This is a genomic window from Bordetella genomosp. 6, from assembly GCF_002119705.1.
Lineage (GTDB): Bacteria > Pseudomonadota > Gammaproteobacteria > Burkholderiales > Burkholderiaceae_B > Bordetella > Bordetella bronchiseptica_F.
This window is the reverse complement of record NZ_CP021107.1, coordinates 2,200,600-2,254,801: the sequence shown is the minus strand read 5'-3', so window position 1 is coordinate 2,254,801 and position 54,202 is coordinate 2,200,600. Positions and strand designations below refer to the sequence as shown.

Here is a 54,202-nt window from a genome sequence, read left to right as displayed (position 1 = left end):
CGGTGTCCGATACCGGCAAGCTGGTCGTCACGCTCGAAGCCCACAGCACGGGCGAAATGATGGAGCGCATCGCCGCCGTGCAGGGCCAGGACGGCGTGCTCGCCTCGGCGATGGTCTATCAACATATCGATACTTTGGACTCGATGAACGAGGAGATTGACGATGTCAATGGCTCGTAGGGATTTCATCAAGCAGACCGCCGCCGCGGCCGCCGCCACCGTGGCCGGCGTGCCGTTGACGGGGTATACCCAGAACATCGTGACCGAGTCGGAGGCCGCCAAGCTGAAGTGGTCCAAGGCGCCCTGTAGATTCTGCGGCACCGGCTGCGGCGTGAACGTGGCCGTCAAGGACAACCAGGTGGTGGCCACGCACGGCGACTTCAACGCCGAGGTCAACAAGGGCCTTAACTGCGTCAAGGGCTATTTCCTGTCCAAGATCATGTACGGCAGCGACCGCCTGACCCAGCCGCTGTTGCGCATGAAGGACGGCAAGTACGCCAAGGACGGCGAGTTCGCGCCCGTGTCCTGGGACCAGGCCTTCGACGTGATGGCCGAGCAGTTCAAGCGCGTGCTCAAGGACAAGGGGCCGGAAGCGGTCGGGATGTTCGGCTCGGGCCAGTGGACCGTGTGGGAAGGCTACGCCGCGCTCAAGCTGATGAAGGCGGGCTTTCGCACCAACAACCTCGACCCCAACGCGCGCCACTGCATGGCCTCGGCCGCGGTGGGCTTCATGCGCACCTTCGGCGCCGACGAGCCGATGGGCTGTTACGACGACATCGAAAACGCCGACGCGTTCGTGCTGTGGGGCTCGAACATGGCGGAGATGCACCCCATCCTGTGGACGCGCGTCACCGACCGGCGCCTGAGCGCGCCCGCCACCAAGGTGGCGGTGCTGTCGACCTTCGAGCACCGCTCGTACGAGCTGGCCGACCTGACGCTGACGTTCGAGCCGCAAAGCGACCTGGCGATCCTCAACTACATCGCCAACCACATCATCCGGACCAAGCGCGTCAACCGCGACTTCGTCGACAAGCACACGGTGTTCCGCGAAGGCAACGCCGATATCGGCTATGGCCTGCGCCCCGAGCATCCGCTGCAGCAGGCGGCCAGGAACGCCGGCGACGCGGGCGGCTCCAAGCCGATCACCTTCGACGACTTCGCGCGCTTTGTCGCCAAGTACGACCTGGAGTACACCGCCAAGCTGAGCGGCGTGCCCAAGAACCGCCTGGAGGAGCTGGCCGAGCTGTACGCCGACCCGAAAGTGCGTGTCACCTCGTTCTGGACCATGGGTTTCAACCAGCACACGCGCGGCGTGTGGTGCAACAACATGGTCTACAACATCCATTTGCTGACCGGCAAGATTTCCACCCCGGGCAACAGTCCGTTCTCGCTGACCGGTCAGCCGTCGGCCTGCGGCACCGCGCGCGAGGTGGGCACCTTCTCGCACCGCCTGCCGGCCGACCTGGTGGTCACCAACGCCGAGCACCGCCGCCACGCCGAGGAGATCTGGAAGCTGCCCGACGGCACGATCCCGTCCAAGGTGGGCGCGCACGCCGTGCTGCAGAACCGCATGCTCAAGGACGGCAAGATCAACGCCTATTGGGTGATGGTCAACAACAACATGCAGGCCGCCGCCAACCTGATGAACGAGGGCTTGCCCGGCTATCGCAACCCCGAGAACTTCATCGTGGTGTCCGACGCCTACCCGACCGTCACCACCCTGTCGGCCGACCTGATCCTGCCGGCGGCCATGTGGGTGGAGAAGGAAGGCGCCTACGGCAACGCCGAAAGGCGCACCCAGTTCTGGCACCAGCTGGTCGACGCCCCGGGCCAGGCGCGCTCGGACCTGTGGCAGCTGGTGGAGTTCTCCAAGCGTTTCAAGGTCGAGGAGGTGTGGCCGGCCGACCTGCTGGCCAAGAAGCCCGAGTACCGCGGCAAGACGCTCTACGACGTGCTGTTCGCCAACGGCAAGGTCAACCAGTTCCCCAACACCGAGCTGGACCCGGAGTACGCCAACCAGGAGGCGCAGGCCTTCGGCTTCTACCTGCAGAAGGGCCTGTTCGAGGAATACGCCGAATTCGGCCGCGGCCACGGCCACGACCTGGCGCCGTTCGACGTCTACCACAAGGCGCGCGGCCTGCGCTGGCCGGTGGTCGACGGCAAGGAAACCCTGTGGCGCTACCGCGAAGGCTCCGACCCCTACGTCAAGCCGGGCACGGGGTTCCAGTTCTACGGCAACCCGGACGGCAAGGCGGTGATCTTCGCCCTGCCCTACGAGCCGCCGCCCGAGGCGCCGGACAAGGAGTACCCGTTCTGGCTGTCGACCGGCCGCGTGCTGGAGCACTGGCACTCGGGCTCGATGACGCGGCGCGTGCCCGAGCTGTACAAGGCCTTTCCGGAGGCGGTCTGTTTCATGCACCCCGACGACGCCCAGGCGCTGGGCGTGCGGCGCGGCGTCGAGGTCGAGGTGGTGTCGCGGCGCGGCAAGATGCGCACGCGCGTGGAGACGCGCGGACGCGACAAGCCGCCGCGCGGACTGGTGTTCGTGCCGTGGTTCGACGCGGGACAGCTGATCAACAAGGTCACGCTGGACGCCACCGACCCGATCTCGTTCCAGACCGACTTCAAGAAATGCGCGGTCAAGATCGTGAAGGTCTGACCAGGACAGGGAGACAGCCATGAGCTTACGCACCGCCGCCATCGTCCTGTCCGCCGCGCTGGGCGCGGCCGCCTGGGCCGCGCCGCCCCTGCCGCTGCAGGACCCCATGCGCGGACCCACGCCGGTGGCCGAGGAAACCGATCCGCCGCTGATGAGCCCGGTCGAGAACAAGGATATCCGCCGCGTGCGGACCTACTCCATGCAGCCGCCGACCATTCCGCACAAGATCGACGGCTACCAGATCGACAAGAACTTCAACCGCTGCCTGGCCTGCCATGCTCGGGTGAACACCGAGGAAACGCAGGCGCCGCCGCTGAGCGTGACCCACTACATGGACCGCGACAGCAACGTGCTGGCCGAGGTGTCGCCGCGCCGCTATTTCTGTGTGCAGTGCCACGTGCCGCAGGCCGAAGCGCGCCCGTTGGTGTCCAATACCTTCCAGGATATCGACGTGATCCTCAAGCGCCTGACGGCGCCGAAACCGGACCAGAAATGACGGGCGGGTGCCAGCCATGAGAGAACTCATCAAGCGCTATTGGGACATCATCCGCCGCCCCAGCGTGCATTTCAGCCTGGGCTTTCTGACCGTGGGCGGCTTCGTCGGCGGCATCCTGTTCTGGGGCGCCTTCAACACCGCCATGGAGCTGACCAACACCGAGCAGTTCTGCACCGGCTGCCACGAAATGCGCGACAACGTGTACGCCGAGCTCAAGGGCACCATCCACTACACCAACCGCTCGGGTGTGCGGGCCATCTGCTCGGACTGCCACGTGCCGCACAACTGGACCGACAAGATCGCCCGCAAGATGCAGGCCTCCAAGGAGGTCTGGGGCAAGATCTTCGGCACCATCAACACGCGCGAGAAGTTCGTCGAGAAGCGGCTGGAGCTGGCCCAGCACGAATGGGCGCGCCTGAAGGCCAACGATTCGCTCGAGTGCCGCAACTGCCACAACTACGAGTCCATGGACTTCACGCGCCAGAGCGTGCGCGCGCAGAACATGCACTCGACCTATCTGGCCGACAAGAGCAAGACCTGCATCGATTGCCACAAGGGCATCGCCCATACGCTGCCGAAGATGCCGCCGGACCAGACCTCGCTGGCGCCGCCCGCGGCGGGCCCGGCGCGCGAACTGGCGCGCGCGGAAACCGGCCATGCGAAACGCTGAGTCCGCGCCCGCCCTGTTGGCGGCGCACGGCCTGGTGGGACGGCGCGGCGGCCGCCGGCCGCTGGACCTGAGCCTGCGGCCGGGGCAGTTGCTGCACGTGCGCGGCGCCAACGGCAGCGGCAAGACCAGCCTGTTGCGCACGCTGGCCGGTCTGCTGCGGCCGCGGCGCGGCGAGGTGCGCTGGCACGGCGCCGACATCCACGCCGACCTGGCCGGCTACTGCCTGCACATGGCCTACCTGGGCCACGACAATGGCTGCAGCGATGCGCTGACCGCGCGCGAGAACCTGCGCTACGCGCTGCACGTGGCCGGCGCGCCGCGCGCCGAGGCGGAACTGGAGCAGGCCTTGCGGGACTGGGGCCTGGCCGCGGGCGCCGACGCGCCGGCCGCGCGCCTGTCGCAGGGCCAGGGCCGCCGGCTGGCGCTGGCGCGCGTGATGCTCTCGCGCAAGCGGCTGTGGCTGCTCGACGAGCCCGACGCGGGCCTGGACGCCGCCAGCCTGCGGCGGCTGCACGGCATGCTGCAAGCGCACCTGGCCGGCGGCGGCGCGGCCGTGCTGGCGTCGCATCGCGGCGGCGACGCCTGGGCCGGCTGTACGCAAACCCTGGAACTGGACGAATACGCGCATGCTGAAGTCGTTGGCGCAGATTGCCTGGCGTGAGCTGCGGCTGGCCTGGCGCAGGCCGGCCGATACGCTGGGCGCCACGCTGTTCTTCGTGGTGGCGGGCACGCTGTTCCCCTTGGCGCTGGGCCCGGACCCGACGCTGCTGGCCGCCATCGGTCCGGGCGTGCTGTGGGTGTCGGCGCTGCTGGCGATCCTGCTTTCGCTGCAGCAACCCTTTGTCCACGACCACGGCAGCGGCGCCCTGGAGCAATTGCTGGTCTCGCCCCATCCCCTGCCCGTGCTGGTCGGCCTGAAGCTGGCCGCGCACTGGCTGGCCACCTGCGTGCCGCTGATCCTGGCCAGCCCCTTGCTGGCGCTGCAGTTCGGGCTCTCGGCCCAGGCCGTCGGCGTGCTGGCGCTGTCGCTGCTGCTGGGCACGCCGACGCTGGCGCTGATAGGCGGACTGGGCGCGGCGCTGACGCTGGGGCTGCGCGGCGGCGCCCTGCTGCCGCTGGTGGTGCTGCCGCTGTACGTGCCGGTGCTGATCTTCGGCAGCGGCGCGGTGGCCGCCACCGCGTCCGGCCTGGGCGCCTGGCCGCAATTGTCCCTGCTGGGCGCATGCCTGTGCCTGGCGATCCTGTTGTGCCCGTGGAGCGCCTCGGCGGCGCTGCGCGTGGCGTTGGAGTAAGTACGCCATGTCGAAATCATCGGCCGCCCTGCCCGTGCGCGACCGTCCCGCCGGCGGCCGCGGCTGGCTGCGCTATGCCTCGCCCGCCCTGTTCTACCCCCTGGCCGGCCGCTGGGCGCCGCGCCTGGGCGCGCTGGCCGCGCTGCTGGCGGCGGCCGGGCTCTACCTGGGGCTGGCGGTGGCGCCGGTCGACAGCCAGCAAGGCGAGGTCTACCGCATCCTGTTCGTGCACGTGGCGGCGGCCTGGATGTCGATGTTCCTGTACCTGGTCATGGCCGGCTACGCCGCGCTGGGGCTGGTCTACAACACGCGGCTGTCGTTCATGATGATGCGGGCGCTGGCGCCGACCGGCGCGCTCTTTACCGTCGTCACCCTGTGGACCGGGGCCTTGTGGGGCAAGCCGACCTGGGGCGCCTGGTGGGTCTGGGACGCGCGCCTGACTTCCGAGCTGATCCTGCTGTTCCTCTACCTGGGTTTCATGGCGCTGCAGGCGGCCGCGGGCGACACGCGGCGCGCCGACCGCGGCGGCGCCGTTCTGCTGCTGGTGGGCGTGATCAACATCCCCATCATCTATTTCTCGGTGACCTGGTGGAACACCCTGCACCAGGGCGCCTCGATTTCGCTGACCGCCGCGCCCAGCATGGCGCGCATCATGGTGGCGGCCACCCTGCTGATGGTGGCGGCGTTCTGGGCCTACAGCGCCGCGGTGGCGCTGGCGCGCGCGCGCGTCATCATCGCCGGCCGCGAGCCGGCCGCGGCGGCCGGCGGCCCGTCATCGCGGGAGGCCCCATGAGCTGGGACGCGCTGTTTTCCCTGCAGGGGCACAGCCCCTATATCCTGGCCGCCTATGGCGGCGCCGCGCTGTTGATCGCGATCGAGCTGGCCATGCTGTGGCGCGCCGCGCGGCGTCCGGCCGCCGGAGGCGACGATGGCGACGCGTAGAGGCCGCCGCGCGCTGCTGATCGCGGGCGGCGTGGGCCTGCTGGCGCTGGCCGCCGCGCTGGTGCTCAATGCGCTGCGCTCGAACCTGGTGTTCTTCTTCAGCCCCACGCAGGTGCACGCGCGCGAGGCGCCGTCCAGCGGCAGCTTTCGCGTGGGCGGGCTGGTGCGCGCCGGCTCGGTCGAGCGCGCCGCCGACGGCCTGACCCTGCGCTTCGTCGTCACCGATACGGCGCGCGAGGTGCCGGTGGCCTATACGGGACTGCTGCCGGCGCTGTTTCGCGAAGGCAAGGGCGTGGTGGTGGCCGGCAGCATGGGCGCCGACGGCGTGTTTCGCGCCACCGAGGTGCTGGCCAAGCACGACGAGAACTACATGCCGCCGCAGGCCGCCGACGCGCTCAAGCAAGCCGGCGCCCTGCCGAGCGCCACCTTGCGGACGGAGGCGCAATGATCCCGGAAGTCGGTCTGTTCAGCCTCATCCTGGCGCTGCTGGTGGCCATGGTGCAGGGCGTGCTGCCGCTGGTGGGCGCATCGACCGGCTGGCAGGCCGGCCTGCGGGTGGCGCGGCCGGCCGCCGTCACCCAGTTCTGCCTGGTCACCGTGGCCATGGCCTGCCTGGCGTGGTCGTTCCTGGCCAACGACTTCTCGGTGCTGTACGTGGCCGGCAACTCGCACGCCGACCTGCCCGCCGCCTACCGCTTCGCCGCGCTGTGGGGCGGCCACGAGGGTTCGCTGCTGCTGTGGCTGTACCTGCTGACCGCCTGGACCCTGGCGGTGGCGCTGCACAGCCGCGCGCTGCCGCCGGCCTTCGCCGCGCGCGTGCTGGCGGTCATGGCCTGGATCAGCATCGGCTTCCTGCTGTTCCTGCTGTTCCTGTCCAACCCGTTCGAGCGCCTGATGCCGCCGGCGCAGGCCGGCCGCGACCTGAACCCCCTGCTGCAGGATCCGGGCATGATCGTGCATCCGCCCATGCTCTACATGGGCTACGTGGGCTTTTCGGTGGCGTTCGCGTTCGCCATCGCCGCGCTGCTGTCGGGCGAGCTGGACGCCATCTGGGCGCGCTGGGTGCGGCCCTGGACCTTGCTGGCATGGATGTTCCTGACCGTCGGCATCCTGCTGGGCAGCGCCTGGGCCTACTACGTCCTGGGCTGGGGCGGCTGGTGGTTCTGGGACCCGGTCGAGAACGCCTCGTTCATGCCCTGGCTGGCCGGCACGGCGCTGATCCATTCCCTGATCGTCACCGAGCGGCGCGGCGCCTTCCGCAGCTGGACGGTGCTGCTGGCCATCGCCGCGTTCTCGCTGAGCATATTGGGCACGTTCCTGGTGCGCTCCGGCGTGCTGACCTCGGTGCACGCCTTCGCGGTGGACCCCGGCCGCGGGCTGTACATCCTGGGCTTCATGACGCTGATCGTGGGCGGCTCGCTGGCCCTGTACGCCTGGCGCGCGCCCACGGTCGGCCTGGGCGGCAGCTTTGCCCTGCTGTCGCGCGAGTCGCTGCTGCTCGGCAACAACGTGGTGCTGGCCGCGGCGACCGGCGCGGTGCTGCTGGGCACCCTGTACCCGGTGGCGCTCGATGTGCTGGACTGGGGCAAGATCTCGATCGGCCCGCCCTACTTCGAGGCTGTGTTCGTGCCGCTGATGACGCCGGCGATCTTCCTGATGGGCGTGGGCCCGATGGCGCGCTGGAAACACAGCGCCGTGCCGGACCTGGCGCAGCGCCTGCGCATCGCCTTCGGCGTGAGCCTGGCCACCGCGCTGGCCGTGCCGCTGGCCTGGCCCGGCGCGCGCGCCTGGCCAGGCTCGCCGCTGATCGTATTGGGCCTGTGGCTGGCGGCCTGGTCGGTCGCCAGCGCCGCCGCCCATGCCTGGCAGCGCCTGGCCGACGGCGAAGGCTCTTGGGCGCGCCGCCTGCGCCGCCAGCCGCGCGCCTGGTACGGCATGCTGCTGGCGCACGCCGGCGTGGGCGTGTTCATCGCCGGCGTGACGCTGGCCAACGGCTATGAAGACAAGCAGGAACTGCGCATGGACATCGGCGCCACCCAGGCCGCCGGCGGCTACCAGTTCACGTTCGCCGATATCGCGCCGGCCGCCGGCCCCAACTACCAGGCCGAACGCGCCCGCTTCGTGGTGACGCGCGACGGCCGCCCGGTCGTCACGCTGCATCCGGAAAAGCGCCACTACACGGTGCAGGGCATGCCGCTCAGCCATGCCGCCATCGACACGCGCTTCACCCGCGACCTGTTCGTGGCGCTGGGCGAGCCGGTCGGCGAGCGGGCCTGGACGGTGCGGCTGCAGGTCAAGCCCTTCATGGCCTGGATCTGGTCCGGTTGCGTGCTGATGGCGCTGGGCGGCCTGATGGCGGCCACCGACCGGCGCTACCGCCAGTGGCGCGCCGCCGAGGCGCGCCGCGGCGTGGCGGCGGTGGCGCGGGAGGCCGGCTGATGCTGCGCTACCTGTTGCCGCTGGCGGCCTTCCTGGCCATGGCCGCGTTCCTGGCGCTGGGCCTGGGCCGCGACCCGCGCGCCCTGCCCTCGGCCATGCTGGACAAGCCGGCCCCGCCCATCGGCCTGCCGCTGCTGCAAGACGACGGACGGCGGCTCGACCTCGCCGAACTGCGCGGGCGCGTCTGGGTGCTCAATGTATGGGCCTCGTGGTGCGCGCCTTGCCGCGAAGAGCTGCCCTTGCTGCAGGAAGTCGGGCCGCGCGACGCGGTGCCCATCTACGGGCTCAACTACAAGGACAAGCCCGAGGACGCACGCGCCTGGCTCGCGCGCCACGGCAATCCGTACGTGGCCTCGGCCAGCGACGTCGACGGCCGCGTCGGCATCGAGTACGGCGTCTATGGCGTGCCGGAAACCTTCGTCATCGACGGGGCCGGCCGCATCCGCTACCGGCAGCTCGGCGTGCTGACCCCGCAGATCTGGCGCGAGCGCCTGTTGCCCGTCATAGAGGGCCTGCGATGAGACGCGCGGCCCTGCTATTGGGATTGTGGCTGCTGCTGGGCGCTCCGGCGGCGGCCGATATCGCGCAGCGCGAATTGCGCCTGGCGCATTCGTTGCGCTGTCTGGTCTGCCAGAACCAGACCCTGGCCGAGTCCAACGCGCCGCTGGCGCACGACATGCGCGCCCTGATCCGCCAGCAACTGGCCGACGGCCGCAGCGACGAGGAAGTGATGCAGTTCTTCGAGGACCGCTACGGCGATTTCGTGCGCTACGAGCCGCCCTTCAAGCCGGCGACCTGGCTGCTGTGGCTGGGGCCCTTCGCGCTGCTGCTGGCCGGCTTCGCTGTCCTGTGGCGCACGCTGGCGCGCCGCCCCGGCGCCGCGCCGCTGACCGACGCGCAGCGCGCCCGCGCCGAACGCTTTCTGGACGAGGAATCATGACCGCGCTGTGGCTGATCGTGCTGCTGTTGCTGCTGGCCACGCTGGCGGCGCTGATCCTGCCCATGCTGCGCCGCGAGCGCGCGACCGGCCAGGCCGACGCCGCGGCCACGGTGCGCGCCTTCTACCAGGCGCAGCGCGCGCAGTTGCAGCGCGAGCTGCACGACGGCGCCCTGACCGCCCAGGCCCATGCGCGCGCCGAGGAAGAGCTGCAGCGCGAATTGCTGCAGGCCCTGGATGCGCGCCGCGACACCGCGCCCGCGCCGGCGCGGCGCGCCAGCCTGGCGGCGGCCTGCGCGCTGAGCGTGGCCGTGCCGGTCGCGGCCATGCTGCTGTACCAGCACCTGGGCGACCCGCGCGCGGCCGCCTCGATGATGCTGGCGGCGCCCCAGGATGCCCACGCCGAGGACGCCGCCCAGGACATGACCCAGGCCATCGGCGCGCTGGCCGAACGGCTGCGCCGCCAACCCGACGACGCCGAGGGCTGGTACATGCTGGCGCGCTCGTACGAGACGCTGGGCCGCTATGACGACGCGGTCGCCGCCTATATGGAAACCGTACGCCTGGTGCCGGACCAGCCGGCCCTGCTCGCCGACCTGGCCGACGCCTTGCTGTCGGCCAATGGCGGCGCGCCCGACGCCAAGTCCGAGCGCGTCATCGCCCAGGCGCTGGCCTTGCAGCCCGACCAGCCCAAGGCCCTGGCGCTGGCGGGCATGGCGGCCTTGCGGCGCGGCGACGCGGCGCAGGCCCTGGCGCACTGGCAGCGGCTGAAGACGCTGCTGCCGCCCGATTCGTCGGCGGCCGCCCAGATCGACAACAACATCGCGCAGGCACGCGCCATGGCCACGGGCGCCGCGCCCGCGACCGCGCCCGCCCCGGCGCCGCCGGCGGCGGCGCCCGACAGCCTGGCCGGCCAGGCGTCGATCGCCGCGGCGCTGCGCGCGCAGGTCGCCGATACCGATACCGTGTTCATCCTGGCGCGTCCGGCCGACGGGACGCGCATGCCGCTGGCGATCCTGCGCAAGCAGGTGCGCGAACTGCCGCTGGATTTCACCCTGGACCGAAGCCAGGCCATGTCGCCGCAGGCCACCCTGGCCCAGGCCGGCACGGTGGACGTGGAAATCCGCGTCAGCCGCGCCGGCACCGCCCAGGCCCAGCCCGGCGACCTGGCAGGCGTCTTGCGCGGCGTGAAGGTGGGCAGCAGCGGCCTGCGATTGGTGGCCGACACGGTGGTGCGCTGAAACGGGCTTGCGCCGCCGCCGCCCAGCTCATACAGTGGCGGGACCGGCGCCAGCCGCCCTGCCCGAGGAATCTTCGCCATGCCGTCTTGCCGTCCACGCATTGTCCTGGCCAGCCTGGCCGTGCTGCTGGCCCTGCCGGCCACGCATGCGCTGGCCGCGCCCTCGGACGCCGCGCCCTGCCCGCCCGCCGGGCAGGCCGTCAGCGCGCCGCTGCCCGGCGGCGGCGCGGTGGTCGTCAGCAACGGCGCCTGCGAGCCGGCTTCGATCGGCTCGTACGTCGTCAGCCGCTACGACGACCTGGATACCGGCGCCTTTCGCGCCGGCCTGGCCATCGCGCGCGATGGGGTACTGGTGGACTGGGCGCTGGACGAACGCCAGGGCAGGCGGGTGCTGCGGCTGGTCAGCGAAACGGCGGGATCCGGCGCCTATCGCAACACGCAGTACATCGAACTGACCGGCGACGGCGGGCTGCGCCTGCTCGACAGGCCGTAAAGCAAAGCATTACGGCGCCCGCGCAAACGCGCGGCGGTGCGCGATGCGGTCTACTGGCGTATTGGGCCGCCTCTGGCGGCCAGCCACGGACCTTGCCTTCAACCATGACCGCCGAGACCCCGCTTGGCGCGCCCGCGCCCGCCAACCACGCCCTGCTCAACGACGAATCGCTGCGCGCCATGCTGGCCGAGCGCGATCTGCTGACGCTCGACGGCCAGGGCCGCTGGGCCATCATCGGGCTCGATCATGCCGAATCGGCGCAGTACCTGCGCTACCTGTGCGGCTATGGCGGACCGCAATGGTGGAGCGCCGACAATGTGAGGCGCTTCGGCCAGCTGGCGCAACGCCACAAGGGCGCCTTGCGCCGCCGCGCCAGCACGGCGCGCGAGCCGCGCGCGCCGCGTGCCGAACCCTGCGCGGGCGGCGGCGCCAATGCCGGCGGACCAGGCGTGCCCGATGCGGTGGCCGCCGTCGCGGCGCGCCACGGCGGCAGGCTGTTGTATGCGTGGCGGCTGCACCTGGGCCTGACACAGGCGGAGGTGGCCGCGCGCATGGGGATTACGCAAAGCACCTATGCGGTGATGGAGAGCCGCGCGTCCGGACGCCACCGCCGCCAGACGCTGCTGCGCCTGGCCGTGGCGCTGGGGCTGAGCCTGCGCCAGCTTGGCGCATAGCGCCACTTTGCAATCCTTGACGTCGGGGCGCTGCGCATGCGTGGACACTGCCGCGACGCTGTCCTACCATTGCCCGTTCTTCCGCTACACCCCGACCGCTTGCGTCCACTGCATGGAGTCGCCCGCGCCGTTGACCGATAACGGCCACCTTCTCCTCGTCGACGACCAGCTCGACGAACTGCGCGTTCTGATAGAACTGCTGCGCCAGGCCAACTACCGCATCAGCGTGGCTTTCGACGGCGCACAGGCCTATCAGCGCGCCGTCGCGCGCATGCCCGACCTGATCCTGATGGACGTGCGCATGCCCGGCACCGACGGTTTCGCCGCCTGCCGCCTGCTCAAGAGCAACCCCGCCACGGCCCGCATCCCCGTGCTTTTCCTGAGCTCCATGGCCGACCTGGACCATCGCCTGGAGGGGCTGGAGAACGGCGGCTCGGATTATGTCCTCAAGCCATTCGAACCGGCCGAAGTGCTGGCGCGCATCCGTATCCACCTGGGCGCGGCGCCGGCCGGGCCGGCTTGCGCCGTGGGCGCCAACCCGAGCCACGACGAGGTGCTGGTCCAGGCGGCGCGCCGGCATCTCGCCACCCGCCTGTCCGAACCGCCGCGCCTGGGCGAGCTGGCGCGGCGGCTCGGAACCCACGAAAAGCGCCTGACGCGGGCATTTCGCGCGGTACTGGGCATGACGGTCTTCGAGTACCTGCAGGACCAGCGGCTGGGCGCGGCCGCCGGCCTGCTGGCCGGCAGCTCGCTGAGCGTGGCGCTGATCGCCGAGGAAACGGGGTTCTCCAGCGCGGCCAACCTGGCCACCGCGTTCCGCCTGCGCTACGCCATGACGCCCACGGCCTATCGCGCGCGGGCTGGCGCGGCAGGCCCGTGAGCGCGGCGCGGCCGGGGCCGGCCTGGCGCGCGGCGACCCTGCTGCTGGCTGCCCTGCTGTGGTGCGGCGCGGCCCTGGCCCATCCCGGCACGCTGGCGCTGCGCCAGGACATGGCCTGGCCCCTGGCGCCGCCCGAACCCCTCTGGATTCACGATGATCTCGCCGGCTCGCTAACCGCGCGGCAGGCCGCCGCCTTGCCGCTGGACGCGCCCGGCGGCTACGCGCGCGCCAACCCGGACAACCTGGCGGCGCATCGCATCGGCTCGGTGCGCTGGCTGTTGCTGCCGCTGGCCAATGCCTCGGCCGAGCCATTGGCGCTGGTGTTCGTGCCGGGCGTCAGCCATGTCGAGCAGGTCGATTTCCATGTGTTGCGCGGGCAAGGCTGGACGCACGTCACGGCCGGCGCGGGCCGACCCATGTCGGCCTGGACCCACCCCGAACGCCGCATCGCCGCGCGCCTGACGCTGGCGCCGGGCGAGACGGCGCGCCTGCTGGTGCAATTGCGCAGCCAGGCGCCGCATGCGCTCAAACCCCGCCTGTACAGCCTGCAAGCCTACGAGGCCGGCGAGCGGCGCGCCGCGCTGTGGGACGGCGCGCTGATCGGCGGCCTGCTGGCCCTGGCCTGGTGCGCGCTGCTGGTGTGCGTGCTGGCGCGCAACGCGCCGTTTCTGCTGCTGGCCTGGGCCTGCGTGACGGCGGCGCTGTTCGAGGCGGCCAAGCGCGGCTATGCCCATTTCCTGCTGTGGCCCGAGGCGCCGGACTGGAACCTGCGCAGCCTGGCCGTGCTGTCGAGCAGCACCAGCGCGCTGGTGATGCTGTTCGTGCTGACGCTGGCGCGGCGCGAAGGCTACCGAGTGCCGCTGCCGGCGCTGACCTGGAGCCTGCTGGGCATGCAAGGCCTGCTCGCGGCGTACGGCTGGTTCGGGCCGGTGGGCGTGGCGCGCGTGGCCACCATCATCGGCAACGCGCTGTTCATGGCGGCGCTGGTCGCGCTGGCGGTCGCGCTGGTGCGGCGCAGCATCCCGGCGGCGCGCCTCATCCTGCTCGCCACCGTGGTGGCGCTGTTCAACTATTCGTTGACGCTGGCCGAGATATTCGGTTGGGGCCAGGCGTTCTTTCGCCGCTTCAGCATGGGGGTGGACCCCAACCCGGTGGTGGCGCAGGCCGGCCTGCTGGCCTATCTGATCGTGCTGGCCGCCTGGATCCAGTTCGTCATCCAGCAGCGCACCGTCGCGCGCCGCGCCCTGGGCCGCTGGCAGGAAGACGAGCACGAGCGCCTGCGCCGCGAGGTCGCCCGCCAGACGTCGGCGCTGCACGATGCGCTGAACTACGCGCGCGACAAGAACCGCCAGATGACGCTGACCATGGGGTATGTCGGCCACGACCTGCGCGCGCCGCTGGCCGCCGTCACCGGCCACGTGCGCCTGCTGGAGCAGAAGGCCGACGGCGCGCTGGCGCCGCACGTACACGCCATCGAGCGCAACGTGCAGTACCAGATCGCGCTGATCGACGATTTGCTCGACTATGCCCGGGGCGAGACCCAGCCGCTGGCGCTGGCGCCGGCCCCCACGCGGCTGGAACCGCTGCTGCGCGACGTGTCGCAGTACACCGAGGCGCTGTGCGCGCCGCACGGCAACCGCTACGTGTATTCGCCGCCGGCCCGCCTGCCGCGGCTCTTGCACCTGGATGGCCGGCGGCTGCAGCAGGTCCTGCTGAACCTGCTGGCCAATGCGGCCAAGTTCACACGCCATGGCGAGGTGCGGCTGCGCGTGGCGGCCGAGCGCCGCCGCGACGGCTGGCGGCTGGCGTTCGATGTCAGCGATACCGGGCCCGGCATCGACCTGCCGGAGCAGGCGGCGATATTTTCCGCGTTCCAGCAGTTCGAACGCAGCCAGGGCGGCGTGGGCCTGGGCCTGTTCATCGCCCGGCGCATCGTCCAGCAAATGGGCGGCACGCTGCGCGTGGCCAGCGCGCCCGGCCAGGGCTGCCGCTTCAGCTTCGACATACTTGCGCACTCGCTGTCGCCGGAGGCGGTGACGCCGGCGCCGTCGGCCCGGCCCGCCGCTCGCGCCCGCGTGCGGCTGCACCTGCCCGATGCGGAGCGCATGCGCCTGGCCATCCTGGCGCGCGACGGCCAGCTGACCGAGATCGAACATTGGGTGGCGCGCATCGAGCGCCTGTACCCGGCCTGCGTCGCCGGGCTCGACGCGGTGCGCGCCGCGCTGGCCATGCTGGATTTCCCGGCCATCGAGGCCCTGGCGCTGGAACGCGCGCCGCCTGCGCCCGCGCGGTGAACGGCGCGCGGCGCTTGCCCTGCCACGCCATCGCCCCGAGAATGGCCGCTTCGGACTTTTTCATGCCTTGCAGAAGGAAACCTACATGCCTGCCATTACCCGCATCGCCAGCCCCCTGCCCCTGCCCTTTTCGCGCGCGACCATCGCCGGCGGCTTCCTGTTCCTGTCCGGCCAGATCCCGATGGACGCCAGCGGCCAGGTAGTGCGCGGCGACATCCGCGCCCAGACCGACGCCGCCATCGCCCGCATACGCGAAACGCTGGCGCTGGCCGGCGCCGGCCTGCAGGATGTGGTGAAGGTGACGGTGTGGCTGTCCGATCTGGCGCTGTTCGCGGATTTCAACGACGCCTACAAACAGCACTTCCAGGACGGCTTCCCGTGCCGCAGCACCGTCGAAGCCAAGCTGGCCATGGACGTCGACGTGGAGATCGAAGTCCAGGCCTGGATCGGCGACAGAACGCCGCGCGGCGGCGCCAGCTACGCGCCCGGCCCGGTATCGGAAGCGTGATTACCCGGGTGCCTGTCCCAGCATGGGGACTGGCACCCGCAAACCCTGATGCCTGCCCCCGCTGGGACAGGCTCTTCGTCGTATGCCATCGACGCGTGACGGCCAGGCGGTATCCGTCCCTGCGCGGGACTCACCCCGATTACTTCCACGCCTCCTCGCGCTGCTTGACCAGCGCGGTAAGGGCCTGGTTGACCGGAGCCTGGATGCCGGCGCGCGCCGCCTGCCTGGGGATGGCGCCGTTGATGTAGTCGATCTCGCTGACGCGCCGCTGTTCATGGTCCAGCATGACCGAGGGCTTGGCGCCGCGGATGCGTTCGCCGAATGCGCGTACGTGCGCCACCGGGTCCTCCACCGCGATCGGCACGCCCAGCGCGCGCGCGACGTTCCAGGCTTCGGTGGCGGCGGCCTGGCTGACCGCGCTGGCATGCGGGGCGTCCAGCACTTCGCCGATGGTCAGGCCCGTCAACGTGCACGGCGCGCTGTAGGCCACGTTGCAGATCAGTTTTTCCCATTGCATGGCGGGCAGGTTGTCGACCGCCTGCGCGTTGAAGCCCGCGCCGCGCCACACTTCGGCGATGCCGTCCAGCTTGTCGGCGCCGAGGCCGGCGTAGGCGCCCATGCGCACCGCCGACATGCCGTTGTGGTGCACGTGCCCCGGGCCGCTCAGCGAGGCGCCGAAGGCCGCCGCGATGCCCACGGCCAGACGCTCGCCGCCGATGGCCTCGGCCACGCTGTCGGCGCTGCCCAGGCCGTTCTGGATGGTCAGCACCAGGGTGTCGGGGCCCAGCATGGCGCGCGCCTGCGCCGCGGCGCTGCCGGCCTGGGCGGCCTTGACCGCGATGATGATCAGGTCCACCGGCTCGGCCGGCGCCTCGCGGTAGGCCCGCAGTCGCGCCACCCGATCGCCGCTGGCGCCTTCGACGCGCAGGCCCTGCTCGGACATGGCCTGGACGTGCTCGGCCCAGCGGTCGATGGCGATGACGTCATGGCCGTTGGCCGCCAGCAGGCCGGCATACACCGAGCCCATCGCACCGCATCCCATAATTGCAATCTTCATGATTTCTTCCTTACGCCTTGCCGTGCGCCAGTACGGACATGTACGGCGCCAATTCTTGTTTCTGCTCCAGCCCGAAGCCCGGCGCGTCGGTGGGCCGCACCTGCCCCCCGCCCAACGCGCACGCCGCCGGGTAGCCGCCGAAGGGCTGGAACACGCCCGGGTAGGCCTCGCAGCCGCCCAGCCCCAGTCCGACCGCGATGTGCAGGTTGATCAGGTGGCCGCCATGCGGGTGCAGGCAGGAGCGCCCGAAGCCGGCAGCTTCCACCGCCGCCATCATGCGCAGGTACTCGGTCAGGCCGTACGAGAGCCCCGGGTCCATCTGCAGGATATCGCGGCCGGGCCGCATGCCGGCGAAATGCAGCAGGTTCCGGACGTCGGGCAGCGAGAACAGGTTCTCGCCGGTGGCGATGGTGCCCGCGTAGGCCTGCGCCACCTGGCTGTTCAGGTGGTAATCGAGCGGATCGCCGATTTCCTCGTACCAGCGCAGGCCGTAGGGCTCCAGCGCGCGCGCATAGGCCAGCGCGGTATCCAGGTCGAAGCGGCCATTGGCGTCGACCGCCAGGTTGGCGCCCTCGCCCGCCACGCCAAGCGCCGCCTCGATGCGGGCTAGGTCGTCGCCCAGCGACGCGCCGCCGATTTTCATCTTGAACTTGACGAAGCCCTGATCGAGATAGCCGCGGAATTCGTCGCGCAACCGCTGCAGCGGATCGCCGCTGTCGTAGTAGTAGCCGCCGGCCGCATAGACCTGGGTGGCGCCGGCTTGCGCCGGCCGTCCGGCGTGGCGCGCGATCGTGCAATAGGCGGGCTCGTCGCGCAGCTTGGCGTTCAGGTCCCAGAACGCCAGTTCCAGCGCGCCCACCGCCGCCGCCCGATCGCCATGCCCGCCCGGCTTCTCGTTGCGCAGCATGATGGCGCTGGCGCGGGCCGGGTCGAACGCCTGCCCGCTGTCATCGAGCAGGTCGGCCGGCGCGGCCTGCAGCAGGCGCGGGATGAAGCGCTCGCGCATCAGCCCGGGCTGGGCATAGCGGCCGATCGAATCGAAGGCATAGCCGATGAGCGGCCGGCCGTCGCGCACGACGTCGCTGACCAGGGCGACCAGCGAGACCGTGTGCTCGGCGAAACTGACCAGCGAATTGGAGATGTTGCCCTGCAGGGGAACGGCGATTTCTCGTATGGCGGTGATGCGCATGGATACTGGGTAGCAAGGGTTACTGAACGGTGATGCCGGCGGCCTGGATGATCTGCGACCAGCGCTGCGTATCGGCCTTGATGAGTTCGGCGAACGCCGCCTGGGTGTCGACCACGGGCCAGGCGCCCAGCTCCACCATGCGCTTTTTCATATCCTCGGTCTGCAAGGCGCTGGTCAGGGCGGCGTGGATCTTCTCCAGCACGGGCTCGGGCGTGCCGGCCGGCGCCAGCAAACCATACCAGCTGGGCGAATCGAAGTCTTTCACGCCGCCTTCGGCGATGGTGGGCACCTTGGGCGCGCCGGGAAAACGCTGTCCCGAGGTCACCGCGATGGCTTTCAGCTTGCCGTCGCGCAGGAACGGTTCGGCCACCGCCAGGCCCGTGATCAGCAGCGGGATCTGGCCGGACACCACGTCCGAGATGGCCTGGGCGCCGCTCTTGTAGGGAATGTGCGTCATGCTCATGCCGGTGGCGCGGTTCAGGCGCTCGCCCACCAGATGGCCCATGCTGCCCGCGCCGGCGCTGCCGAAATCCAGGCGCGCATCGGGCTTGCCGCCCAGCTTCACCAGTTCGGGCAGCGTGTCGGCCTTGACCGCCGGGTTGGCGACCAGCACCAGGGGCACGACCGCGATGCGCGAGATGGGCGCGAAGTCGCTTTCGGGCTTGAACGGCAGCTGGCTGTACAGCGTGGGGTTGATGACCAGGGTGGCGTCGGCGGCGAACAGCAGCGTATAGCCGTCGGGCGCGGCCTTGGCCACGGCGTCGCTGCCGATGTTGCCGTTGGCGCCGGGGCGGTTTTCCACGATGACGGTCTGTTTGAGGGCTTCGCCCAGCTGCTGGCCCAGCACGCGGCCCAGGATGTCGGTGGTGCCGCCCGCGCCGAACGGCACGATAAGGCGGATCGGGCGCTCGGGGTACGCGGTCGCCGCGCCCGCGGCGGGCGCGGCCGCGGCCCACAGGCCCAGCGCGGCGAACAGGGCGGCGGTCTGGCCGCGTACTCGCTTGATGCTATTCATGGTTGTCTCCTCGCTGTGTCGGCACTACGATGTGTTTTTCTTAGTGCACACGTTTGCACTAGTCGAACTATAATTAGCCAAGGTTAGGGCGTCAATACGACAGAACATACTGGTTTACCCGATATAAACTGCCGCGATGAAGATTTCATACGTGTGCACCAAGGAGGCAGAATGACCCCATCTTCCCCAGCGAACGCGCGGCCGCGCACCCTGTTCGACCGCCTGTGGGACAGTCACCATGTGGCCGACCTGCCCGACGGCCGCAGCCTGATCCACATCGACCGGCACCTGCTGCACGATCTTTCCAGCCCGCAGGCCTTCTCCGCGCTGCGCGCGCAGGGCCGGCCGGTGCACAGCCCGGCGCGCAACGTGGCCATCGCCGACCATATCGTCTCGACCGCCCCCGGACGGCGCGGCGAACACGTCGACGGCAGCCAGGCCATGATCAATGCGCTGGCCGCCAACGCCGCGCGTACCGGCATCCGGCACTATGGTCCGGACGATCCCGACCAGGGCATCGTGCACGTGATCGCGCCCGAGCTGGGCCTGGTGCTGCCCGGCATGACGGTGGCCTGTGGCGACAGCCACACCTCGACGCTGGGCGCGCTGGGCGCGTGGGCGTGGGGCATCGGCACCTCGGAGGCCGAGCATGTGCTGGCCACCCAGACGCTGGCCATGCGCCGCCCGCGCGCCATGCGCCTGACGCTGCAAGGCGCCCTGCCCGCCGGCCTGAGCGCCAAGGACCTGACGCTGCACGTGCTGCGCCAGCTCGGCGTGCGCGGCGCGGCCGTGGGTTTCCTGGAGCTGGCCGGCGCCCCGGTGGCCGCGCTCTCGATGGAGGAGCGCCTGACCTTGTGCAACATGGCCATCGAGGCCGGCGCGCGCGCCGCGCTGATCGCGCCCGATGACGTCACCCTGGATTACCTGCGCCGCCATGCCCCCGCGGTGCGCGACGACGAGGCGGCGCTGGCGGCTTTTCGCGCGCTGCGCAGCGATGCGGGCGCGCGCTATGAATCCGAACGCACGATCGCCCTGGCGCTGCGGGCGCCGCAGATGACCTGGGGCGTGAACCCGGCCCAGGTCGTGGACGTGCACGAACCGCTGCCCGATCCGGCCGTGGCCTCCGACGCCGGCGAGCGCGCCGCCATGCAGCACGCCTATGACTACATGGGCCTGCGCGCGGGCCGTCCGTTGGCGGGCGTGCCGGTGCAGTGGGCGTTCATCGGTTCGTGCACCAACGGCAGGCTGTCGGACCTGCAGGCCGCAGCGGCGGTGGCGCGCGGCCGGCGCGTGGCCGCCGGCGTGCGTGCGCTGGTGGTGCCCGGTTCGCAGCGGGTCAAGCGCGCCGCCGAGGCGCTGGGGCTGGACCGCGTGTTCGTCGACGCCGGCTTCGAGTGGCGCGAGCCGGGCTGCTCGATGTGCGTGGGCATGAACGCCGACAAGGTGCCGGCCGGCCAGCGCTGCGTCTCCACCTCCAACCGCAACTTCGAAGGCCGGCAGGGGCCGGGCGCGCGCACCCACCTGGCCAGCCCGGCCAGCGCCGCGGCGGCCGCCATCGCCGGCGCCATCGTCGATCACAGGGATCTGGTCTAATATGCAAGCCTTCATTCGAGCCCACGGCATCATCCTGCCCATGAACCAGGACCACGTCGACACCGACGCGATCATTCCGCAGCGCTGGCTGGTAACCGTCGAACGCGACGGCCTGGCCGACGGCTTCATGGGCGCCTGGCGCTATGACGAACACGGCGAGCCCCGCCCCGAGTGCGTGCTCAACCAGCCCGCCTACCAGGGCGCGGCCATCGTGCTGGCGCGCGAGAACTACGGTTGCGGCTCGTCGCGCGAACACGCGGTCTGGGCCCACCAGGGCTACGGCATCCGCGCCATCATCGCGGCCAGCTACGGCCCCATCTTCCACGAGAACTGCCTCAAGAACGGCCTGCTGCCGGTCACCCTGCCCGCGGCCGACGTCGAGACGCTGATGGCGCAGGTGCTGGCCGATCCCGGCTGCGCCTGCGAGGTGGACCTGGTCAGCCAGCGCGTCATCGGCCCGGACGGCCGCGCCTATCCGTTCGAGATCGACGCGGGCCGCCGCCAGCTGCTGCTCGAGGGCATCGACGACATCGACCTGGCGCTGGCGCGCGCGGCCGACATCGCGGCGTTCCAGCGGCGCCAGCTACAGGATCAGCCATGGCTGGCATAGCCGCGCGCACCAACGTCACCATCAAGGACATCGCGACCCGCCTGAAGCTGTCGCATGCCACGGTGTCGCGCGCGCTGGCCGACCATCCCAAGATCAGCGCCGCCACCAAGGCCAGCGTGCGCGAGGCCGCGCAGGCCATGGGCTACGTGCCCAACGGCACGGCACAGAACATGCGCACGGCGCACAGCCCGGTGATCGGGCTGATCGTGCCCGACATCCAGAACGACTTCTATTCGGCCGTGGCCAAGATCGTGGCCGACGCGGCGGTGGCGCGCGGCTTCCAGCTGGCGCTGAGCATCACCGAGGACAACCCCGAGCGCGAGTTCAACGACTTGCGCGCGTTCGTGGTGTCGCGCGCGGCCGGCGTGATCATCACGCCCACCATCAAGCCCAAGCCCGAGACCATCGCCCTGCTCAAGGGCGTGCGCGCCATCCAGCTGATCCGCCAGCACGCGGCGGTGGCGGCCGAAGCGGTGGTGATCGACGAACGGGCCGCCACGCGCGCCGCCGCCGAGCACCTGATCCACTACGGCCATCGGCGCATCGCCTACGTGGGCACCACCACGGACCTGAGCCTGGGCGAAGACCGCCTGTCCGGCTTCAACAGCGCCATGGGCAAGGCCGGCCTGGACGCCAGCCTGACCGCCGTCGGCCCGCCGCGCGTCGAGTTCGCGCATCGCGCCGTGCACGGCATGATGAGCGGCCCCAAGCCGCCCACCGCGCTGATCATCGGCAGCTCGCGCCTGACCGTCGGCGCGCTCAAGGCGTTGCGCGGCCTGGGCCTGTCGTGCCCGGCCGATGTGTCGGTGGTCGGCTATGGCGATCCCGACTGGTTCGAACTGGTGGGCGACGGCCTGACCACGGTGTCGCCGCCGGTCTATCCGCTGGGCGCCTACGCCATCAATCTGCTGCTGGCGCGCATCCAGGGCGAGGCCGTGCCGGCCGTCGCCGACCCGGCGCACGCCACCGCCTCGCGCTTTCCCGCCACGCTGGCCATCCGCGGCTCGACGCGCCCGCTGGCGCGCTGAGCCGTCCCGCCTCTTGCGCCTTACTGCGCGCGGATGCCCGCCGCGCTGATCATCTCGCGCCATTGCTGCGTGTCGCGTTCCAGGAACTGCTCGAACGCCTTGCGGTCCATGACGGCCGGCACATAACCCAGGTCGCTGAACTGGCGGCGCAGCGCCGCATCGTCCATGACCCGGGCCAGCGCCGTATTGAGACGATCCAGGATGGCCGGCGGCACGCCGGCCGGCGCGACCAGGCCATACCAGATCTGCACGTCATAGCCAGGCGCGGCCTGCGCCACCGGCGGCAGCGCCGGCATGGGCGCAAACGCCTGCGCCGTGGAGATGGCCAGCGCCCTCACCTTGCCGGCGTCGAGCATCGGCCGGCTGGCGCCCAGGCCGGCGAAGGTGAAGTCCACCTCGCCCGAGGACAGCGCCACCAGCGCCGGCGCCGCGCCCTTGTAGGCCACCGCGGTCAGGTCCGCGCCCGACAGATGCTTGAGCCATTCGGTGGACATGGCCTGCAGACTGTTGGGCCCCAGCGAAGCGTAGTTCATGCGCCCCGGCGCCTGCCTGCTGGCCGCCACCAGGCCGGCCATGTCCTTGACCGGCGAGCCGGCCGGCACCAGCGCCAGCATGGGCACACCCACCAGCGGCGCCACCGCGGCGAACTGCGCCGGCTTGTACGGCAGGTTGGTGTCCAGCACCCAGTTGATCGAGTACGTGCTGGTGACCAGGCCGATGGTGTAGCCGTCCGGCGCGGCGCGCGCCACGCTGCCGGTGCCGCCGCCAGGCGGGTACGGCACGATCAGGTGCACCGGCCGCGCCGGGTAGTCCTGGGCCGCCGCGGCGGCGGCAACGCAGGCGAAGGCGGCGCCCAGCGCCCATTGGAGGATGTTCGGTTTCATGCGCGGGCTCCGTGCTCGGTGGCGTCGATGGCGCCGCAGGCGCGCAGGCGTTCGATTTCCTCGGTGTCGAAGCCCGCCTGGGCCAGGACTTCCAGCGTGTGCTCGCCGAATGCCGGCGGCGGCGCGAAGGCGCTGTGATTGTCGCCATCGAAACGGATGGCGCGGTTGGCGGCGGTCACCGGCCCGTGCAGCGGATGCCGCATCTCCTGGAACACGCCCAGATGGCGCACCTGGGCGTCGCCGGCCAGCTCGTCGAGCAGGCGTTCCGGCGCGGCCGGCACGTCGTGCGCTTCGAGCACGCGCATCCAGTCGGCGCGCTCGCGTTGCGCGAACACCGCCGCCAGTTCGCGCGCCAGCGCCTCGTAGCCGTCGACCCGGCTGGCGCGGTCGGGAAAGCGCGCCAGCAGGTCGGGCCGCTCGATGGCCGCAACCAGCGACCGCCAGAACTTCTCGGGGCTGGACAGGTGCAGGCCGATGCGCAGGCCGTCGGCGCAGGTCAGGATGTACGACTGCGACAGCGAGGCGCGGCTGTAGTGGGCCGGCCGCGCGCCCTTGGCCGACAGTTGGCCCAGCGGCTCGGTGGAAAAGGCGATCAGCGACTCCAGCATGGAGACTTCCACCTTGCGCCCCTGGCCGCTGCGGGCGCGTTCGAGCAAGGCGGCCAGCACGCCCATGGCGGCGTACAGGCCGGTCAGCGAGTCGGACACCGGCGGGCCGGGCACGCGCGGGTCACCGCCCTGGTGGAACATCGACAGCCAGCCCGACAAGGCCTGGCCGACGTTGTCGAAGGCCGGCCGGTGCGCATAGGGGCCGCTGGCGCCGAAGCCGGTGATCGAGCAGTACACCAGGCCCGGGTTGAGCGCGCGCAGGCTTTCGTAGTCCAGGCCCAGCTTGTGCTCGGCGCCCGGGCGCATGTTGAGCAGCACCACGTCGGCCGAGGCGATCAGGCGGCGCAGCGCCGCCTGCCCTTCGGGCGTGGCGAACTCCAGCGCCAGGCTGCGCTTGTTGCGGTTGTGCGACTGGAAGTGCGGACCGTACAGTCCGCCCTCGAAGGCGCGAAACGGATCGATGGCGTCGCGCGACTCCACCTTGACCACGTCGGCGCCCAGCTCGCCCAGCAATTGGCCGGCCAGCGGCGCGGTGATGAAGCGGCCCAGGTCGAGCACGCGGATGTGTTGCAACAGCTTCATGAACGCGCCTCCTGGGCCGCCGGCTTCAGGTGCGCCGACACTTCGGCGTCGGTGCGCACCCACAGGCGTTCGGCGATGGGATTGCGCAGCTCCTCGGCGATGTGGCCGACCAGGCCGACCGCGCGGCCGATCACCGCGATGCCGCGGCACAGCTGCCAGGCAATGCCCAGCTCGCTGGCCAGCGCCGCCAGCGCGCCGGTGGCGTTGACCGGCAGCACGCCCGGCTTGCCCAGCGCCTTCTCGGCCTGCGCCGAGATGGCCTGCATCAGCGCCACGTAGCGGCCATGAAAGCCGGTGCGCTCGGCCAGCGCGAACAGCGCCGTGGTGCGCGGATCCACCGGCTTGTGCACCGGGTGGCCGATGCCGGGCAGCATCTGGCGGGCCGCGCGCTGTTCGGCCACGATGCGCTGCGCGGTGGCGTCGATGTCCAGCGCCTGGTCGCTGCCCAGCGGCAGGGCCTCCTGCAGCAGCCGCGCGGCGCCCTCGGCGGTGCCGACGAACTTGGTGCCCATGCCGCACAGCCCGGCGGCGATGGCGGCCTGCATCGATTCGGGAGCGCCCAGGTAGGTCAGGCGCGCCACCATGGCGGTGGGCGTCATGCCGTGCTCGACCAGCACGGCGAGCAAGGCGTTGAACAGCGTGGATTCCTGCGGATCGGGCTTGCGGCCGGTGATCTCGAGGAAGGCGAAGTCGCCCAGGTTGAGGTGGCCGATGATCTCGTGGTTCAGATCGTGCCCGCGCACGACGATGGTGCGGGCATCGCTCCAGCCCATGTCGGAAGTCAGTGCATTCATGATGAAAGTCCTTGTGTGGGGAATCAGGGCTGGTCCAGCTTGACGCCGGCCGCCTGTACGCGCTGGGCCGCGACGCCGCGGTCCAGGTCGAGGAAGGCGGCGAACGCCTGCGGGGTTTCGCGCACCGGCTCGAAGCCGATGGCGGTCAGGTTGCGGGCCACGAAATCGGCGTCGCTGACCACCGCGCCCACGTCGTCGGCCACCTTGCGGCGAAGCTCCTCCGGCGTTCCGGCCGGGGCGGCCAGGGCGAAGTAGACCGACGCATCGAACTCGGGATAGCCGGCCTGCGCGAACGTGGGAACATCGGGCGCGATCGCCACGCGGTGCGGTCCGGCCAGCGCGATCGCCTTGAGCTTGCCGGTGGCCACGTGCGGCATGGGCCCGCCGGCGATGGCGAACAGCATGTCCACCCGCCCGGCCATGACGTCCTGCATGGCCAGCGGCAGACCCTTGTACGGCACCTCGCTGGTCTGCACCCCATAGAGCTGGTTGAACCAGGCCCCGGCCAGGTGCAGCACGCCGCCGATGCCGGTGATGCCATAGGTGTACTTGCCCGGGTTGGCCTTCAGGTGCTTGATGAGTCCGGCCACGTCGTCGGCCGGGAAATCGGGGCGCGTCACCAGCATCAGCTGCGCCGTGACCAGCCGGCTGACCGGCGCCAGGTCGGCCGGCTTGTACGACAGCTTGGCGTACAGCTGCGGGTTGAGCGAGAACGCGGCCTCGGAGCCCAGCAGCAGCGTGTAGCCGTCGGGGGCGGCCTTGATCACGGCATCGGCGCCGATGATCTCGTTGGCGCCCGGCCGGTTTTCCACGATGACGGGCTGGCCCCACTTGTCGCTCAGCTTCTGCCCCACCGCGCGCATCAGCGCGTCGGCCGGGCCGCCTGGCGAATAAGGCACCACCACGCGCACCGGCTTGCTGGGAAAGTCCGCGGCCTGCGCCCACATCGGCGCGATCGCCCCGGCCAGCGCCAGCACGCGCAACAGGGTCGTGATTCTTTTCATGGTCATCTCCTCGGTTGATTCGCGCTAGGCGCGCAGGTAGACGGCGGCATCGACCGCCACCGCGCCGTGACGGCCCACCGTCACTGGGTTGAGTTCGATCTGCGCCACTTGCGGGCCGGCGCGCAAGGCCGCCTCGGCCAGCGCCGCCAGCAGCCCGACCGCCTCGTCAAAGCCCGCCGCGCCGCGAAAGCGCGACCGCAGCGCGCGCCCGACCAGCGTGCCGGCCAGGGCGTCGGCCAGTTCGTCGCGGCTGGCCGGCAGCGCGACGAAGCGCACATCCTTGAGCAATTCCACCCATTGGCCGCCCGATCCCGTCATCAGCACCGGGCCCAGTTGCGGATGCGCCAGCACGCCGGCCACCAGCTCCTGCCCGGGCAGGTAGCGCATGGCCAGCACCCGCTCGTCCTGCCAGCGCGCCACGCGCTGCAGCGCCTGTGCCAACTCGTCGGCATTGCGGATGTTCAGGATTACGCTGTCCTGATCGGAAATATGGGTGTCGGCCGAGTCGGCCTTGATGACCAGCGGGTAGCCCAGCTCGTCCGCCGCCTCGACCAGGCCGGCGCGCGCGCAGGCGCGTTGCGGGGGCACCGCCACGCCGTGCCCGGCCAGCCATTGCATGGCCTCGCTTTCGCGCAGGGCGCGCGGCGCGCCGTCGGCGGCCGGCGTCGCCGGCGCGGCGGGCATGGGCGCGCGCCGGCCGGCGGCGCGGCGCAGCCGCTGCAGGCAGGCGGCCAGCAAGGCGGCCGAATGGAACACCGGTATGGCGGCCTCGCGCAGGATCTCGCGCGAAGCGGTCTCGTACGATCCGCCGTTCCACAGGGCGATCATGGCGCAGCGGGTCCTGCCGCGCACCTCGGCCAGCAGGCGGCAGACTTCGGTGTAATCGTCCACCGTGGTCAGGATGGGCACCACCGTGCGCACCGCCGCGTCGGTCAGCAGCACATCCAGCACATCGGCGTGCAGCGCCGGGTTCTCGTAGCCCAGCGCCGTGATGTCGATCGGGTTGTGCACCGAGATATAGTCCGGCAGCACCTCGGCCAGGCGCGCCTCGGTGGCGGCGTCCAGCTCGGCGAAGCCCAGCCCGTGGGCGTCGGCCTGGTCGGCGAACAGTGTGATGTTGCCGCCCGAGATGCACAGCGAGGCGATGCCCTCGGCATGCTCGGCGCCGAAGCCATGCCGCAGCAGTTCGCACAGCCCCAGCGCCTGGTCCACGTCGTCGGCGCAGACGATGCCGTGCTGCTCGGCCAGATCGCGCACCAGGCGGTAGTCGCCGGCCAGCGAGCCGGTGTGCGACAGGGCCATGCGCGTGCCCGTCCGGCCGCGCCCCAGCTTGAGCAGGACCACCGGCTTGCGCAGGCCCAGCCGGCGCACCGCGTCGATCACCTCGCAGGCGGCGCGCTCGGCTTCGGTGACAGCCAGCACGACGCGCGTGGCCGGGTCCTGGAACATGTACTCGAGCAGGTCGCCGTACGAGACGCCGGCCGAATTGCCGGTATTGACGATATGGCTGAATCCCAGTCCGTCGCGCTGGGCGTAGTACGCCAGCGTGGCGTAGGCCAGCCCCCCGCTTTGCGACACCAGCGCCACGTCGCCCACGCCGTCGGCCCGCTTGAGCACGGCCGAGGGCGCGGCCATGACGCGCCCCGCCAGGTTGGAAAAGCCCATGCAGTTCGGGCCGATGAAGGTCAGCGCGCTGGCCGCTTCCTCGAGCGCGCGCTGCGCCTGGCGCCCGTCGCCGCTGGCCTCGGCATAGCCGGAGGTGTAGATGCTGGCGCCCGGCACCTGCTTGGCGCGGCAATCGCGCAGCACCTGCGGCACCCGTTCCTTGCCCACCACGATCACGCAGTGGTCGACCTCGCCCGGAATGTCGCCGACCGAAGCGAAGCAGCGCAGGCCCGCCACTTCCTGGTAGCGCGGGTTGACCGGATAGATGGCGCCTTCGTAGCCGCCCTCGCGCAGCGCGGGGATCAGCTGGCCGGCCAGCTTGTTGGGCGCCGGCGAGGCGCCGACGATGGCGATGCTGCGCGGATTGAGCAGCTTGCCGATGCGCTGGACGGCGTTCATGGACGCGCTCCCTGCGGGGGCTGGAACAGGAATGGCGGCAGCGCGGGATCGGGCGTCGCGCCAGGTGCGGCCGGGGTCTGCATGGATGTCTCCTTCGGGGCTCCGCCATGTGCGGCGGAATATTGATGCACGTTTTTGTAGGACAATAACGTTCGTCAACTTGTCGTACAATCAGGGTTATCGCCTATCCGAATGGACGCCATGACAGGAACCAGCAAGCCCAACGCAACTTCCGGCAGCACGCTCGAGTACGTGGTCGACACGCTGCGCCAAGGCATACTCAGCGGGCGCCTGGTGCCCGGCCAGCGCCTGGTCGAGGCGGATCTGACGCGCCAGCTGGGCGTCAGCCGCGGCCCGGTGCGCGAATCGTTTCGGCGCCTGTCGGCCGAGGGGCTGGTCGAGAGCATTCCCAACCAGACCACCATGGTGCGCCGCTATTCGAAGGCGGAGATGCTGGAACTGTTCGAGATACGCGCCGAACTGGAAGCGCTGGCGGCCCGCCGCGCCGCCGAATGCATGGCAGATCCGGCCGCCAAGGCGCGTTTCCTGCAGGCCATCGGCCCGATCTGGGACGAGCACTCGCTGGCCGCCGGGCCTTCCTACTTCGACGAGAACCGGCGCTTCCACCAGGCCATTGCCGACCTCAGCGCCAATGCGCAGCTGGCCGAGCTGATCCGCAAGCTGCAGCTACCGCTGATCATGTTCCAGCTCGGCGGCGCGATCACGCCGCAGTCCATCCAGGCGTCGATCGACGAGCACCGCCGCATCGCCCAGGCCATCGTCGACGGCAACGGCCGCAAGGCCGCCGCCGAGGTCAAGGCGCACCTGAAGCGCGCCTGCGACATCGTCGAGCACATGCCGCCGGATATTTTCCGGCCCTGATACGCGGCGGGTTCAGTCCGCGGCGATGGCCTGGGCCAGCGCCAGCACGCGCTGCGCGTCCTCGACGTGCAGCGCTTCCACCAGCATGCCGTCGACCACGGTCACGCCCACGCCGCGCGCCTGCGCGTCCTGCCAGGCGGCCATGATGGCGTGCGCGCGCACGACCTCGGCTTCCGACGGCCCGAAGGCGGCATTGGCGCTGTCGATCTGGCGCGGATGGATCAGCGTCTTGCCGTCAAAGCCCAGGTCGCGGCCCTGCTGGCAGGCCTGGCGCAGGCCTTCGGCGTCGGCCAGGTCCAGGTGCACGCCGTCGAGCGCCAGCAACCCGTGCGCGCGCGCGGCCAGCACCGTCATCGACAGCGCGGCCAGGACTTCGGCGCGCCCCGGCGTGTGGCGCGCATGCAGCGCCTTGACCAGGTCCGAGGTGCCCGCCACCAGCGCTTGCAGCGGCCCGCCCGCGGCGGCAATGGCGCCGATATCGAGGATGGCCAACGGCGTTTCGATCATGGCCCACCACGCCAGGTCCGGCGCGCCCGCCTCGGCCGCCAGCGCGGCGGCGCGCGCCAGCTGTCCGGGATGCTCGACCTTGGGCAGCAGCATCGCATGCGGGCCCAGCGGCGCCAGCGCCCGCACATCGTCGCGGCCCCAGGGCGTATCCAGGCCGTTGACGCGCACGATGACGCTGCGCCGTCCGAAGCCGCCCGCGCGCAAGGCATTGGCGACCTGCGCGCGCGCTTCTTCCTTGGCCGACACGGCGACCGCGTCTTCCAGGTCGAGGATCAGCGCGTCCGCATCGAGTTCGCGGGCGCGCGCCAGCGCGCGCGCATTGGCGCCGGGGGTATACAGCACCGAGCGGAAGGGGCGCGTGGCGTTCGTGGTTTGCGTACGGTTCATGGAGGATGGCGTGACAGGGTCCGGGATCATGGCGCGGACGCCGGCTCGCGCAACACCTGCAAGGCGTCGCTGAACCGGCGCAGTTCGGTCAGCAGGCCCAGGGCCATGCTGTCGTGGATGGGTTCGGGCTGGAAGCGGCCTGCCGCGTCCAGGCGTTCGGCCACCATGGGGATGGCCACGTATTCGAAGATGGGCACCATGCGCAAGGTCGTCAGGATCTGCTTTTCGGCCTGCACGGCGCGCATGCCGCCGGAGACGCCGCCATAGCTGACGAACGCCGCCGGCTTGTAGTTCCACTCTTTGTAGACATAGTTCAGGGCGTTGACCAGCGCCGGCGGCGGCCCGTAGTTGTATTCCGGCGTGACGAACACGAACGCGTCGGCGCTGGCCACGCTGCGGCTCCAGGCGCGCGTGTGCGCATGTTCGTACTGCTGCAGCATGGGGTGGCGCGGCTCGTCGTAGAGCGGCAGCCCGACCTGCGCCAGGTCCACCAGTTCCACCTCGAAGCCGCCATGCGCCAGCGCCTGGCCATGGAACCAGTCGGCCACGGCCGGCCCGACCCGGCCGGGCCGCGTGCTGCAGATGATGATGTGGAGTCTGGCCATGTTCGGAACCTCGCGTGTGGACGCCCTGGTTGGCAGCATAGCAGCAGGCGTGCGCCAGCATGCAGCCGGATCGAAAATACGGGTAGACTGCGATTCCGGGCCGCGCTGTCCTATTTTCAGAACTATCGAGGGGCGTCCATGCAGGATCTCAACGACCTCTATTACTTCGTTCAGACGGTCGATCACCGTGGCTTCGCCCCGGCCGGCCGCGCCCTGGGCATGCCGAAATCCAAGCTGAGCCGGCGCATCGCCGTGCTCGAAGAACGGCTGGGCGTGCGCCTGATCCAGCGTTCGACGCGCCACTTCTCGGTCACCGACATCGGCCAGACCTATTACGAACACTGCAAGGCCATGCTGGTGGAGGCCGAGGCGGCGCAGGAGGCCATCGACGCCGCGCAGGTCGAGCCGCGCGGCGTGGTGCGGCTGTCCTGTCCCGTGGCCCTGCTGCATACCCATGTCGGCGCCATGCTGGGCGAATTCATGCTGCGCTATCCGCGCGTCACCCTGCACCTGGACGCCAGCAACCGCCGCGTGGACGTGCTGGGCGAAGGCGTGGACGTGGCGATCCGCGTGCGCCCGCCGCCGCTGGAGAACAGCGACCTGGTGATGCGCCCGTTCGCCGACCGCGGCCAATGCCTGGTGGCCAGCCCCGCCCTGCTCGAGCGCCATGGCGCGCCCGCCCTGCCCGCCGACCTGGCTGCCTGGCCCAGCCTGGCGCTGGGCCAGCCGAACCAGCCGCACAACTGGCTGCTGACCGATCCGCAAGGCACGCAGGCCACGGTGCCCCTGGCCCCGCGCATGGTCACCACCGACATGCTGGCGCTGCGCAGCGCGGCGGTGGCCGGCGTGGGCGTGGTGCAATTGCCCTCGATGATGGTGCGCGGCCAGCTGGCCGATGGCACCCTGGTGCGCCTGTTGCCCGACTGGGCGCCGTGCCGCGAATTGATCCACGCGGTGTTCCCGTCGCGGCGCGGCCTGCTGTCGTCGGTGCGCACGCTGGTCGATTTCCTGGCCGAGCGCTTCGCGGCCCTGCAGGAAGACTGAAAGCGCCATGCAGCAGCTCGGCGCAACGCGGCGCTACGCCGCCTCGGACCTGGTGGGCTTCCTGGCCTGCGAACACCTGACGCAGCTGGACCTGCGCGCGCTCGACGCGGGCCAGGTGCCGACGCCGGCCGACGACGGACAGATGGCGCTGGTGCAGGCCAAGGGCCAGGCGCACGAGCAGGCCTGGCTGGAGCGCCTGCGCGCCCGCCACCCCGACCTGGCCGACGTCACGCGCGCCGGCCCGGACCTGCCGGCGCGGCTGGCCGCCACGCGCGCGGCGATGGCCGCGGGCGCCCCGGTCATCTACCAGGCCGCGCTCTGTCATGGCCCCTACGTGGGGCATGCCGATTTCCTGCTGCGCACCGAACACCCCTCGGCGCTGGGCGGCTACGGCTACGAGGCGCTGGACACCAAGCTGGCGCGCAGCCCGCGCGCCAGCTTCGTGCTGCAGCTGTCGTTCTACGCCTGGCTGCTGGAGCACGCGCAAGGCGTCGCGCCGCGCAGCATGCACGTGGTGCTGGGCAGCGGCCGCGAACTGGCGCTGCGCGTGGCCGACTACGCCCATTACCTGCGGCAGGTGCTGCGCCGCTTCGAGGCCGCGACCGCCGCCACGCCGGCGCCGCCGACCTATCCCGAACCCTGCGAGCATTGTCCGCAATGTCGCTGGCGCGCGGGCTGCGAGGCCCGCCGCGTCGCCGACGACCATCTGTCGCTGGTGGCCGGCATCTCGCGCCAGCAGACCCGGCGCCTCAACGCCCAGGGCGTGACCACGCTGGCGCAGCTTGGCGCCCTGCCCGAGCACGCGCGGGTGGCCGGCATCGAAGCCGGCGCGCTGCAGCGGCTGCGCGCGCAGGCCGCCCTGCAATGGCGCGCCCGCGTCGATGGCGCGCGCCATTACGAACTGCTGGCGGCGCAGGGCGACGGGCCACGCGGCCTGGCGCGCCTGCCGCGCCCGGACCCCGGCGACATGTTCTTCGACATGGAAGGCGATCCGCTCGAAGACGGCGGCCTCGAGTACCTGTTCGGCCTGTACGTGATCGACGACGGCGTCGAACGCTTCGTGCCGTTCTGGGCCCACGACCGGCGCCAGGAGAAGCAGGCCTTCGAAGCCTTCATGGATTTCGTGGCCGCACGGCTGCGCCGCCACCCCGATGCGCATATCTATCACTACGCGCCCTACGAGGCCACGGCCTTGAAGAAGCTGATGTCGCTGCACGGCACCCGGGAAGCCGAGGTCGACCACCTGCTGCGCGCCGGCAAGCTGGTGGACCTGTACCGCGTGGTGCGCGAAGGGCTGCGCGTGTCCGAGCCCAGCTATTCGATCAAGTACATCGAGCATTTCTACCTGCCGCAGCGCGCGGGCGAAGTCACCAGCGCCGGCGCCAGCATCGTGTACTACGAGCGCTGGAAAGCCACCGGCGAGGCGCGCCTGCTGCAGGACATCGCCGACTACAACCGCGACGACGTGATCTCCACCTGGCGCCTGCGCGACTGGCTGTGCGGCATCCGTCCCGCCGGCCTGCCCTGGCTCGACGAGGCCGGCCAGCAAGACCTCGACGCCGCGCGGGCGGTCATCGGCGAAATGACCGAGGCCGAGCGCCGCCTGCTGCCCTACCAGGCCGCGCTGGCCGAGGCGCTGCCGGCCGACGAAGCCGACTGGTCGCCGCGCGACGCTTTCCGGGCGCTGGTCTACCAGTTGCTGGACTTCCATCGGCGCGAGCAGAAGCCGGCGTGGTGGGCCTGGTTCGCCCGCGCCGAGGCCACCGACGGCGAGCTGGTCGAAGACGCCGAATGCCTGGGAGGACTGGTGCGCGACGACGCCGCGCCGCCCGTGCGGCAGGCGCAGTCGCTGCGCTATACCTACCGTTATCCCGCGCAGGAAACCAAGCTGCGCACCGGCTCGCGCTGTACCGACGTACGCACCGGCGCCAGCCTGGCCAACCTGGTCGTCGACCCGCACGCGCGCCTGGCCAGCTTCACCTGCGGTGCGCGCAAGCCCGCGCCGCCGCCGCGCATGGCGCTGGGGCCCGCGGCGCCGGTCAACAACAAGGAGTTGGTCAACGCGGTGTTTCGCTACGGCGACGCGGTGTGCCGGGCGCCGGACGGCGCATCCACGCCGATGCGCGCCGTGGATGCGCTGCTGCGCCGCGAGCTCCCGCGCATCCGCGGCCTGGCCAGCGGCGCGCCGCTGGTTGCGCCGCGCGCCGAACTGCTGCCCCAGGTGCTGGACATCGTGGCGCGCATGGACGAAACGACTCTGTTCCTGCAAGGGCCGCCAGGCGCCGGCAAGACCTACACCGGCTCGCGGGTGCTGCTGCAGCTGCTGCGCGCCGGCCAGCGCGTGGCCGTGTCGTCCAACAGCCACCACGCCATCAACAACCTGCTGGCCGGCCTGGAGCGGCTGGCCGAACGCGAAGGCTTTGCCCTGCGCGGGGCCAAGAAATCCACCAGCGCTGGCGACGACAGCTGCCTGGGCGGCACGCAGATCGAGGACGTGTTCGACAACAAGGATGTCGATCCCGCGCGCCATCAACTGGTGGCCGGCACCGCCTGGCTGTTTGCCCGCCCCGAGTTCGAGCAGGCGTTCGACTACCTGTTCGTCGACGAAGCGGGCCAGGTCAGCCTGGCCAACCTCGTCGCCATGGGCCAGTGCGCGCGCAACATCGTGCTGCTGGGCGACCAGATGCAGCTTGGCCAGCCCAGCCAGGGCACGCATCCGGGCCGCTCGGGCGAATCGGCGCTGGAATACCTGCTCGACGGCGAGGCCACCATCGCGGCCTCGCAGGGCATTTTCCTCGACACCTCCTACCGCATGCATCCGCAGATCTGCGGCTTCATTTCGCAAGCCATCTACGACGGCAGGCTGCGCGCGGCGCCGGCCACCGCGGCCCACCGCCTGTTGCTCGACGAGGCGGCCGGCCGCGAACTGCCCGCGCACGGCATCCGCTACGTGCCGGTGGCGCACGACGGCAATACGCAATCCAGCCGCGAGGAAGCCGCGCGCGTGGCGGAACTGTGCGCGCTCCTGCTGCGCCAGCGCTATGTGGACGAATCCGGCGCGCCCGCGCCGCTGACGCTGGACGACATCCTGTTCGTCGCGCCGTACAACGTGCAGGTCAATACCCTGCGCGCTGCCCTGCCGGACGGCGCGCGCGTGGGCACGGTGGACAAGTTCCAGGGCCAGGAGGCCCAGGTCGTGATCGTGTCCATGGCGACCTCCAGCGGCGATTACCTGCCGCGCGACCTGGAGTTCCTGTTCAGCCGCAATCGCCTCAACGTGGCGATATCGCGCGCGCGCACGCTGGCCATCCTGGTCGCCAGCCCGGCGCTGACGGCGGTGCGCTGCCGCAGCGCCGAACAGATGGCCCTGGTCAACACCTTGTGCTGGGTGGCCGAGGCGGGCAGCGCGCCGCCTTACCAGGTGTAGCGCATGCCCAGTTGCGCCGAAGCGCCGCGCAGGTACTGGCTGTCGATGCTGGTGGCGTAGGCCAGCCTGCCGTAGAGGGCCAGGCTGGGGGCCAGCGTCACGCTGGCCCCGGCCGCCAGTTCGAGCGAGGTCGCGCCGCGCCGCGTATCGATGCTGTCCTGGCCCAGCACGATGGTGTTCTCGCCGCTGAACGTGCGCCAGAAGTTCAGCGCCGCATAAGGGCGCCACACATGGACTGCGGCCGCGTACTCGCCCTGCAGCCGGGCGCCCAGCCGGGCGGTCAAGGCGTTGTCGTCGCGGATGCGCACTTCGGACACGGCGTCCGAGAAGTCGTCCACGCGCGTGCGCTGGTAGATCAGCTGCGCCTGCGGCTCCAGCGTCCAGCGCTCGGACAGCGCCAGCGGGTAGCCGCTTTCCAGCGAGGCCGTGAACGCCTGTCCGCGCGTATCGGCGTCGCGCCCGGCCTTGGAATCGGTGTCGATGTCCATCCAGGTATTGGCCAGCACGGTGTCCACGTACCAGCCGCGCGGGCCGACATAGGTCCAGTAGCCGCCGACGCTGTAGCCGTCGATGGTCAGCCGGCCGGTGGCGGCGTCGCGCTCGCCGCCCGCCGAGCCATGGGTGTCGCCGCGCGCGTGCGCATAGCCGCCGAACAGCCCGAAGCGGTGCAGCCCGCCGTCGGGGCGCACCCTGCTGTAGAGATCCTGCCCCAGCTGCACGCCGGCCAGACGGGCGTCGATGCCGGGTTGCGCATCGCCGTCGAGGGCCTGCTTGCTGTTGCCGCCAAAGACGCGCGCCCAGGCCGCGACGCGTTCGCCGTCGCGCGCCAGCAGCGCCTGGTTGCCCTGCCGCTCGTGGAAGGTGCCCAATTGGGCCAGGCCCATGCGCCGCGCCAGCATGGGAATGCCGCTGTACAGCGCCACCTCGGGCCGGTACAGCGGCGTGTCCTCGATGCTCGGCCGTTCGCCGGTTCGCCGGGCGATGTCGTCGGCGATCGCCTCGGCTTCGGTGAGGCTGCCGGCCAGTCGGTCGTCGACCAGATAGGCACGCGAGCGCAGGTACCAGCTATCCGGCGCGCCGCCGGTCGCGCCGCCGCGGTACAGCCGGTACTCGTATGCGCCGGCGTTGAGGGGAGCGGCCAGCGAGAAGGCCCCGGCATCCGACCTGGCGCCATTGATGGCCTGGACCACCAGGATGCCGTCGGCCGCGGTCAGGGCGCCCTGCCCGCCCCGGTTGACGACGGTGACCGGGGTGCTGCCGCTGGCCCGCCCGCCATCGATGACCAGCCTGTCGGAGGCGGCCCCGTCGCCGGCCAGCACCGTGTTGACGCGCAGGGTGCCGCCCGCGCTGGCGTAATCGCCGCGCACGGTCAGCGCGCCGAAGCCGCTGCCGTCGTTCGGGCCGGGCCGGATCTCGCCAGCGTTGCGCAACGCGCCGGCCAGCGTGCCGGTGCCGGCCAGCACCGCGCCGGCGGCCAGGCTGTTGGCCGGGCTGGCCAGCGTGCCGGCAAGGAAGAACGTACCGGTGCGCAGATCCACGCTTTCGGTGAACGCGGCGTCCGAGGTCCAGCGCCAGTCGGCGCCGCGCATGGTCAGGGTGCGGAAATTGGCGAACGGGTTGTCCACCGTGCCGCTGCCTTCCAGATAGGCATGGCTGGCCGCCGCGCCGCCGTCGGCCAGGCCGGCGATGGCCGAGCCGGTGCGCAGGATCAGCGTGCCCGTCCCCTGGGGGCCCATGTAGACAGCCGTGCCGCCGCCGGCCCCGCCATGCCCTTCCAGGTAGCCGGCGTTGATGAAGGTATCGTTGCCGTTCTGGCCGCGCAGCGCGTACGAGTGATCGCTGATGATGCGCCCGCCGGGCAGGTTCTCGACGCGGGCATGGAAGCCGTTGGCGTTGGTGGTGTTCACATGCACGCCGTCCGGGCCGAATATGCCGTTGCTGCTGGCGCCGCGGGCGTGGATGGTGCCGCTGTTGACCAGCACGTTGGCCGTGGGGCTGCCGCCCTGCAGGTACACGCCCTTGGCATCGGTGCCGTTGACCGTGATGGTGCCGCTGTTCTCGACGCGGTTGCCCGGTCCGTTGATGGCGATGCCGTGCGCGCTGCCGCCCTGAGTGACGATGCTGCCGCTGTTGTCGACCAGCGTCCCCGTGCTGCCTACGTTGGGCACCGAAATGCCCCGCACGCCGCTGCCGGAAGTCCTGATCGAACCTCTGTTGATCAATTGGTTGTCGTTGCCGAACCCCACCATGGCGCCGCGCGAGGAGCCGGCGCCGCCGGCCATCTCGATCGTGCCCTCGTTGACGATGCGGCTGCGCTCATCGACCGACAGCGCCCGCGTGGCGTTGGTCGAGAACAGCGCGCCGGGCGCCACCGTAATGCTTACGTCCTGGCTGCCGGCCGCCGCCTCCACCGACTGGTTGGCCACGATGCCGTCGCATTGCACGCTCTGCCCGCTGGCAGGCGCCAGCGTGGGTGCGCAGGCCGCGGCCGCGGGCGTCGCGCCCAGCGATTGCAGCAGGCCGGCGGCGGCCAGCATGGCCGGCAACGGGGCGGATCGCGCTGTGGAACGGCGGCGGACGGTACGCATCGGGTCTCCAGTTCGCAACATCTTGCATTGTTTTTTGCGAGAGTAGCGGCTGGATACGCGAGAAATGTGTGCTTTTTGTAAGAAATGCACCATTTTCTGTCGCGTTTGCGAGGACGCGCGAGCGGCCGGGCCCGGCGCCGTGTTGCGTCGGTGTCACAAGTCCGGCGACGGCTCAATCGTGCGTTTCGTGCACCGCCGCCTGGCCGCGCTTCCAGTAGCTGGCGGCGCGGATACGGCTTTTGTCCAGCCCGTGCGTGTCGACCAGCGCCTGCCGCACGGCGCGCGCAACGGTCGATTCGGCCGCGGCCCAGGCGTAGCCTTCGCCCGGCGGCAGCCGCAGCGCGCGCACCGCCTCGGGCAGGCGGCTGCCGGCCGATTCGCGCAGCAGCCATTGCACGCTGGCCTGCGCGCGGGTCGACAGCGCCAGCCGGGCCGCCGGGTCGGTGACTTCGATCACGGCAATGGCGGGCTTGCCGGGCGGCAGTTCCTCGAGGCGGCGGGCGATGGCCGGCAAGGCGCTTTCGTCGCCCACCAGCAGATGCCAGTCGTACTCGAGCGGCACCACGAACGAGCCGCGCGGCCCGGCCACGCCCAGTTGCTGCCCCGGCTGGGCCTGGGCCGCCCAGCTGGCGGCCGGCCCTTCGCCATGCAGCACGAACTCCAGGTCGAGCTCGCCGGCGCGCGCGTCGTGGCGCCGCGGCGTGTAGTCGCGCATGGGCGCACGGGGTTCGCCCTCGGCGAACACCAGGCCGTCCGGTCCCAGTTCGGGCAGGACCGGCCGTGCCGCGCCGGGCGGCGGGAAGAACACCTTGACGTGGTCGTCGAACGATGCCGAGACGAAGTCGCGCAGATCGTCGCCGGCCAGGGTGATGCGCGCCAGGTGCGGCGTGGGCCGCGTCACGCGCTTGACTTCGAGCAGGCGCATTTTCAGCGGATGGCGTACCCGCTGCACGTTCAGTTCGGTTGGGGGCATTGCAGGTCTTCCAGGGAAATTTGTATCAGGACGACAGGCCGTCGAGCTCGGCGGCAGCGCGCGCCAGGATGGCCGCCAGTTGCCGCTGCCGCGCCGGCGTGGCCTCGGCGTGGCGCGCCAGCGCCTGTTTCAGCGCCATGCGCGCCTGCACGTACTCGGGCAGCCAGCCGGTGGCCAGGTCCTCGCCCTCGGGGCCGGCTTCCATGGGCTGCCCGGCCCAGGCGCGCCGCATCCACTCCATCTTGCGGCCGACGTGGGCCAGCTGCGCCATCAACAGGGTGACGCGCTCGCGGTTGGCCTGCAGATGCGCGCGGCCCGGCTCGGCCAGGTGGTAGTGCTTGCGCGCGCCGTCCTGGCTGACCGTGGCGTGGCCGGCCTCTTCCAGCCAGGTCAGGGTGGGATAGACCATGCCCGGGCTGGGCGTATAGAAACCGCGGCTGCGCGCCCCCAGCGCCTTGATGAGCTCGTAGCCATGGCTGGGGCCTTCTTCGAGCAGCGCCAGGATCATCAGCTGCAGGTCGTCGGCCGAAAACTTGCGGCCGCGCCGCCAGTCTGGACCGTCGCCGCCGGCGCCGTGGCCGCCGCCATGCCGTCCCCCGGCATGGCCGCCGCGGCGGCCGCCGTGCGCGGCCATGGCAAAGGCATGAAATGGATGCATAGGGTCACCTATATCTTAAGATATAGATCTTACGATATATCGGCCCCCGCAAAAGTGTCAAGCCGCATGTAAAAAACACCGCCGCGGCCCGGCCTGCGCAAGCGGCCGGCCCGCGCGGGCACGGCGCGTGCTCGCCTGCCGCGGCATCAGGAGGATCAGGACATGCGGACAGAGGAATCGAAACAGCGGCGCCGCGCGATCGCGCGGCGCTGGCTGGTCGCAGTGGCCATGCTGGCCATCATTGCAGTCGTGGCGCGTTGGCTGGCGAGCTTGTCAGGCGCCTGACAGGCTCGCCCGGCGCGTCGGGCGGCGGCAGGTCGATATCGGGATCGTCGGTATCCGGATCGACCGGCAGGTCGCCGGGCGGCGAATCCGGCGGAATGGGATCGGGTTTGGGGGGTACGTGACAGCGCAACGTGGCGGACATCGTCGTCTCCTTGGGGCGGGGCGCAAACCATCGAAAGCCAGCGTAGCGCAAGCGCCGTGCCCGCGCCATCGCCGCGCGGGCACGGCGCTTGCTGGGGCTGCGGCATCTCGCCGCCCGGAGCGCCCATGCCGCCAGAACCGATCCGGCTCAGGATCCTGACCGTCAATGCACACAAAGGCTTCACCAGTTTCAACCGCCGCTTCATCCTGCACGAACTGCGCGAGGCCCTGCGCGAGGCGCGGCCGGATCTCGTGTTCCTGCAGGAAGTGCTGGGCGAACACCAGCGTCACGCGGCGCGCCACGCGCGCTGGCCGACGGTCTCGCAGTACGAGTTCCTGGCCGACACGCTGTGGAGCGCCTATGCCTATGGACGCAACGCCGTCTACCCCGATGGCCATCATGGCAACGCCGTACTGTCCAAGTACCCGATCGTCTCGCACCGCAACGAGGACCTGAGCGTGGGCGCCGCGCACGAGCCGCGCGGCATGCTGCACTGCGTGCTGGACGTGCGCGACGCGCCCGCGCCCCTGCACGCCCTGTGCGTGCACCTGGGCCTGCGCGAGGCGCATCGCCAGGAGCAGCTGCGGCGCCTGTGCGCATACCTGCGCCAGCACGTGCCGGCGCAGGCCGCGGCCCTGCTGGCCGGCGACTTCAACGACTGGCGCCAGCGCGCCGACGCGACGCTGGCGCGCTGCGGCCTGGCCGACGTGCACCGGCTGGCGCTGGGGCACGCGGCGCGCACCTTTCCGGCCGCCTGCCCCCTGCTGCGGCTGGACCGCATCTACGTGCGCAACGTGGCCGCATCCGAGCCGCGCCGCCTGAGCCGGCGTCCGTGGTCGCGGCTGTCCGACCATGTACCGCTGGCCGCCGAGGTAACGCTGTGAGCACGCCCTGGCGCGACGGCAACCGCTTCGCCATTCTCGAGAATGGCGGCAGCTATTTCCCGCGCGTCTACGCAGCCATCGGCAAGGCCCGCGAGGAAATCCTCATCGAAACCTTCATCCTCTTCGACGACGCGGTCGGGCGCGAGCTGCGCGAGGCGCTGATGGCGGCGGCGCGGCGCGGCGTGCGTATCGACATCACCGTCGACGGCTATGGCTCGGACAGTCTGCCGCCGGAATTCATCGCCGGCCTGGTCGAACTGGGCGTGGGTTTCCACGTATTCGATCCGCGCCCGCGCCTGCTGGGCATGCGCACCAATCTGTTTCGCCGCCTGCACCGCAAGATCGTCGCCATCGACGGCACGCTGGCCTACGTCGGCGGGCTGAATTTCTCGGCCGACCATCTCGACGACTACGGCCCCCAGTCCAAGCAGGACTACGCCATCGAGATCGCCGGCCCGCTGGCTGCCGACATCCGCGATTTCGCGCGCGCCGCGCTGGCCGCCGTGCCGCGGCGGCGCTGGCGCCGCGCGCGGCCGGCCGCGCCGCCGCAAGCGGCCGGCCCGGCGCGCGCACGCCTGGTGGTGCGCGACAACGACCGGCACACCAACGATATCGAGCAAAGCTACCGCGTGGCGATCCGGGCCGCGCGCCGCGATATCGTGATCGCCAACGCGTATTTCTTTCCCGGCTACCGGCTGCTGCGCGACCTGCGCGCGGCTGCCGCGCGCGGCGTGCGCGTGCGCCTGATCCTGCAAGGCGAGCCCGACATGCCCATCGCACAGCTGGGCGCGCGCCTGCTGTACGACGCCCTGGCCGAGGCCGGCGTGGAGATCCTCGAGTATTGCGAGCGCCCGCTGCACGGCAAGGTCGCCAGCGTCGACGACGAGTGGGCCACGGTAGGGTCGAGCAATCTCGATCCGTTCAGCCTGGCGCTGAACCTGGAGGCCAATGTCGAGGTGCGCGACAGCGCCTTCGCCAGCGGCCTGCGAGAGCGGCTGGAACGGCTGGCGATCGATCATTGCCGGCCGGCGCCGAAACACGATGGCGCCGGGCGCCAGCTGCGTCGGCTGTTCGCCGGCGCGCTGGTCTACCACTTCCTGCGGCGCTTTCCCGCCTGGGCCGGCAGCCTGCCCGCCCACAAACCCCGCATCCAGACCCTGCGGCCCGACGGCCAAGGCCAACCGGACGATGCGACATGACGCACGCGCACCATCATGGACACCGCAGGCGCCGCCTGGGCGCATGGCTGGCCGGCATCGTGGGCCTGGGCGTCGTCGGGGTGCTGCTCTACCAGGCGCGCCGCATCGACTGGCACGCGGTGGCGCGCGCCGCGCACGATATACCCGGCCCGGCCGTGGCGCTGGCCGCCGCGCTGGCGCTGGCCGGCTACCTGGCCTACGCCAGCTTCGACATCCTGGCGCGCCGCTATGCCGGCCATCACCTGCCCGCGTGGCGGGTGGCGACCATCGCCATGACCAGCTACGCGCTGAACCTGAACCTGGGCGTCCTGCTGGGCGGGGTCGCCGTGCGGCTGCGGCTGTACGGGCGCCACGGCCTGCGCACCGCCTGCGGCCTGCGTGTGGTGGCGTTCGCCACGGCCACCAACTGGGTCGGCTATGCCTGGCTGGCCGGCGCCCTTCTGCTGGCCGGCCAGATGCCCACGCCAGCCGGGTGGCATCTGGGCGCGGGCCTGCTGCGCACCGTGGGCGCGGCGCTGCTGGCCGGCGCGCTGGCCTATCTGTACCTGTGCCGTTACGCACGGCGGCGCGCCTACACCTTGCGCGGCCACCGCTGGGTGCTGCCGGACCTGCCGACCGCGCTGCGGCAAATGGGCCTGGCCGGCGTGTCATGGGCCATCATGGGCGGCATCATCTACGTCCTGCTGCAAGGCCGCGCGCCTTATCCGGAAGTCCTGGCCATCCTGTTGTTCAGCAGCATCGCCGCGCTGGTGGCCCACATTCCGGGCGGGCTGGGCGTGATCGAGGCGCTGTTCGCCGCCGCCCTGGCCACGCGCATGCCGGCCAGCGAAAGCCTGGGCGCGGTGCTGATGTACCGCTTGCTGTACGCCTGGATACCGCTGTGCGTGGCGCTGCCGGCCTACCTGGGCACCGAATGGCGCCACCGGCGCGCCGCGGCCGGTTGACCCCGGGCACGGCGCTTGCTGCTGCGGCGCTGTTTCCGCTTCCGGACCCGCCCATGAGCCCTACCGCCGCTGTAACGCGCCGTCCCGTCGATCTGGTGGTCGCCCATCCGGGCCGGCGCGACGCGCCGCGCCACGAGCGCGCCAGCCTGCGCGCGCTGGCGCGCGGCATTGCCGAATTGCTGGATTGCGAGTACGCCGACACGCTGCCCGCGGCAGAACGCGACCCGCGACTGCGCGTCTATTACGTGCCAGCTCGCACCTTGCTCGGCGGCCGCGCGCTGGCCCTGGGCATCCAGGGTCCGGACGACCTGTTCGGCGGCGTCGCGCCGCATGGCTTCGTCGCCACCAAGGCGATCACCCATGCGTTGCCGCATGACCGGTGCGCCGCCCCGGCGGCCTGGTCGCGCGAACTGGGCGCGCGGCTGTCCGACAGCGTGCTGCCCGGGTATACGGTCTTTGCGCTGGACGAGGCGCGCCAGGCCGGCGCGCGGATGCTGCGCGCCGGCCCGCTGCGCATCAAGCCCGTGCGCGCCACCGCCGGCCGCGGCCAGCGCAAGGTCGCCGAGGCGGCGGCCCTGGAACAGGCGCTGGCCGAGCAGGACGCCGGCGAAGTGCGCCGCTATGGCCTGGTGCTGGAGCAGCACCTGGAAGAAATCTCGACCTACAGCGTTGGCGTGGCGCAGGTGGGCGAACACGTGGCCAGCTACATCGGCACGCAGTCGCTGACGCTGGACCACGCGGGCCAGGAAGTCTACGGCGGCTCGGACCTCTGGTTCGTGCCGGGCCCCCTGTCCGCCCTGCTGCAGCTGGACCTGGACGCGCCGCGGCGCGCCGCGCTGGAGCACGCCATGCGCTATGACGAACAGGCGTTCGCCTGCTACCCGCGCCTGTATGCGTCGCGCCGCAACTACGACGTGGCGCGCGGCCGCGATGCGCGGGGCCGCTGGCGCACCGGCGTGCTGGAACAATCGTGGCGGGCCGGCGGGGCCAGCCTGGCCGAGATCGCCGCGCTGCGCGCGTTCGCGCAGGATGGCAGCCTGCGGCGCGCGCACGCCGCCACCAGCGAGCACTATGGCCCGGACCCGGCGCACCCGCCGGGCACCCGCATCGTATTCCACGCCCGCGACGCCGAGGTCGGCTTCATTTCCAAGGCGGGCGGCATCACGGAAGACAACGGCACGGACCATGACGACACATAGCGAGACCATCACGATCCCCGTGTTCGACACCCAGGTGGCGGGCACCTTGCTGACGCCGCGCGCCAAGCTGCCCGGCGTGCTGTTCGTCCATGGCTGGGGCGGCAGCCAGCGCTTCGACCTCAGCCGCGCGCGCGACATCGCCGGCCTGGGCTGCATCTGCCTCACCTTCGATCTGCGCGGCCACGCCGCCACCGAGGCGCAGCGGCGCCAGGTCACGCGCGAGGACAGCCTGCGCGACATCATGGCGGCCTATGACGCGCTGATCGCCCACCCGGCCGTCGACACGTCCGCCATCGCGGTGGTCGGCAGCAGCTATGGCGGCTATCTGGCCGCCATCCTGACCACGCTGCGCGCGGTGCGCTGGCTGGCCTTGCATGTGCCGGCGCTGTACCGCGACGACGAATGGGCCCAGCCCAAGCTGCAGCTCGACCGCGCCGCCATCGCCGCCTACCGCCATGCCACCGTGGCGCCGGAAGGCAACCGCGCGCTGAGCGCCTGCTCGTCGTTTCGGGGCGACGTGCTGATCGTGGAGGCCGAGCACGACGACTACATCCCGCACTCGACCATCATGAGCTATCGCGGCGCGTTCCTGCACTCGCATTCGCTGACCCATCGCATCGTCGACGGCGCCGACCACGCGCTGAGCGACAAGCGCTGCCAGCAGGCCTATTCGTCCATCCTGCTCAACTGGGCCACCGAAATGGTGGTGGGCGCGCGGGTCGGCGCGGGCCGCCCGGCCTGAACGCGCAGGCATGCCGCTTGCCGCCAACTGTCCAGGAAAACGCCATGAACGCCTTGCAACGCACCGCCCTTTACATGCAGGAACAGCGGCTGACGCTGGTCACCGCGGAATCCTGCACCGCCGGCCTGATTGCCTCCTTGCTGGCCGAGGAACCCGGCGCCGGGGCCCTGCTCGACTGCGCCTATGTCGTCTATTCGCCGCAGGCCAAGACCCGCTGCCTGGGCGTGGCGCCCGGCATATTGCGCCGCCACAACCTCACCAGCGAAGCCGTGGCGCGCGCCATGGCCCTGGGCGCGGCGCGCCACAGCGACGCCAACGTGGCGATCGCCAACACCGGTGTCGCCGACGAGCCCGCCGATGGCACGCCGGCCGGCACCCAGTGCTATGCGTGGCTGTTCAAGGCCGGCCCGGCCGACGCCCAGCCCACGGTCTATACCGAAACGGCGCGGTTCGACGGCGCGCGCAACACCATACGCCGCGACAGCGCCCGCTATGCCTTGCAACGCCTGCCGCACTACCACGCCCTGTGGCGCGCGGCGGGCAATCCAGAGCCCTCGACCATGAAACCTACCCCCACCTCCCACGACCGCAAGCAGGATGACGACACCGAGCGCGAAGCGCAGCGCAGCCATGGCAGCCAGCAGTCGCGCACCAAGAAGGACGGCCACGTATCGCAGATAGGCAGCAACCAGGATCAATCCAGCCAGCGCAACCGGGGCCAGGGCGCGCGCCGCTCGTGAGCGCCGCGGCGCCCGCCGCGCTGCGCTATGTGGACGACAGCCGTCCCGGCCTGACGCGCCGCCGGCTGCCCGGCGGAAAGTTCGCCTACTACGATGCGGACGGCCGCCGGGTGCGCGACCCTGGCACGCTGGCGCGCATCGCGGCGCTGGCCATTCCCCCCGCCTATCGCGAAGCGTGGATCTGCGCGCGCGCGGACGGGCATCTGCAGGCCACCGGGCGCGACGCCCGCGGACGCAAGCAGTATCGCTACCACCCCGACTGGCGGGCCTGGCGCGACGCGGCCAAGTACGGCCAGCTGCAAGAGTTCGGCCGCGCCCTGCCGCGCATCCGGCGGCGTGTGGCGCGCGACCTGTCCGGCCGCGGCCTGGCGCCGGACAAGGTCGCCGCCACCGTGGTGCGCCTGCTGGAAACCACGCTGGCGCGGGTCGGCAGCCGTGCCTACGCGCGCGAGAACGGTTCGTTCGGCCTGACCACCGTCACGCGCCGCCATGCCTCGCTGCAGGGAAGCCGGTTACGCCTGCGCTTTACCGGCAAGAGCGGCGTGGCCCACGATGTCACCGTGCGCGACCGCCGCATCGCGCGCGTGGTCAAGCGCTGCCTGGACCTGCCCGGCCAGCAGCTGTTCCATTATCTGGACGAAGACGGCGAGCCGCGCCCGGTGGATTCGGAACTGATCAACGCCTATCTGCGCGAGGCCGGCGGCGGCGACTTCACCGCCAAGCACTACCGGACCTGGGCGGCCTCCGTGCTGGCGCTTGCGCTGCTGGTGCGCTGCCCGGCCGCGGACGCCGCGGCGCGGCGCGCGGCCGTGGCCGAGGTCGTCAAGCTGGTGGCCGCCCGCCTGGCCAACACGCCGGCGGTGTGCCGCGCCTGCTACATCCATCCCGGCATCGTCCAGGCCTACCTGGACGGCGCCTTGCCGGCGGGCGGCGCCGCGCCGGCCGGGCCGCGCGGGCTGGCGGCCGACGAACGCCGCCTGCTGGCCTTCGTGGCGGCCTGGCCGGACTCAGTAGATCGATGAACGGGCGTTCTTGGCGCGTGGCTGCGGCGCCGCACCATCGGCCCAATTGGATTCGGTCTGGTTGTCCACCGCCGGCCCCTGCTTGCCGGCCCGAGGGCTTGCCGGCGGCTTGGGCGGCAGATTGGGCACCAGCACCGGGCCGCGCGGCGGCAGCACCTTGGCTTGATCGAGTGACGGATCGTCGCGCGCGCTGGTTCCGCGCACGGGTCTGGCCTTGGACATGTTGCACCTCGCGCAAGAGATTGCGTACAGTTCATGGTAGTGGGCGGCGCGGCGCGCCGCCATCACGGCTGGTCTCCATTTGCAAGCAAGTCTGAGCGCGCGGCGCCAGGCGCGCCGCTTGCGGCACGCGTGGTTTGCCCCAAGGAGATGGTCATGCTCAATACTCACGTTGTCGAATGCCTGCAGGCCTGCGGCCGTTGCGCCGCCGCGTGCGACTACTGCGCGAGCAGCTGCCTGCGCGAGGGCCACGGCGCCGATATGGCCCGCTGCATCGCACTGGACCTGGATTGTGCCGCCGCCTGCCGCCTGTGCGCCGCCCTGATGGCGCGCGAAAGCGAATTTTCTACCGATATGTGCACCTTGTGCGCGCGGATATGCGAAGCCTGCGGCGACGAATGCGCACGCCACGAGCCTCGCCACTGCCAGGAATGCGCCACGGCCTGTCATGCCTGCGCCAGCGCTTGCCGGGCCATGGCCCGGCCCTGACGCAGCGCCTTGCCGGCTTCCTGTCCCACCCTTTTCCCCCAACCGGAGCAGCCCGCCATGCCTACTTCCAAGCGCCCCGCCAACTTCCCCGCCGATCCGACCGCGCCCATGTCCGCCGGCGCGCGCCAGCGCTGGCTCGACGAAATCCACGCCACGCTGGACGATCCCCGATACGCCGATATCGAAGAACTGAAGACCCGCTTGCGGCAACAGCTGGACGCGGCGCGCGAAGCCTGGTCCCAGCTTGCCGACAGCACCAGCAGCCTAGCCAGCGAAGCGGTCGACTGCGCCGACGAGTTCGTCCATGCGCGGCCCTGGCAGGCGGTTGGCGTCGCGGCTGGCGTGGGCATGCTGGTGGGCGCCCTGCTGTGCCGCCGCTGACCTGAGGCGGGCACGCTGTTTGCCGAGCCTGCCGTCCTGACAAGGAGGGATGATGGCCAGAATCGTCTGGAAAGGCGCGATCGCGTTCGGGCTGGTGCACGTGCCCATCGTGGTCCATGCGGCGAGCCGGCCCAATCGGCTCGATTTCGACTGGATCGACCGGCGCGACAATGCGCCGGTGGGCTACCAGCGCATCAACAAGCGCACTGGCCGCACGATCGATAGCGAATATATCGTCAAGGGCTACGAGTACGAGAAAGGCGAGTACGTCTACATGAACGACGAGGATTTCGCCCGCGCCAACGTCGCCGCCACGCAGACCGTGGAGATCCTCGACTTCGTCAAGGCCGACGAAGTGCCGCTGTATTACTTCGACACGCCGTACTACCTGGCGCCCGACCGGCGTGGCGGGCCCGGCTACGCGCTGCTGCACCGCGCCCTGCGCGAAAGCGGCCGCATCGGCATTGCCCAGGTCGTGCTGCACACGCGCCAGCACCTGGCGGCCGTGATGCCGGTGGGAGAGGTGCTGATGCTGGTCACCATGCGCTACGCCGACGAGATCGTGCCGGCCGAGGAATTCGGCCTGGATGACGCGGCCACGCACGACAAGCCCGGCACGCGCGAACTGCGCATGGCCATGCGCCTGCTCGACGACATGACGCGCAAATGGAACCCCGCGCAGTACCGCGACGCCTATCGCGACGACCTGATGGCCGCCATCGAGAAGAAAGTGCGCGCCGGCAAGACGCATGAGCTGGCCGAGCCGGGCGAAGCCGCGCCGCGCGCCAGCGCCAAGGTCATCGACCTGGCGGCCATGCTGCAGCAGAGCCTGGAGCGCGGCAAGCGGCGTGCCGGCGCGCCCGCGGCCCCGGCGAAAAAGGCCGCGTCGGCCCGGAAAACCACGGCCAAGGGCGCCGCCGCCAAGCGGGCGCGCAAGACGCCCGCGCGGCGCGCTCCGGCCCGCAAGGCGGCCTGACAGGAGAGCACCGCGCCCATGACACAGTCACTGCGGCAGTACCGCGAGAAGCGCGATTTCCGCGCCACCGCCGAGCCGGCCGGCGCCGCGCGGCGCCGGCGCACGGCCGCCCGCGCAAGCGAAGGCCTGTCCTTCGTCATCCAGCGCCATCAGGCGCGCCGCCTGCATTACGATTTCCGCCTCGAAATCGACGGCGTGCTGGTGAGCTGGGCGGTGCCCAAGGGCCCGTCGCGCGATCCGTCCGTCAAGCGCCTGGCGGTGCATGTCGAAGACCATCCGCTCGAATACGGCGGATTCTCTGGCGACATTCCCAAGGGGCAGTACGGCGCCGGACATGTCGACATCTGGGACAGCGGCGTCTGGATCCCGCGCGGCGACCCACGCCAGGGCTTGCGGCGCGGCAAGCTGCATTTCGCGTTGCACGGCCGGCGTCTTGCCGGCGACTGGGTCCTGGTGCGCATGAGCGGCGAGCACGACCAATGGCTGCTGCGCAAGGAAGACGACGAGGCGGCGGTGCCGGGCGATGACGCCGAACGCGCGCCGGCCACCCCGCCGCCCGCCCGGGGGCATGCCCCGGCGGCCGCGCCGCGCGGGCGCCGTGCCGCCATGCCGCGCACCCTGGCGCCGCAGCTGGCCACCCTGGTGGACAGTCCGCCGCATGGTCCGGGCTGGTCGTACGAGGTCAAGTACGACGGCTATCGCATCCTGGCGGCCTGCTCGGCCGGCGGCGTGCGCCTGGTCAGCCGCGGCAACGAGGATTGGCAGGCCCGCATGGCGCCGCTGGCGCGCGCGCTGGGCGCGCTGAAGCTGGGGCGCGGCTGGCTCGACGGCGAGGTCGTCGTGCTCGACGAGCGCGGCGTGGCCGATTTCCAGCTGTTGCAGAATGCGCTGGACGGCCAGGCCGAAGGGCTGGTTTTCGTCGCGTTCGACCTTCCCTTCTGGAATGGCGAGGATCTGCGCGCCCTGCCCCTGCAAGCCAGGCAAGAGCGGCTCGAGGACTTGCTGCAGGATGTGCCCCAGGACGCGCCGCTGATGCTGACACAACGCCTGCCGGTGGCCGACGACACCGAAGGCAAGGCGGCCTGGAACGAGGCTTGCCGGCTGAGCCTGGAAGGCCTGATCTGCAAGCGCCTGGACGCGCCTTACCGGTCCGGCCGCTCGCAGAGCTGGCTGAAACTGAAGTGCCGCCCGCGCCAGGAATTCATCGTCGGCGGCTATACCGAACCGACCGGCGCGCGCCGCCACCTGGGCGCCTTGCTGGTGGGCCTGCGCGAAGGCCGCCGATTGCGCTATGCGGGCCGCGTGGGTACGGGCTTCGGCGCGGCCACGCTGCGCACGCTGGGCCAGCGGCTGGCGGCGCTGCGCCAGGATGCCAAGCCGTTTTCCGGCGACGTGCCGCGCGGCCGCGGCGACGCCGCCATGCATTGGGTCCGGCCCGAGCTGGTGGCCGAAGTGAATTATGCGGGCATCACGCGCGACGGCCTGCTGCGCCAGGCTTCGTTCGCCGGCCTGCGCGCCGACAAGCCGGCCAGCGAAGTGCGCGGCGAAGCGGCCAAGCGGCCGCCGGCGGCCAGGACGGCCGCGCCGTCGCGCCGCGCCCGCGGCGGCCGTGCCGAAGTGGCCGGGGTGGGCATCTCGCATCCGGACCGGCTGGCCTATCGCGAGCCCGACTACACCAAGCTGCAGCTGGCCGAGTACTACGCCGCCATCGGCCCGCATATCCTGCCGCACCTGGGCCAGCGCCGCGTGGCGCTGTTGCGCTGTCCCGACGGCGCCGGCACGACCTGCTTCTTCCAGAAGCACCTGAGCCAGGCGCTGCCTGCCGGCGTGCGGCGCGACGGCGGGCATCTGGTGATCGAATCGCTGCCCGGCCTGATCGCGCTGGTGCAGTATGGCGCCATCGAGTTCCATACCTGGGGCGCCGATACCCGCCATCCCGACACGCCCGACCGGATCACCCTGGACCTGGACCCAGGCCCCGGCGTGGGGTGGCCGGCCATCGTCGAAGGCGCGCAGATGGCCCGCCTGCTGATGCAGGAAGTCGGGCTGGAGCCGTTTCTCAAGACGACCGGGGGCAAGGGCCTGCACCTGGTGGCGCCGCTGCGGCCCACGCAACCCTGGGACACGGTCAAGGACTTCGCGCGCGCGCTGGCGCGCCAGCTGGCCGTGGCCCTGCCCGACCGGTTCACCGCCAACATGGCCAAGGCCCGGCGCGAGCGGCGCATCTTCGTGGACTACCTGCGCAACGGCAACGGCGCTACCGCGGTGGCCGCGTTCTCGGCGCGGGCGCGCGACGGCGCGCCCGTTTCCATGCCGCTGTCCTGGGACGCGCTCGACGCCGGCGACGATTTGCGCGGCGCGCGCTGGAACATCGCCAATGCGCTGGAGCAGGCGCGGCGCAAACCCGACCCCTGGGCCGACTATGCCGCCAGCCGGCGCACGCTGGGCCCGCGCATGCAGGGACGGCTGCCGCGCGATTGACCACAGGCATGCGCATTGCTGGTCCGTGGTGCCGTGCCTCGCGGCGCAGTCACGCATCAGGAGCCCTGTCATGCCCAAGACCCCATCCGATCAGCAGGCCGCCGACCGGACCGCCGAACGCCAGCGCGCCATCCAGCGCGAGCAGGACCGGCGCGACCAGCGCAAGCCCGCTGCAGCCCCCCCAGGCGAGGCGCCGCACACCGGCGCGCGCGAGCAGCCCGAACCGCCCATGCCGGGCCAGCACTTGGCAAAACCCGGCAACGAAGCGGACATGGCGCTGCAGCCGCAGTTCATGGCGCCGGCCTACCGCGGCAGCGGCAAGCTGGAAGGCCTGACGGCGCTGGTCACCGGCGGCGACTCCGGTATCGGGCGCGCGGTCGCGGTGCTGTATGCCCGCGAAGGCGCCGATGTCGCGATCGTGTACCTGCAGGAGCACGAAGACGCCCGGGAAACCGCCCGCCACGTCCAGGCCGAAGGCCGGCGTTGCCTGGCGATCGCCGGCGACGTGCGCGATCCCGCCTTCTGCGAGGAGGCCGTCGCGCGCACGCTGCGCGAGTTCGGCAAGCTGGATATCCTGGTCAACAACGCCGCCTACCAGGAGCACGCTTCGTCGTTGCAGGACATCACCGACGAGCGCCTGGATGAAACCTTCCGCACCAACATCTACGGCTACTTCCACATGGCGCGCGCCGCGCTGCCCCATTTGAAGGAAGGCGCCAGCATCGTCAACACCGGCTCGGTAACCGGCCTGCGCGGCCATCCCGAACTGCTGGACTACTCCAGCACCAAGGGCGCGATCCATGCCTTCACCTGGTCGCTGGCGGCCAATGTGGCCGAGCGCGGCATCCGCGTCAACGCGGTGGCGCCCGGACCGGTGTGGACCCCGCTCAACCCCGCCGACCAGGCGCCCGGACAGATCAAGGACTTCGGCGCCAAGACCGCGCTCAAGCGCCCCGCCCAGCCCGAGGAACTGTCGCCGGCCTACGTGTTCCTGGCCAGCCCGGCGTGCGCCAGCTACATCACGGGCATCGTGCTGCCGGTCACGGGCACGCCGGGCGAGTAAGGCCGCTAGCGGCCGGGGCGCGTGGCGTCGATGGAGGGCGGCGCGCGCGGCGAAGCCGGCGAAGTGGTCGCGGGCTCGCCCGGCCCCCCGGGCGGCAGCTTGCGCGGTTCGGCCTGCGGCGGCGGCTGCGCCAGCCGTTCGGCCTCCCGCAGCAGATCCTGCAGCATGGGCACCGCATGCGCGGCGAACTCCCGGACCGGCGCCGCTTGCGCCGCGTCGGCCGCCTGCCGGTAGTGCTTCAGCGTTTCCTCGCCCAGGGCCACGCCGGCCCAGTGCAGATAGACGCGATCGAAGGCGGCGTCGCGCTGCTGCGCCAGTTCCTGCAAATGGGTGCGTTGCGTCGCGTCGGGGCCGGCCGGCAGCGTCACTTCCTGCGCGTGCGCCACGTCGGCCAGTTCGCGCCCCAGGTCTTGCAGCCGGGCGGCCGCCTGGCGCGCATAGGCCTGGACTTCGCCGCTGGCGCCGTGTTGGCGCGCCAACGCGGCGGCTTGCGCCGAGGTCTGCGCCAGTTGCGCCGCGCGCCGCAGCCATGCCTCGTCGGCCGCCGGGCTTGCCTGCGCCGCCCATATCCACAGGCACAGCAGGCCGGCCAGCCAACGGGCGGCCGGGCTTAGCCGCCGGCCGCCAATTGCGGCGGTTGCAAGGGGTCGAAGTCTTCCCATTTGCCGTCCACCCAGCGCCCTTGGGCGCGTTCGAGATCCAGGCCGCCGGCCTCGCGCAAAACGGCCAGCGCCCGTTCGGCCTGCGCGCCGTCCACGTGCAGGGCCAGCATGACGCCGGCATGACGCACCGGCGCATGTGCGTCGGCGCCGGGCGGGCTGGAAGCCGGGGCGGCCGTGGTCGGCCGCATCGGCCGGCGGCCGCGCCCGGCCACCCACAGCGCGCCGAACAGCGCGCCCACATAGGCGCCCACGCCCACCGCGGCCACCAGCGCCAGCGCAGTGGCCGCCAGGACGCTGGCCACCACGCCGGCGATCGCGCCCAGCGCCAGCCCGCCCACCGCGGCGCCGGTAATGGCGCCGTACTGCGCCGGCCCGGCGTCGGGGTCGGCGCGCTGGTCGCCGCCCAATGGGTAGCGGTCGTGCGCGCCGGCGCTGTTGACGTAGAACGTATGGATATCTTCCTGCGAAATACCTGCCGCCTGCAAGCGCCCGGCGGCGGCCGCGGCGGCATCGAAAGTCATGAAACGGGCGGCGACGATCATCGACATGGTCCGTCCTCCTGTTGCGTTGCCTGCGTGGCCAGCAAGCGGCGTACCCGCACGCCGACGGGGCGGCGTCCGGCCGCCAGCAGGCGCCAGCCGCCCAGGGCCGCGCCGGCTACCGCCCAGCGCTCGCGGCCGGCGGCCGCCCGCAGTACGCGCCACGTCTCGCGCAGCGCCGCGCCCACGGGCAGGCGCAACCAGGCCGTCCAGATGGCATTGCGGGCCAGCAGCCGCCGCCGCAACGCGCTATCGCGCAGCGGCGACGGATGGTGGCGTGTCACCACTTGCGGCGCATAGACGATGCGCCAGCCGGCCTGCAGCAGGTCCAGCGCCAGCAGGCGTTCCTCGCCGCCGATGAACAGCGGCGCCCAGTAACCGCCGGCCTGCCGGAACGCCTGCGCGCGCATCACGCAGGCCCCGGCCATGAAACCGGTCAGCTGCGGCCCCGCGCCGGGAATGAGCGGCAACGGGCTGGCGGCCATCCGCGCGCAAGTCGGATCCAGCGTCGCGGCGCCGCCGACCAGGATGCGCGCGTTGAGCACCGCCACTTCGGGATGGGCATCCAGGATGGCCACGGCGCGTTGCAGCGCGCCGGCCTCCCAGCAGGTGTCGTCGTCGCTGAACGCGACGTACGGCGTGCGTACCCAGCACGTGCCCAGGTTGCGCCCTGCCGCACCCAGGTTGCGCGGCGCGCGCACCAGCACGCAGTCCGGATCGGCCTGCCGCACCGCCACGTCGGTGCCGTCGCTGCTGGCGTTGTCCACCACGATCAGCGGCGTCGCGCCGATGGCGCGCCGCAGGCAGCGCAGCGTGGCCAGCGCCTCGGTGCGCCGGTTGTAGGTCAGCAGAACCACCGAAACCGACGCGCTCATGGCAAGGCAGCGCCCGGCCAGCTCAGGCGCCAGTAGCGTTCCGGCGCGGCGTCATCGCCCTGCCCCGGCACCACGCCCAGGGCGTCCAGCTGGCTGCGGTAGGCGGCCACCGCGCGCGTCTTGCTGGCATCGCGGGCATCGCCCGGCAGCGCCACCGGGGTGGCGTATACATTGCGCCCATGCAGCTGGGTCAGGCGCGCCTGCACGGCGCCACGCTTGCGCCGGTACAAGGCCTCTTCGTAAGCCAGCCAGTCGCAGCCATCGAACAGTCCGCGTACCGCCAGCGCGGCATCGGCCACCCGTACGTGGTCTTCATGGAACAGGCCCAGCGGAATCAG

At 71.3% G+C, this 54,202-nt stretch carries 55 protein-coding genes (2 of these 55 running past the window's edge); 36 read left to right on the top strand and 19 right to left on the bottom strand.

The window, feature by feature from the left end:
• The 18 genes from CAL11_RS10530 to CAL11_RS10445 form a co-directional block, all read left to right on the top strand.
• On the top strand, positions 1–179 hold the 3' portion of the coding sequence (locus tag CAL11_RS10530; protein ID WP_086092887.1) for a chaperone NapD. The gene continues 157 nt to the left of window position 1, outside the view; only the last 179 of its 336 coding nucleotides appear in the window; its start codon lies beyond the left edge, outside the window; its stop codon occupies positions 177–179.
• Complete coding sequence (gene napA, locus CAL11_RS10525) at positions 163–2,658, top strand: periplasmic nitrate reductase subunit alpha (RefSeq protein ID WP_033459911.1); 2,496 nt, start codon at positions 163–165, stop codon at positions 2,656–2,658. The genes CAL11_RS10530 and napA overlap by 17 nt, the downstream gene beginning before the upstream one ends.
• Before the next feature lie 19 nt (positions 2,659–2,677).
• The gene (locus CAL11_RS10520; RefSeq protein WP_086092886.1) at positions 2,678–3,154 is read left to right on the top strand and encodes a nitrate reductase cytochrome c-type subunit; all 477 of its coding nucleotides are present in this window, start codon (positions 2,678–2,680) and stop codon (positions 3,152–3,154) included.
• A gap of 16 nt (positions 3,155–3,170) precedes the next feature.
• Positions 3,171–3,824 (top strand): cytochrome c3 family protein, encoded by a 654-nt coding sequence (locus CAL11_RS10515; protein ID WP_033459905.1) that lies wholly within the window; start codon positions 3,171–3,173, stop codon positions 3,822–3,824.
• Complete coding sequence (ccmA, locus tag CAL11_RS10510) at positions 3,811–4,485, top strand: heme ABC exporter ATP-binding protein CcmA (RefSeq protein ID WP_086092885.1); 675 nt, start codon at positions 3,811–3,813, stop codon at positions 4,483–4,485. Before CAL11_RS10515 ends, ccmA begins: the two co-directional genes overlap by 14 nt.
• Complete coding sequence (gene ccmB / locus CAL11_RS10505) at positions 4,451–5,116, top strand: heme exporter protein CcmB (RefSeq protein WP_086092884.1); 666 nt, start codon at positions 4,451–4,453, stop codon at positions 5,114–5,116. The genes ccmA and ccmB overlap by 35 nt, the downstream gene beginning before the upstream one ends.
• A gap of 7 nt (positions 5,117–5,123) precedes the next feature.
• Entirely contained in the window at positions 5,124–5,909 is a 786-nt protein-coding gene (ccmC, locus tag CAL11_RS10500) for a heme ABC transporter permease CcmC (protein WP_086092883.1), read from the top strand.
• Complete coding sequence (locus CAL11_RS10495) at positions 5,906–6,058, top strand: heme exporter protein CcmD (protein ID WP_086092882.1); 153 nt, start codon at positions 5,906–5,908, stop codon at positions 6,056–6,058. Before ccmC ends, CAL11_RS10495 begins: the two co-directional genes overlap by 4 nt.
• Positions 6,045–6,506 carry a cytochrome c maturation protein CcmE gene (ccmE, locus tag CAL11_RS10490; RefSeq protein ID WP_086092881.1) on the top strand — a complete coding sequence of 154 codons (462 nt, stop codon included), beginning with the start codon at positions 6,045–6,047 and terminating at the stop codon, positions 6,504–6,506. The genes CAL11_RS10495 and ccmE overlap by 14 nt, the downstream gene beginning before the upstream one ends.
• On the top strand, positions 6,503–8,497 hold the full coding sequence (locus tag CAL11_RS10485; protein ID WP_086092880.1) for a heme lyase CcmF/NrfE family subunit: 1,995 nt from the start codon (positions 6,503–6,505) through the stop codon (positions 8,495–8,497). Before ccmE ends, CAL11_RS10485 begins: the two co-directional genes overlap by 4 nt.
• Entirely contained in the window at positions 8,497–9,018 is a 522-nt protein-coding gene (locus CAL11_RS10480) for a DsbE family thiol:disulfide interchange protein (RefSeq protein WP_033459958.1), read from the top strand. The genes CAL11_RS10485 and CAL11_RS10480 overlap by 1 nt, the downstream gene beginning before the upstream one ends.
• Positions 9,015–9,437: a cytochrome c-type biogenesis protein gene (locus tag CAL11_RS10475; protein WP_086092879.1), complete on the top strand. Its 423-nt coding sequence runs from the start codon at positions 9,015–9,017 to the stop codon at positions 9,435–9,437. Before CAL11_RS10480 ends, CAL11_RS10475 begins: the two co-directional genes overlap by 4 nt.
• On the top strand, positions 9,434–10,675 hold the full coding sequence (gene ccmI, locus CAL11_RS10470) for a c-type cytochrome biogenesis protein CcmI (protein ID WP_086092878.1): 1,242 nt from the start codon (positions 9,434–9,436) through the stop codon (positions 10,673–10,675). The genes CAL11_RS10475 and ccmI overlap by 4 nt, the downstream gene beginning before the upstream one ends.
• 78 nt (positions 10,676–10,753) lie before the next feature.
• Positions 10,754–11,167 (top strand): PliI family lysozyme inhibitor of I-type lysozyme, encoded by a 414-nt coding sequence (locus CAL11_RS10465; RefSeq protein ID WP_068926138.1) that lies wholly within the window; start codon positions 10,754–10,756, stop codon positions 11,165–11,167.
• A 104-nt stretch (positions 11,168–11,271) separates the two neighbouring features.
• A complete protein-coding gene (locus tag CAL11_RS10460; RefSeq protein ID WP_208617579.1) occupies positions 11,272–11,841 on the top strand; it encodes a helix-turn-helix domain-containing protein in 570 nt (189 codons plus the stop codon).
• Positions 11,842–11,953: 112 nt separating this feature from the next.
• Positions 11,954–12,721 (top strand): response regulator transcription factor, encoded by a 768-nt coding sequence (locus CAL11_RS10455; protein ID WP_033459878.1) that lies wholly within the window; start codon positions 11,954–11,956, stop codon positions 12,719–12,721.
• Entirely contained in the window at positions 12,718–15,015 is a 2,298-nt protein-coding gene (locus CAL11_RS10450; RefSeq protein ID WP_086092877.1) for a sensor histidine kinase, read from the top strand. The genes CAL11_RS10455 and CAL11_RS10450 overlap by 4 nt, the downstream gene beginning before the upstream one ends.
• Positions 15,016–15,100: 85 nt before the next feature.
• Complete coding sequence (locus CAL11_RS10445) at positions 15,101–15,523, top strand: RidA family protein (RefSeq protein WP_086094550.1); 423 nt, start codon at positions 15,101–15,103, stop codon at positions 15,521–15,523.
• 139 nt (positions 15,524–15,662) lie between these two features.
• On the opposite strand, the gene CAL11_RS10440 is transcribed toward CAL11_RS10445, so the two are convergent.
• The 3 genes from CAL11_RS10440 to CAL11_RS10430 are packed head-to-tail and all read right to left on the bottom strand — an operon-like array spanning position 15,663 to position 18,784.
• A complete protein-coding gene (locus CAL11_RS10440) occupies positions 15,663–16,580 on the bottom strand; it encodes a ketopantoate reductase family protein (protein WP_033459874.1) in 918 nt (305 codons plus the stop codon).
• A 10-nt stretch (positions 16,581–16,590) separates the two neighbouring features.
• A complete protein-coding gene (locus CAL11_RS10435; RefSeq protein ID WP_033459872.1) occupies positions 16,591–17,769 on the bottom strand; it encodes a mandelate racemase/muconate lactonizing enzyme family protein in 1,179 nt (392 codons plus the stop codon).
• A gap of 19 nt (positions 17,770–17,788) precedes the next feature.
• A complete protein-coding gene (locus CAL11_RS10430; RefSeq protein WP_086092876.1) occupies positions 17,789–18,784 on the bottom strand; it encodes a Bug family tripartite tricarboxylate transporter substrate binding protein in 996 nt (331 codons plus the stop codon).
• A 171-nt stretch (positions 18,785–18,955) separates the two neighbouring features.
• Between CAL11_RS10430 and leuC the strand changes: the two genes are divergently transcribed.
• Genes leuC through CAL11_RS10415 form a run of 3 tightly spaced genes read left to right on the top strand, consistent with a single transcriptional unit; the run spans position 18,956 to position 22,015 of the window.
• Positions 18,956–20,377, top strand: a complete 1,422-nt coding sequence (gene leuC / locus CAL11_RS10425; RefSeq protein WP_086092875.1) for a 3-isopropylmalate dehydratase large subunit — start codon at positions 18,956–18,958, stop codon at positions 20,375–20,377.
• A gap of 1 nt (position 20,378) precedes the next feature.
• Complete coding sequence (gene leuD / locus CAL11_RS10420; RefSeq protein ID WP_086092874.1) at positions 20,379–20,987, top strand: 3-isopropylmalate dehydratase small subunit; 609 nt, start codon at positions 20,379–20,381, stop codon at positions 20,985–20,987.
• The gene (locus CAL11_RS10415) at positions 20,975–22,015 is read left to right on the top strand and encodes a LacI family DNA-binding transcriptional regulator (protein ID WP_086092873.1); all 1,041 of its coding nucleotides are present in this window, start codon (positions 20,975–20,977) and stop codon (positions 22,013–22,015) included. The genes leuD and CAL11_RS10415 overlap by 13 nt, the downstream gene beginning before the upstream one ends.
• Positions 22,016–22,035: 20 nt before the next feature.
• Here the strand turns inward: CAL11_RS10415 and CAL11_RS10410 are convergent, their stop codons facing one another.
• The 5 genes from CAL11_RS10410 to CAL11_RS10390 are packed head-to-tail and all read right to left on the bottom strand — an operon-like array spanning position 22,036 to position 27,951.
• The gene (locus CAL11_RS10410; RefSeq protein ID WP_086092872.1) at positions 22,036–22,899 is read right to left on the bottom strand and encodes a Bug family tripartite tricarboxylate transporter substrate binding protein; all 864 of its coding nucleotides are present in this window, start codon (positions 22,897–22,899) and stop codon (positions 22,036–22,038) included.
• Positions 22,896–24,089, bottom strand: a complete 1,194-nt coding sequence (locus CAL11_RS10405) for a CaiB/BaiF CoA transferase family protein (protein ID WP_086092871.1) — start codon at positions 24,087–24,089, stop codon at positions 22,896–22,898. Before CAL11_RS10405 ends, CAL11_RS10410 begins: the two co-directional genes overlap by 4 nt.
• A complete protein-coding gene (locus CAL11_RS10400; RefSeq protein WP_086092870.1) occupies positions 24,086–24,883 on the bottom strand; it encodes a citryl-CoA lyase in 798 nt (265 codons plus the stop codon). Before CAL11_RS10400 ends, CAL11_RS10405 begins: the two co-directional genes overlap by 4 nt.
• A 23-nt stretch (positions 24,884–24,906) precedes the next feature.
• Entirely contained in the window at positions 24,907–25,893 is a 987-nt protein-coding gene (locus tag CAL11_RS10395; RefSeq protein ID WP_086092869.1) for a Bug family tripartite tricarboxylate transporter substrate binding protein, read from the bottom strand.
• A gap of 18 nt (positions 25,894–25,911) precedes the next feature.
• Entirely contained in the window at positions 25,912–27,951 is a 2,040-nt protein-coding gene (locus CAL11_RS10390; protein WP_086092868.1) for an acetate--CoA ligase family protein, read from the bottom strand.
• Positions 27,952–28,152: 201 nt separating this feature from the next.
• Between CAL11_RS10390 and CAL11_RS10385 the strand changes: the two genes are divergently transcribed.
• On the top strand, positions 28,153–28,833 hold the full coding sequence (locus CAL11_RS10385; protein ID WP_033466286.1) for a GntR family transcriptional regulator: 681 nt from the start codon (positions 28,153–28,155) through the stop codon (positions 28,831–28,833).
• Between the two features lie 12 nt (positions 28,834–28,845).
• Here the strand turns inward: CAL11_RS10385 and CAL11_RS10380 are convergent, their stop codons facing one another.
• Positions 28,846–29,757 carry an HpcH/HpaI aldolase/citrate lyase family protein gene (locus CAL11_RS10380; protein WP_086092867.1) on the bottom strand — a complete coding sequence of 304 codons (912 nt, stop codon included), beginning with the start codon at positions 29,755–29,757 and terminating at the stop codon, positions 28,846–28,848.
• Positions 29,754–30,332 carry an NADPH-dependent FMN reductase gene (locus tag CAL11_RS10375; RefSeq protein ID WP_033466274.1) on the bottom strand — a complete coding sequence of 193 codons (579 nt, stop codon included), beginning with the start codon at positions 30,330–30,332 and terminating at the stop codon, positions 29,754–29,756. Before CAL11_RS10375 ends, CAL11_RS10380 begins: the two co-directional genes overlap by 4 nt.
• Positions 30,333–30,470: 138 nt before the next feature.
• Between CAL11_RS10375 and CAL11_RS10370 the strand changes: the two genes are divergently transcribed.
• Entirely contained in the window at positions 30,471–31,376 is a 906-nt protein-coding gene (locus CAL11_RS10370; protein ID WP_086092866.1) for a LysR family transcriptional regulator, read from the top strand.
• A 7-nt stretch (positions 31,377–31,383) separates the two neighbouring features.
• Positions 31,384–34,803 carry a TM0106 family RecB-like putative nuclease gene (locus tag CAL11_RS10365; protein WP_086092865.1) on the top strand — a complete coding sequence of 1,140 codons (3,420 nt, stop codon included), beginning with the start codon at positions 31,384–31,386 and terminating at the stop codon, positions 34,801–34,803.
• Here CAL11_RS10365 and CAL11_RS10360 read toward each other — a convergent pair.
• The 4 genes from CAL11_RS10360 to CAL11_RS10345 form a co-directional block, all read right to left on the bottom strand.
• Entirely contained in the window at positions 34,791–37,391 is a 2,601-nt protein-coding gene (locus CAL11_RS10360; protein ID WP_086092864.1) for an autotransporter outer membrane beta-barrel domain-containing protein, read from the bottom strand. The two genes, CAL11_RS10365 and CAL11_RS10360, sit on opposite strands and share 13 nt — an antisense overlap.
• A gap of 172 nt (positions 37,392–37,563) precedes the next feature.
• Positions 37,564–38,364, bottom strand: a complete 801-nt coding sequence (locus tag CAL11_RS10355) for a siderophore-interacting protein (protein ID WP_086092863.1) — start codon at positions 38,362–38,364, stop codon at positions 37,564–37,566.
• Between the two features lie 25 nt (positions 38,365–38,389).
• Positions 38,390–39,022: a PadR family transcriptional regulator gene (locus CAL11_RS10350; RefSeq protein WP_086092862.1), complete on the bottom strand. Its 633-nt coding sequence runs from the start codon at positions 39,020–39,022 to the stop codon at positions 38,390–38,392.
• A 238-nt stretch (positions 39,023–39,260) separates the two neighbouring features.
• Positions 39,261–39,449: a hypothetical protein gene (locus CAL11_RS10345; RefSeq protein WP_167382481.1), complete on the bottom strand. Its 189-nt coding sequence runs from the start codon at positions 39,447–39,449 to the stop codon at positions 39,261–39,263.
• A 125-nt stretch (positions 39,450–39,574) separates the two neighbouring features.
• Between CAL11_RS10345 and CAL11_RS10340 the strand changes: the two genes are divergently transcribed.
• Genes CAL11_RS10340 through CAL11_RS10310 form a run of 7 tightly spaced genes read left to right on the top strand, consistent with a single transcriptional unit; the run spans position 39,575 to position 46,179 of the window.
• Positions 39,575–40,333 (top strand): endonuclease/exonuclease/phosphatase family protein, encoded by a 759-nt coding sequence (locus CAL11_RS10340; RefSeq protein WP_086092860.1) that lies wholly within the window; start codon positions 39,575–39,577, stop codon positions 40,331–40,333.
• Complete coding sequence (gene clsB, locus CAL11_RS10335) at positions 40,330–41,532, top strand: cardiolipin synthase ClsB (protein WP_086092859.1); 1,203 nt, start codon at positions 40,330–40,332, stop codon at positions 41,530–41,532. The genes CAL11_RS10340 and clsB overlap by 4 nt, the downstream gene beginning before the upstream one ends.
• Complete coding sequence (locus CAL11_RS10330) at positions 41,529–42,476, top strand: lysylphosphatidylglycerol synthase domain-containing protein (protein WP_086092858.1); 948 nt, start codon at positions 41,529–41,531, stop codon at positions 42,474–42,476. The genes clsB and CAL11_RS10330 overlap by 4 nt, the downstream gene beginning before the upstream one ends.
• Positions 42,477–42,529: 53 nt before the next feature.
• Positions 42,530–43,675: a DUF3182 family protein gene (locus CAL11_RS10325; RefSeq protein WP_086092857.1), complete on the top strand. Its 1,146-nt coding sequence runs from the start codon at positions 42,530–42,532 to the stop codon at positions 43,673–43,675.
• Positions 43,662–44,417, top strand: coding sequence for an alpha/beta hydrolase family protein (locus tag CAL11_RS10320; protein WP_033466260.1), 756 nt, complete (start codon positions 43,662–43,664; stop codon positions 44,415–44,417). Before CAL11_RS10325 ends, CAL11_RS10320 begins: the two co-directional genes overlap by 14 nt.
• Before the next feature lie 44 nt (positions 44,418–44,461).
• Positions 44,462–45,157: a CinA family protein gene (locus tag CAL11_RS10315; protein WP_167382480.1), complete on the top strand. Its 696-nt coding sequence runs from the start codon at positions 44,462–44,464 to the stop codon at positions 45,155–45,157.
• Positions 45,154–46,179, top strand: coding sequence for a DNA topoisomerase IB (locus tag CAL11_RS10310; protein WP_086092856.1), 1,026 nt, complete (start codon positions 45,154–45,156; stop codon positions 46,177–46,179). Before CAL11_RS10315 ends, CAL11_RS10310 begins: the two co-directional genes overlap by 4 nt.
• Here the strand turns inward: CAL11_RS10310 and CAL11_RS10305 are convergent.
• Complete coding sequence (locus CAL11_RS10305) at positions 46,165–46,464, bottom strand: hypothetical protein (protein ID WP_086092855.1); 300 nt, start codon at positions 46,462–46,464, stop codon at positions 46,165–46,167. The two genes, CAL11_RS10310 and CAL11_RS10305, sit on opposite strands and share 15 nt — an antisense overlap.
• A gap of 90 nt (positions 46,465–46,554) precedes the next feature.
• On the opposite strand from CAL11_RS10305, the gene CAL11_RS10300 reads away from it, so the two are divergent.
• The 5 genes from CAL11_RS10300 (at position 46,555) to CAL11_RS10280 (ending at position 51,788) form a co-directional block, all read left to right on the top strand.
• On the top strand, positions 46,555–46,887 hold the full coding sequence (locus CAL11_RS10300) for a four-helix bundle copper-binding protein (RefSeq protein WP_033454474.1): 333 nt from the start codon (positions 46,555–46,557) through the stop codon (positions 46,885–46,887).
• Between the two features lie 57 nt (positions 46,888–46,944).
• Positions 46,945–47,268 carry a DUF883 family protein gene (locus tag CAL11_RS10295; RefSeq protein WP_086092854.1) on the top strand — a complete coding sequence of 108 codons (324 nt, stop codon included), beginning with the start codon at positions 46,945–46,947 and terminating at the stop codon, positions 47,266–47,268.
• 49 nt (positions 47,269–47,317) lie between these two features.
• Positions 47,318–48,244, top strand: coding sequence for a Ku protein (locus CAL11_RS10290; protein WP_086092853.1), 927 nt, complete (start codon positions 47,318–47,320; stop codon positions 48,242–48,244).
• Positions 48,245–48,262: 18 nt separating this feature from the next.
• Complete coding sequence (gene ligD / locus CAL11_RS10285; RefSeq protein WP_086092852.1) at positions 48,263–50,725, top strand: DNA ligase D; 2,463 nt, start codon at positions 48,263–48,265, stop codon at positions 50,723–50,725.
• Between the two features lie 70 nt (positions 50,726–50,795).
• Complete coding sequence (locus CAL11_RS10280; RefSeq protein WP_086092851.1) at positions 50,796–51,788, top strand: SDR family oxidoreductase; 993 nt, start codon at positions 50,796–50,798, stop codon at positions 51,786–51,788.
• 5 nt (positions 51,789–51,793) lie between these two features.
• Here CAL11_RS10280 and CAL11_RS10275 read toward each other — a convergent pair whose 3' ends face one another.
• The 4 genes in view from CAL11_RS10275 to CAL11_RS10260 are tightly spaced (each overlapping or abutting the next) and all read right to left on the bottom strand, a layout consistent with a single transcriptional unit that may run on beyond the window.
• Positions 51,794–52,450 (bottom strand): DUF4142 domain-containing protein, encoded by a 657-nt coding sequence (locus CAL11_RS10275; protein WP_233500553.1) that lies wholly within the window; start codon positions 52,448–52,450, stop codon positions 51,794–51,796.
• A complete protein-coding gene (locus tag CAL11_RS10270) occupies positions 52,399–52,998 on the bottom strand; it encodes a hypothetical protein (protein ID WP_033470134.1) in 600 nt (199 codons plus the stop codon). Before CAL11_RS10270 ends, CAL11_RS10275 begins: the two co-directional genes overlap by 52 nt.
• The gene (locus CAL11_RS10265) at positions 52,989–53,864 is read right to left on the bottom strand and encodes a glycosyltransferase family 2 protein (protein WP_033470133.1); all 876 of its coding nucleotides are present in this window, start codon (positions 53,862–53,864) and stop codon (positions 52,989–52,991) included. The genes CAL11_RS10270 and CAL11_RS10265 overlap by 10 nt, the downstream gene beginning before the upstream one ends.
• Positions 53,861–54,202, bottom strand: partial view of a PIG-L deacetylase family protein gene (locus tag CAL11_RS10260; protein WP_033470131.1) — the 3' end only. Its footprint extends 363 nt past the window's final position; only the last 342 of its 705 coding nucleotides appear in the window; its start codon lies off the right edge, out of view; it ends in the stop codon at positions 53,861–53,863. Before CAL11_RS10260 ends, CAL11_RS10265 begins: the two co-directional genes overlap by 4 nt.

Excerpts from the sequence above, each read along its gene's own strand:
- napA (WP_033459911.1), top strand. The coding sequence starts at position 163 with ATGTCAATGGCTCGTAGGGATTTCATCAAGCAGACCGCCGCCGCGGCC.
- CAL11_RS10520 (WP_086092886.1), top strand. The coding sequence starts at position 2,678 with ATGAGCTTACGCACCGCCGCCATCGTCCTGTCCGCCGCGCTGGGCGCG.
- CAL11_RS10515 (WP_033459905.1), top strand. The coding sequence starts at position 3,171 with ATGAGAGAACTCATCAAGCGCTATTGGGACATCATCCGCCGCCCCAGC.
- ccmA (WP_086092885.1), top strand. The coding sequence starts at position 3,811 with ATGCGAAACGCTGAGTCCGCGCCCGCCCTGTTGGCGGCGCACGGCCTG.
- ccmB (WP_086092884.1), top strand. The coding sequence starts at position 4,451 with ATGCTGAAGTCGTTGGCGCAGATTGCCTGGCGTGAGCTGCGGCTGGCC.
- ccmC (WP_086092883.1), top strand. The coding sequence starts at position 5,124 with ATGTCGAAATCATCGGCCGCCCTGCCCGTGCGCGACCGTCCCGCCGGC.
- CAL11_RS10495 (WP_086092882.1), top strand. The coding sequence starts at position 5,906 with ATGAGCTGGGACGCGCTGTTTTCCCTGCAGGGGCACAGCCCCTATATC.
- ccmE (WP_086092881.1), top strand. The coding sequence starts at position 6,045 with ATGGCGACGCGTAGAGGCCGCCGCGCGCTGCTGATCGCGGGCGGCGTG.
- CAL11_RS10485 (WP_086092880.1), top strand. The coding sequence starts at position 6,503 with ATGATCCCGGAAGTCGGTCTGTTCAGCCTCATCCTGGCGCTGCTGGTG.
- CAL11_RS10480 (WP_033459958.1), top strand. The coding sequence starts at position 8,497 with ATGCTGCGCTACCTGTTGCCGCTGGCGGCCTTCCTGGCCATGGCCGCG.
- CAL11_RS10475 (WP_086092879.1), top strand. The coding sequence starts at position 9,015 with ATGAGACGCGCGGCCCTGCTATTGGGATTGTGGCTGCTGCTGGGCGCT.
- ccmI (WP_086092878.1), top strand. The coding sequence starts at position 9,434 with ATGACCGCGCTGTGGCTGATCGTGCTGCTGTTGCTGCTGGCCACGCTG.
- CAL11_RS10465 (WP_068926138.1), top strand. The coding sequence starts at position 10,754 with ATGCCGTCTTGCCGTCCACGCATTGTCCTGGCCAGCCTGGCCGTGCTG.
- CAL11_RS10460 (WP_208617579.1), top strand. The coding sequence starts at position 11,272 with ATGACCGCCGAGACCCCGCTTGGCGCGCCCGCGCCCGCCAACCACGCC.
- CAL11_RS10455 (WP_033459878.1), top strand. The coding sequence starts at position 11,954 with ATGGAGTCGCCCGCGCCGTTGACCGATAACGGCCACCTTCTCCTCGTC.
- CAL11_RS10445 (WP_086094550.1), top strand. The coding sequence starts at position 15,101 with ATGCCTGCCATTACCCGCATCGCCAGCCCCCTGCCCCTGCCCTTTTCG.
- CAL11_RS10440 (WP_033459874.1), bottom strand. The coding sequence starts at position 16,580 with ATGAAGATTGCAATTATGGGATGCGGTGCGATGGGCTCGGTGTATGCC.
- CAL11_RS10435 (WP_033459872.1), bottom strand. The coding sequence starts at position 17,769 with ATGCGCATCACCGCCATACGAGAAATCGCCGTTCCCCTGCAGGGCAAC.
- CAL11_RS10430 (WP_086092876.1), bottom strand. The coding sequence starts at position 18,784 with ATGAATAGCATCAAGCGAGTACGCGGCCAGACCGCCGCCCTGTTCGCC.
- leuC (WP_086092875.1), top strand. The coding sequence starts at position 18,956 with ATGACCCCATCTTCCCCAGCGAACGCGCGGCCGCGCACCCTGTTCGAC.
- leuD (WP_086092874.1), top strand. The coding sequence starts at position 20,379 with ATGCAAGCCTTCATTCGAGCCCACGGCATCATCCTGCCCATGAACCAG.
- CAL11_RS10415 (WP_086092873.1), top strand. The coding sequence starts at position 20,975 with ATGGCTGGCATAGCCGCGCGCACCAACGTCACCATCAAGGACATCGCG.
- CAL11_RS10410 (WP_086092872.1), bottom strand. The coding sequence starts at position 22,899 with ATGAAACCGAACATCCTCCAATGGGCGCTGGGCGCCGCCTTCGCCTGC.
- CAL11_RS10405 (WP_086092871.1), bottom strand. The coding sequence starts at position 24,089 with ATGAAGCTGTTGCAACACATCCGCGTGCTCGACCTGGGCCGCTTCATC.
- CAL11_RS10400 (WP_086092870.1), bottom strand. The coding sequence starts at position 24,883 with ATGAATGCACTGACTTCCGACATGGGCTGGAGCGATGCCCGCACCATC.
- CAL11_RS10395 (WP_086092869.1), bottom strand. The coding sequence starts at position 25,893 with ATGACCATGAAAAGAATCACGACCCTGTTGCGCGTGCTGGCGCTGGCC.
- CAL11_RS10390 (WP_086092868.1), bottom strand. The coding sequence starts at position 27,951 with ATGAACGCCGTCCAGCGCATCGGCAAGCTGCTCAATCCGCGCAGCATC.
- CAL11_RS10385 (WP_033466286.1), top strand. The coding sequence starts at position 28,153 with ATGACAGGAACCAGCAAGCCCAACGCAACTTCCGGCAGCACGCTCGAG.
- CAL11_RS10380 (WP_086092867.1), bottom strand. The coding sequence starts at position 29,757 with ATGATCCCGGACCCTGTCACGCCATCCTCCATGAACCGTACGCAAACC.
- CAL11_RS10375 (WP_033466274.1), bottom strand. The coding sequence starts at position 30,332 with ATGGCCAGACTCCACATCATCATCTGCAGCACGCGGCCCGGCCGGGTC.
- CAL11_RS10370 (WP_086092866.1), top strand. The coding sequence starts at position 30,471 with ATGCAGGATCTCAACGACCTCTATTACTTCGTTCAGACGGTCGATCAC.
- CAL11_RS10365 (WP_086092865.1), top strand. The coding sequence starts at position 31,384 with ATGCAGCAGCTCGGCGCAACGCGGCGCTACGCCGCCTCGGACCTGGTG.
- CAL11_RS10360 (WP_086092864.1), bottom strand. The coding sequence starts at position 37,391 with ATGCGTACCGTCCGCCGCCGTTCCACAGCGCGATCCGCCCCGTTGCCG.
- CAL11_RS10355 (WP_086092863.1), bottom strand. The coding sequence starts at position 38,364 with ATGCCCCCAACCGAACTGAACGTGCAGCGGGTACGCCATCCGCTGAAA.
- CAL11_RS10350 (WP_086092862.1), bottom strand. The coding sequence starts at position 39,022 with ATGCATCCATTTCATGCCTTTGCCATGGCCGCGCACGGCGGCCGCCGC.
- CAL11_RS10345 (WP_167382481.1), bottom strand. The coding sequence starts at position 39,449 with ATGTCCGCCACGTTGCGCTGTCACGTACCCCCCAAACCCGATCCCATT.
- CAL11_RS10340 (WP_086092860.1), top strand. The coding sequence starts at position 39,575 with ATGCCGCCAGAACCGATCCGGCTCAGGATCCTGACCGTCAATGCACAC.
- CAL11_RS10330 (WP_086092858.1), top strand. The coding sequence starts at position 41,529 with ATGACGCACGCGCACCATCATGGACACCGCAGGCGCCGCCTGGGCGCA.
- CAL11_RS10325 (WP_086092857.1), top strand. The coding sequence starts at position 42,530 with ATGAGCCCTACCGCCGCTGTAACGCGCCGTCCCGTCGATCTGGTGGTC.
- CAL11_RS10320 (WP_033466260.1), top strand. The coding sequence starts at position 43,662 with ATGACGACACATAGCGAGACCATCACGATCCCCGTGTTCGACACCCAG.
- CAL11_RS10315 (WP_167382480.1), top strand. The coding sequence starts at position 44,462 with ATGAACGCCTTGCAACGCACCGCCCTTTACATGCAGGAACAGCGGCTG.
- CAL11_RS10305 (WP_086092855.1), bottom strand. The coding sequence starts at position 46,464 with ATGGCGGCGCGCCGCGCCGCCCACTACCATGAACTGTACGCAATCTCT.
- CAL11_RS10300 (WP_033454474.1), top strand. The coding sequence starts at position 46,555 with ATGCTCAATACTCACGTTGTCGAATGCCTGCAGGCCTGCGGCCGTTGC.
- CAL11_RS10295 (WP_086092854.1), top strand. The coding sequence starts at position 46,945 with ATGCCTACTTCCAAGCGCCCCGCCAACTTCCCCGCCGATCCGACCGCG.
- CAL11_RS10290 (WP_086092853.1), top strand. The coding sequence starts at position 47,318 with ATGATGGCCAGAATCGTCTGGAAAGGCGCGATCGCGTTCGGGCTGGTG.
- ligD (WP_086092852.1), top strand. The coding sequence starts at position 48,263 with ATGACACAGTCACTGCGGCAGTACCGCGAGAAGCGCGATTTCCGCGCC.
- CAL11_RS10280 (WP_086092851.1), top strand. The coding sequence starts at position 50,796 with ATGCCCAAGACCCCATCCGATCAGCAGGCCGCCGACCGGACCGCCGAA.
- CAL11_RS10275 (WP_233500553.1), bottom strand. The coding sequence starts at position 52,450 with ATGGGAAGACTTCGACCCCTTGCAACCGCCGCAATTGGCGGCCGGCGG.
- CAL11_RS10270 (WP_033470134.1), bottom strand. The coding sequence starts at position 52,998 with ATGTCGATGATCGTCGCCGCCCGTTTCATGACTTTCGATGCCGCCGCG.
- CAL11_RS10265 (WP_033470133.1), bottom strand. The coding sequence starts at position 53,864 with ATGAGCGCGTCGGTTTCGGTGGTTCTGCTGACCTACAACCGGCGCACC.